Source organism: Paenibacillus sp. SC116 (assembly GCF_024733555.1).
In the GTDB taxonomy this organism is placed as follows: domain Bacteria; phylum Bacillota; class Bacilli; order Paenibacillales; family Paenibacillaceae; genus Paenibacillus_B.
This window is the reverse complement of the sequence record NZ_JANIOF010000002.1, coordinates 519,041-576,711: the sequence shown is the minus strand read 5'-3', so window position 1 is coordinate 576,711 and position 57,671 is coordinate 519,041. Positions and strand designations below refer to the sequence as shown.

At 41.7% G+C, this 57,671-nt stretch carries 45 protein-coding genes (2 of these 45 running past the window's edge); 6 read left to right on the top strand and 39 right to left on the bottom strand.

All coding sequences use genetic code 11. From position 1 onward, the window contains the following. The 3 genes from ligA to pcrB all read right to left on the bottom strand — a co-directional run. Positions 1–1,048, bottom strand: the 5' portion of a protein-coding gene (gene ligA, locus NQ117_RS14215; RefSeq protein ID WP_258278682.1) for an NAD-dependent DNA ligase LigA. 1,013 nt of this gene lie to the left of the window's left edge; 1,048 of the gene's 2,061 nt are visible here — the first part of the coding sequence; it begins with the start codon at positions 1,046–1,048; the stop codon falls past the left edge of the window. Between the two features lie 165 nt (positions 1,049–1,213). After that, positions 1,214–3,658, bottom strand: a complete 2,445-nt coding sequence (gene pcrA / locus NQ117_RS14210; protein WP_258278681.1) for a DNA helicase PcrA — start codon at positions 3,656–3,658, stop codon at positions 1,214–1,216. Positions 3,659–3,803: 145 nt separating this feature from the next. After that, on the bottom strand, positions 3,804–4,556 hold the full coding sequence (pcrB, locus tag NQ117_RS14205) for a heptaprenylglyceryl phosphate synthase (protein ID WP_375163072.1): 753 nt from the start codon (positions 4,554–4,556) through the stop codon (positions 3,804–3,806). A gap of 239 nt (positions 4,557–4,795) precedes the next feature. Between pcrB and NQ117_RS14200 the strand changes: the two genes are divergently transcribed. Beyond that, on the top strand, positions 4,796–6,301 hold the full coding sequence (locus tag NQ117_RS14200; protein ID WP_258278680.1) for a sugar transferase: 1,506 nt from the start codon (positions 4,796–4,798) through the stop codon (positions 6,299–6,301). A gap of 24 nt (positions 6,302–6,325) precedes the next feature. Here the strand turns inward: NQ117_RS14200 and NQ117_RS14195 are convergent, their stop codons facing one another. From NQ117_RS14195 to NQ117_RS14125, 15 genes are all read right to left on the bottom strand, one after another. Beyond that, positions 6,326–7,225, bottom strand: coding sequence for a glycosyltransferase family 2 protein (locus NQ117_RS14195; protein ID WP_258278679.1), 900 nt, complete (start codon positions 7,223–7,225; stop codon positions 6,326–6,328). Positions 7,226–7,414: 189 nt separating this feature from the next. Continuing rightward, a complete protein-coding gene (locus tag NQ117_RS14190) occupies positions 7,415–8,158 on the bottom strand; it encodes a sugar phosphate nucleotidyltransferase (RefSeq protein WP_258278678.1) in 744 nt (247 codons plus the stop codon). Positions 8,159–8,172: 14 nt separating this feature from the next. Next, positions 8,173–8,577 carry a GtrA family protein gene (locus NQ117_RS14185; protein WP_258278677.1) on the bottom strand — a complete coding sequence of 135 codons (405 nt, stop codon included), beginning with the start codon at positions 8,575–8,577 and terminating at the stop codon, positions 8,173–8,175. Beyond that, entirely contained in the window at positions 8,528–9,463 is a 936-nt protein-coding gene (locus NQ117_RS14180) for a glycosyltransferase family 2 protein (protein WP_258278676.1), read from the bottom strand. The genes NQ117_RS14185 and NQ117_RS14180 overlap by 50 nt, the downstream gene beginning before the upstream one ends. Further along, on the bottom strand, positions 9,444–10,541 hold the full coding sequence (locus tag NQ117_RS14175; protein WP_258278675.1) for a DegT/DnrJ/EryC1/StrS family aminotransferase: 1,098 nt from the start codon (positions 10,539–10,541) through the stop codon (positions 9,444–9,446). Before NQ117_RS14175 ends, NQ117_RS14180 begins: the two co-directional genes overlap by 20 nt. 29 nt (positions 10,542–10,570) lie before the next feature. After that, a complete protein-coding gene (locus NQ117_RS14170; RefSeq protein ID WP_258278674.1) occupies positions 10,571–11,125 on the bottom strand; it encodes an acyltransferase in 555 nt (184 codons plus the stop codon). After that, entirely contained in the window at positions 11,122–11,535 is a 414-nt protein-coding gene (locus tag NQ117_RS14165) for a sugar 3,4-ketoisomerase (protein ID WP_258278673.1), read from the bottom strand. Before NQ117_RS14165 ends, NQ117_RS14170 begins: the two co-directional genes overlap by 4 nt. A gap of 171 nt (positions 11,536–11,706) precedes the next feature. After that, the gene (locus tag NQ117_RS14160; protein WP_258278672.1) at positions 11,707–13,713 is read right to left on the bottom strand and encodes a glucosyltransferase domain-containing protein; all 2,007 of its coding nucleotides are present in this window, start codon (positions 13,711–13,713) and stop codon (positions 11,707–11,709) included. 184 nt (positions 13,714–13,897) lie between these two features. Continuing rightward, positions 13,898–14,743 (bottom strand): dTDP-4-dehydrorhamnose reductase, encoded by an 846-nt coding sequence (gene rfbD, locus NQ117_RS14155; protein ID WP_258278671.1) that lies wholly within the window; start codon positions 14,741–14,743, stop codon positions 13,898–13,900. After that, positions 14,740–15,762, bottom strand: coding sequence for a dTDP-glucose 4,6-dehydratase (rfbB, locus tag NQ117_RS14150; RefSeq protein ID WP_258278670.1), 1,023 nt, complete (start codon positions 15,760–15,762; stop codon positions 14,740–14,742). Before rfbB ends, rfbD begins: the two co-directional genes overlap by 4 nt. Positions 15,763–15,775: 13 nt before the next feature. Then, the gene (gene rfbC / locus NQ117_RS14145; protein ID WP_258278669.1) at positions 15,776–16,324 is read right to left on the bottom strand and encodes a dTDP-4-dehydrorhamnose 3,5-epimerase; all 549 of its coding nucleotides are present in this window, start codon (positions 16,322–16,324) and stop codon (positions 15,776–15,778) included. Between the two features lie 228 nt (positions 16,325–16,552). Beyond that, positions 16,553–18,340, bottom strand: coding sequence for a glycosyltransferase family 2 protein (locus NQ117_RS14140; protein WP_258278668.1), 1,788 nt, complete (start codon positions 18,338–18,340; stop codon positions 16,553–16,555). A 24-nt stretch (positions 18,341–18,364) separates the two neighbouring features. Beyond that, a complete protein-coding gene (locus NQ117_RS14135) occupies positions 18,365–19,924 on the bottom strand; it encodes a class I SAM-dependent methyltransferase (RefSeq protein ID WP_258278667.1) in 1,560 nt (519 codons plus the stop codon). A gap of 2 nt (positions 19,925–19,926) precedes the next feature. Next, entirely contained in the window at positions 19,927–21,147 is a 1,221-nt protein-coding gene (locus tag NQ117_RS14130; RefSeq protein ID WP_258278666.1) for an ABC transporter ATP-binding protein, read from the bottom strand. Next, entirely contained in the window at positions 21,137–21,919 is a 783-nt protein-coding gene (locus NQ117_RS14125; protein ID WP_258278665.1) for an ABC transporter permease, read from the bottom strand. The genes NQ117_RS14130 and NQ117_RS14125 overlap by 11 nt, the downstream gene beginning before the upstream one ends. A gap of 244 nt (positions 21,920–22,163) precedes the next feature. Between NQ117_RS14125 and NQ117_RS14120 the strand changes: the two genes are divergently transcribed. Beyond that, on the top strand, positions 22,164–24,620 hold the full coding sequence (locus NQ117_RS14120) for an O-antigen ligase family protein (protein ID WP_258278664.1): 2,457 nt from the start codon (positions 22,164–22,166) through the stop codon (positions 24,618–24,620). Positions 24,621–24,638: 18 nt separating this feature from the next. On the opposite strand, the gene galU is transcribed toward NQ117_RS14120, so the two are convergent. Further along, the gene (galU, locus tag NQ117_RS14115; protein WP_258278663.1) at positions 24,639–25,529 is read right to left on the bottom strand and encodes a UTP--glucose-1-phosphate uridylyltransferase GalU; all 891 of its coding nucleotides are present in this window, start codon (positions 25,527–25,529) and stop codon (positions 24,639–24,641) included. A 136-nt stretch (positions 25,530–25,665) separates the two neighbouring features. On the opposite strand from galU, the gene galE reads away from it, so the two are divergent. Further along, the gene (gene galE, locus NQ117_RS14110; RefSeq protein ID WP_258278662.1) at positions 25,666–26,679 is read left to right on the top strand and encodes a UDP-glucose 4-epimerase GalE; all 1,014 of its coding nucleotides are present in this window, start codon (positions 25,666–25,668) and stop codon (positions 26,677–26,679) included. 144 nt (positions 26,680–26,823) lie between these two features. Here the strand turns inward: galE and NQ117_RS14105 are convergent, their stop codons facing one another. The 9 genes from NQ117_RS14105 to uvrB all read right to left on the bottom strand — a co-directional run bounded on the left by NQ117_RS14105 (position 26,824) and on the right by uvrB (position 40,369). Further along, the gene (locus tag NQ117_RS14105) at positions 26,824–29,382 is read right to left on the bottom strand and encodes a U32 family peptidase (protein ID WP_258278661.1); all 2,559 of its coding nucleotides are present in this window, start codon (positions 29,380–29,382) and stop codon (positions 26,824–26,826) included. A gap of 152 nt (positions 29,383–29,534) precedes the next feature. Beyond that, positions 29,535–30,722, bottom strand: coding sequence for a copper amine oxidase N-terminal domain-containing protein (locus tag NQ117_RS14100; protein WP_258278660.1), 1,188 nt, complete (start codon positions 30,720–30,722; stop codon positions 29,535–29,537). Between the two features lie 61 nt (positions 30,723–30,783). Further along, complete coding sequence (locus tag NQ117_RS14095) at positions 30,784–31,428, bottom strand: PepSY domain-containing protein (RefSeq protein WP_258278659.1); 645 nt, start codon at positions 31,426–31,428, stop codon at positions 30,784–30,786. Between the two features lie 401 nt (positions 31,429–31,829). Continuing rightward, positions 31,830–32,339 carry a PepSY domain-containing protein gene (locus NQ117_RS14090; protein WP_258278658.1) on the bottom strand — a complete coding sequence of 170 codons (510 nt, stop codon included), beginning with the start codon at positions 32,337–32,339 and terminating at the stop codon, positions 31,830–31,832. A gap of 197 nt (positions 32,340–32,536) precedes the next feature. Beyond that, a complete protein-coding gene (locus NQ117_RS14085; protein WP_258278657.1) occupies positions 32,537–33,574 on the bottom strand; it encodes a S1C family serine protease in 1,038 nt (345 codons plus the stop codon). A 308-nt stretch (positions 33,575–33,882) separates the two neighbouring features. Beyond that, on the bottom strand, positions 33,883–34,122 hold the full coding sequence (locus NQ117_RS14080) for a hypothetical protein (protein WP_258278656.1): 240 nt from the start codon (positions 34,120–34,122) through the stop codon (positions 33,883–33,885). 138 nt (positions 34,123–34,260) lie between these two features. Beyond that, positions 34,261–35,091 carry an HAD family hydrolase gene (locus NQ117_RS14075; RefSeq protein WP_258278655.1) on the bottom strand — a complete coding sequence of 277 codons (831 nt, stop codon included), beginning with the start codon at positions 35,089–35,091 and terminating at the stop codon, positions 34,261–34,263. Between the two features lie 308 nt (positions 35,092–35,399). Continuing rightward, entirely contained in the window at positions 35,400–38,291 is a 2,892-nt protein-coding gene (uvrA, locus tag NQ117_RS14070; RefSeq protein ID WP_258278654.1) for an excinuclease ABC subunit UvrA, read from the bottom strand. A gap of 80 nt (positions 38,292–38,371) precedes the next feature. Then, positions 38,372–40,369 carry an excinuclease ABC subunit UvrB gene (gene uvrB, locus NQ117_RS14065; RefSeq protein ID WP_258278653.1) on the bottom strand — a complete coding sequence of 666 codons (1,998 nt, stop codon included), beginning with the start codon at positions 40,367–40,369 and terminating at the stop codon, positions 38,372–38,374. Between the two features lie 311 nt (positions 40,370–40,680). Here uvrB and NQ117_RS14060 point away from each other — a divergent pair, with 311 nt between their 5' ends. Next, complete coding sequence (locus NQ117_RS14060; protein WP_258278652.1) at positions 40,681–41,493, top strand: flagellar motor protein; 813 nt, start codon at positions 40,681–40,683, stop codon at positions 41,491–41,493. After that, positions 41,477–42,343, top strand: coding sequence for an OmpA/MotB family protein (locus NQ117_RS14055; protein ID WP_258278651.1), 867 nt, complete (start codon positions 41,477–41,479; stop codon positions 42,341–42,343). Before NQ117_RS14060 ends, NQ117_RS14055 begins: the two co-directional genes overlap by 17 nt. Before the next feature lie 250 nt (positions 42,344–42,593). On the opposite strand, the gene NQ117_RS14050 is transcribed toward NQ117_RS14055, so the two are convergent. The 5 genes from NQ117_RS14050 to ftsE all read right to left on the bottom strand — a co-directional run bounded on the left by NQ117_RS14050 (position 42,594) and on the right by ftsE (position 48,430). Continuing rightward, positions 42,594–43,889, bottom strand: a complete 1,296-nt coding sequence (locus NQ117_RS14050) for a PDZ domain-containing protein (protein ID WP_258278650.1) — start codon at positions 43,887–43,889, stop codon at positions 42,594–42,596. A gap of 119 nt (positions 43,890–44,008) precedes the next feature. Further along, positions 44,009–45,445 (bottom strand): S41 family peptidase, encoded by a 1,437-nt coding sequence (locus NQ117_RS14045; RefSeq protein ID WP_258278649.1) that lies wholly within the window; start codon positions 45,443–45,445, stop codon positions 44,009–44,011. Positions 45,446–45,514: 69 nt separating this feature from the next. Further along, positions 45,515–46,756, bottom strand: a complete 1,242-nt coding sequence (locus NQ117_RS14040) for a murein hydrolase activator EnvC family protein (RefSeq protein ID WP_258278648.1) — start codon at positions 46,754–46,756, stop codon at positions 45,515–45,517. A 77-nt stretch (positions 46,757–46,833) separates the two neighbouring features. Next, positions 46,834–47,754: a permease-like cell division protein FtsX gene (gene ftsX, locus NQ117_RS14035; RefSeq protein WP_258278647.1), complete on the bottom strand. Its 921-nt coding sequence runs from the start codon at positions 47,752–47,754 to the stop codon at positions 46,834–46,836. Then, entirely contained in the window at positions 47,744–48,430 is a 687-nt protein-coding gene (gene ftsE, locus NQ117_RS14030; RefSeq protein ID WP_258278646.1) for a cell division ATP-binding protein FtsE, read from the bottom strand. The genes ftsX and ftsE overlap by 11 nt, the downstream gene beginning before the upstream one ends. A 304-nt stretch (positions 48,431–48,734) precedes the next feature. On the opposite strand from ftsE, the gene NQ117_RS14025 reads away from it, so the two are divergent. Further along, positions 48,735–50,174, top strand: coding sequence for a VanW family protein (locus tag NQ117_RS14025; protein WP_258278645.1), 1,440 nt, complete (start codon positions 48,735–48,737; stop codon positions 50,172–50,174). 160 nt (positions 50,175–50,334) lie between these two features. On the opposite strand, the gene argH is transcribed toward NQ117_RS14025, so the two are convergent. From argH to argJ, 6 genes are all read right to left on the bottom strand, one after another. Then, a complete protein-coding gene (gene argH / locus NQ117_RS14020) occupies positions 50,335–51,780 on the bottom strand; it encodes an argininosuccinate lyase (RefSeq protein ID WP_258278644.1) in 1,446 nt (481 codons plus the stop codon). A gap of 91 nt (positions 51,781–51,871) precedes the next feature. After that, entirely contained in the window at positions 51,872–53,152 is a 1,281-nt protein-coding gene (locus tag NQ117_RS14015; protein WP_258278643.1) for an argininosuccinate synthase, read from the bottom strand. A 149-nt stretch (positions 53,153–53,301) separates the two neighbouring features. Then, positions 53,302–54,249 (bottom strand): ornithine carbamoyltransferase, encoded by a 948-nt coding sequence (gene argF, locus NQ117_RS14010; protein WP_258278642.1) that lies wholly within the window; start codon positions 54,247–54,249, stop codon positions 53,302–53,304. Positions 54,250–54,372: 123 nt separating this feature from the next. Further along, the gene (locus NQ117_RS14005; protein ID WP_258278641.1) at positions 54,373–55,578 is read right to left on the bottom strand and encodes an acetylornithine transaminase; all 1,206 of its coding nucleotides are present in this window, start codon (positions 55,576–55,578) and stop codon (positions 54,373–54,375) included. A gap of 111 nt (positions 55,579–55,689) precedes the next feature. After that, the gene (gene argB / locus NQ117_RS14000; RefSeq protein WP_258278640.1) at positions 55,690–56,511 is read right to left on the bottom strand and encodes an acetylglutamate kinase; all 822 of its coding nucleotides are present in this window, start codon (positions 56,509–56,511) and stop codon (positions 55,690–55,692) included. 14 nt (positions 56,512–56,525) lie between these two features. Beyond that, positions 56,526–57,671: the 3' portion of a bifunctional glutamate N-acetyltransferase/amino-acid acetyltransferase ArgJ gene (gene argJ / locus NQ117_RS13995; RefSeq protein ID WP_258278639.1), read on the bottom strand. 138 nt of this gene lie beyond the right edge of the window; only the last 1,146 of its 1,284 coding nucleotides appear in the window; its start codon lies beyond the right edge, outside the window; its stop codon occupies positions 56,526–56,528.

The window sequence follows — 57,671 nt, the reverse complement described above, 5'->3', positions numbered from 1 at the left end:
GCGTTACTTTACCAGTACGGCCTACATTCCAGCTGACCGACTCCAATATCGTAGAAGTTTCTTCTGCTTCGAACTTGAAAGCTACTGCCCAGCGAGGAAACTTATCTGTATAGCCCAGCACTTCACGAGTACGCATATCGGTAATTTTAACAACTGCTCCATCAATCAAGAAGTCCAGGCTTGCTCGGCGTTCTTGAATGCGCAGCAGCTCTGCTTTAAGTTCGTCCATACTAGAGAAATATTCCGCGTACAGATTAACTTTAAATTTGTTATCTTTTAAAAATTGCAGCATTTCTTTATGGTCGGCAAATATTTTGCTTTCCGCATAGCCAATATTGTAGAAGTAGGCAGATAGCTTTCGCGACGCTGTCACTTGAGGATTCAAGTTACGCAGAGCGCCTGCTGCAGCGTTACGAGCATTTTTAAGCGGCTCTGCCGCTGTCTCGTTATATGCTTGCAGGACAGACAAGTTCATAATACCCTCGCCTTGCACCTCGATCGTACCATCCTTATACGGAATCGTTAGCGGTACGGATTGAATGGTCTTCACTTGCGGCAAGATCGACTCACCCATAACACCATTGCCTCGGGTAGAAGCTTGGACAAGCTGTCCATCCGTATACGTCAAGTTAAGGGTCAATCCGTCAAACTTCAGCTCGACTACAAATGACGGATCAGGCAGCTGCTTATCTGGATTTTTACTGTTATAGTCATTAATCAACTTCAGTACACGCTGATGCCATGCCTCTAAGCTGTCCATATCTTGCGCTTTATCCAAACTCCATAGACGAGCTAGATGACGATGCGACTCGAAGCCGCTTAACGTTTCTCCGCCAACCCGCTGCGTAGGGGAATCAGCTAAGATGGTACCTGATTCCTGCTCTAAAGCGACTAATTCGTCATAAAGATGATCATATTCTTTGTCGCTAACAATCGGATTGTCCAACGTATAGTAGTGGTAATTGTATTGATTCAGTTGCGCAATCAGCTGCTCCATATGCGCTTGCGTTGGTTCAGACTGCTGCTGGGCTTGTCGCCTTTCGTCCATCTGGGCATGCCCCTCTCATTAAACTTTGTTACGTTAAACATTTATCATGTTAAGCCTCAGGCTAAGGAAGGACTACCTTGATGTTAACTTCTGCAGTAATCCTTCTTGAATAGACTCAAAACTTATTTATTCCCCCTACGCTCTCGCAGGGCAATTTATATGCCATTAGACCTTCGTCACTGGCGCGAACGCTGCCAACAAACGCTTCAAGCCAACCGGTGCTGGGAATGCAATTTGCAGCTCTGTATCGGTACCTGTACCTTTCACAGATACGATGACACCTGTTCCCCACTTCGCATGAGAGACCTTGTCACCTGCTACGTATGAAGCATTACCACCGCCTGTTTCACGCGCCTTATCGAGCGGAGATGTTACCTTAACTTGCGGCGCACTAGGGCGAGTTCCTTGTCCCGCTCCCATAGAACCAGGACGATTCATTCCAGCCGAACCAAAGCCACCAGATTGCGACTGACCTGGTGCAATACCTCCTCCTGCTCCATAGCCAACCGTACCGGATTGGGATCCGTTATAACCCAATCCACGTCCACCGTAAGCAGAAGAAGTTCCCTGACGACCATAACGGTCATATTGGCCATAGCGATTGCCGGATGGTGAAACGTCTTCCTTCAAATGTTCTGGTATTTCATCTAAGAAGCGTGAAGGCTTATTAGCATTTGTTCGACCAAATAACGTACGCGTGCGTGCGCAGCTCAAGAACAACTGTTTCTCTGCACGTGTAATCCCTACATAAGCAAGACGACGTTCTTCCTCCAGCTCATTCTCGTCGGTAAAGGTACGACTATGCGGGAATACGCCTTCTTCCATACCGATGATAAATACGACAGGGAACTCCAAGCCCTTCGCACTATGCATCGTCATTAGAATGACCGCATCTTGTGGCTCGTTCTCATCTGCTTTGTCTCCAAGCGTGTCAATATCAGCGATAAGTGCCAAATCCGTTAAGAAGGATACGAGTGATTTGTCTTCGTTCCGTTTCTCAAACTCTTGAGTAACAGACAAGAACTCATCAATGTTTTCTAGTCTAGCCTTAGATTCTAACGTATTTTCACGTTGCAGTTCTAGTTTGTACTCTGACAGCTCAAGCAACTTCTCGGTCAGCTCCGTAACAGACAAATATTCCAACATACGATGCACACTATCAATCATCGCATGGAACTCACGTAACGCGTTCTTTGTCTTTGGTGCAATATCCAACATGTCCATATCTGTAATGACTTGCATCATGGAAGTGCCTCGTGACGTAGCTGCTTCAGACAGCTTCGCCAATGTTGTCGCACCTATGCCCCGTTTCGGTACATTAATGATACGATCCAAATCAATATCGCTGTATGGATTCGAAACCAGCTTTAAATAAGCGAGCAAGTCTTTAATCTCTTTACGATCATAGAACTTGATACCGCCGACAATTTGATATGGAATATCCGACTTAATTAGAATTTCCTCGATTACACGAGACTGGGCATTTGTCCGATATAATATGGCGTGATTGTCGTAGGACATCCCACTCATCTGATTTTTCTTAATTTCCGCCGTAACGAAATAGCCTTCATCATGCTCCGTATCTGCCTGGTACATCTTGATCAGGTTGCCTTCGCCTGAGTCCGTCCACAGCTTCTTCGGCTTGCGTCCTGTATTTAGCTTAATGACTTCATTCGCCGCATTAAGGATATTTGCCGTGGAACGGTAGTTCTGCTCCAACAGAATCGCTGTTGCGCTTGGATAATCCTCTTCAAAGTTCAAAATATTCGTAATGTCTGCACCGCGCCATCCGTAGATGGACTGATCGCTATCACCAACAACGCAAATATTTTGATGCTGATCCGCTAACATGCGGCAAAGCATATACTGGGCACGGTTCGTATCTTGATACTCATCAACATGAATATATTTGAACTTCTTCTGATAATAGTCCAGCACTTCTGGGACTTCACGGAATAAATCCGTTGTCTTCATGATCAAATCATCGAAATCTAACGCATTGTTGGCTTTAAGCCGCTTCTGGTAAGCCTTATACACTTTTGCTACAATGCCTTCGAAATAATCCCTTGCCTTCTGCTCAAATCTACTTGGGCCTATAAGTTCATTCTTGGCAGAGCTCATAACGGCTTGTACTGCCTTCGGGTCAAACTGTTTCGTATCTATATTTAAATCCTTCATACAGCCACGGATAACCGACAGCTGATCAGAAGAATCAAGAATCGTAAAGTTGGATGTAAACCCAATCCGCTCAATATCTTTGCGTAAAATGCGTACACACATCGAGTGGAATGTCGATACCCAAATATCATGACCTTCTGGCCCAACCAGCTTGGCCACACGCTCCTGCATTTCACGTGCTGCCTTATTCGTAAACGTAAGCGCCAGTATACTCCAAGGAGCCGCCTTGCGCGTTGCAATTAAATAAGCGATACGATGCGTCAATACGCGAGTCTTGCCCGAACCCGCTCCTGCCATAATAAGTAGCGGCCCTTCTGTTGTTTCAACTGCACGCCCCTGCTCAGGATTCAGTTTCTTTACTGCTTCATGAATATCTACACTTAATTGAGGTTCCGGACGTTTGCTGCCGGATGATTCAAGAAATTCAAACATAATGCCGTTGCTCCTTTCTATATAAATAGATTGTCCTGTTTAATCTATTGTCCTCATGTACCTTATAAAAGAAATTGAACCATATATAGCTTAGCTGCAATTTGCAGAAAAGGCTTCCGAAAATGGTTAATCCACCAAGACAATCTTAAACATTGTCCTCTTTGTTGATTTCCTTAACTGTATTTACCGTAGCTAATGCCGCTGCCATATCTTCATAGATAATGTTGCCTACAACAACTACATCTGCTGCTTCTGCGGCCTCCCGCGCCTGTCCCGCTGTCTTAATACCGCCGCCGTAAATGACGAATGCTTGACTTATTGCTGTGCGAATTGCTTTTACCGTATCCATATCACCAAATGTACCACTATACTCTATATATACGAGTGGCAGTTGCATCAGCTTGTCCGCCACTTGTGCATATGCGACAGCTTCTTTCTTCGAAAGGTTTGCATTCGCTTCGCTCACCTTTGCCGCTGTACAATCTGGATTCAGGATTAGATATCCTTCGGGAATAAGAAGCTCCCATGGCATCATATATCCATATTGTTCAATCGCTCGCTGATGTTGACCGACTAACCAATCTGGATTGGTCGTATTAAGTACCATCGGAATCAAGTAAGCATCAAACCCCGGCACGACTGCATCCAAATCAGATACTTCTTGAACTGCCGGAAGCTCATAACGACGAATACGCGCCATGAGATCAACTGTATTTTCAAAGGTTACTCCACTAGATCCCCCGACAATGATTGCATCTGTTCCTGACAGGCACACTTGATCCAATGCTTCATCGCTAATCTCCTTATCGGGATCTAGCTTGAACACATGCCTCCATGTTGGGAGCTGAATATCATCTATTACACTTCTTTGCGCTACTTGCCTCTCCGAAGCTGTCACGTTGTTACCTCCACTCTATTGTACGCCCTGGCTTTCCAAAGCGGGCTTTTCATACGAAATGCTTGTTACCTTTACACCCAATAAAATTAAGTCTAAGTGAGTATGTAGGGGGTGTCAATGTGAGGTGAGGAGCATATAATAAGAATACTTGTTCGTTATAATAATTAATACTCTATCAGACCACTAAACTATGCTATAATGTCATAGAGTTAGGACTTTTTGTCAAGGAGTGTAAATATATGAGTTTACAGATGCAAGTAAACAAAAAACTTCACACGACCCACTTGCATATAGCGGAACACATTGCCCTCCAGAAGCGCAGAGCACTAAGAATGGAGACCACCTTGAATCTTATGATGATAGGGATTGAGTTTGCTCTCTATATAGCTGGCTTCTTGCTTCTCTTCTATTATAAAGTCATTCCCGATTACGGAACTTTTCAATGGAGTAATGTGTTAAATAGCCTGCAACAAATTCCGATCGTCCCTGAGTACATATTATTGTTAGGTATAATATACCCGATATATACGGCAATGCTGTATCAAAAAGGTTTATATCGATGGAACCGAGATATTCGAATTATCGACGACACGATTATTGCCGTCAAAGCAACCATTTTTTCTTTTCTTATTGCTATCGGTTTAATCTTTTTCTTAAAGACCAGTGTTGTTTATTCGCGGGTTCTCATTTTACTTCTTGCTTTACTAACCGTTTCTATTTTCCTTCTATGCCGGTTCCTCCGATTAACTTTAAGAGTGCTGCTGCATCGTTCTAAGAGCTACAGTAAAAATGTACTCATTATTGGCGCAGGTAAAGTGGGGGAACAATTACGTGACCAAGTGGTTTCGAGTCAAGTAAATGGTGGTCGTTTCGTCGGATTCCTAGATGATTACAAAGAAGGTACAGAAGTTCTAGGGAAGATAAGCCAGATTGAAAAATGGATTCAAAAACACAAAATACAAGAAATTTATATCACAATTCCATCGGAACGGAACATTATCAATGAACTCATATCTATGATTCGCAAGTACGACGTTCAAATTAAAATAATACCTGAAATGTTCGAACTCGTAACAAGTAGTGTTGTTTACGATAATGCCTTTGATTATCCGTGTATCGAGCTTGTAAAAACACCTTTGCGAGGAATGAACTTATTCTTTAAGCGTACTGCAGATATTATATTATCATCTATTGGTATTATCTTAATTTCGCCCATCTTGATTTTTGTGGCTATTTGCATAAAGATTGATTCCAAAGGACCTATCTTCATTCATCAAAAACGTATTGGTAAAAATGGGGCGCCCTTTGCTATGCACAAGTTCCGCTCTATGGTTGTTAATGCGGAGCAAATGAAGGCAGAATTAGAACAATTCAATGAAGCTGATGGTCCTGCTTTTAAAATGAAAAATGATCCTAGGATCACTAAAGTAGGTCGCTTCATTCGAAAATTTTCGATTGATGAACTCCCTCAACTATTTAATGTGTTGAAAGGCGAGATGAGCTTGATTGGGCCTCGTCCTCCATTACCGAATGAGGTTGAGCTATACAACGACTATCAATGGAGACGATTAGACATTAGACCTGGTATTACAGGTTTATGGCAAGTTAGCGGTCGGAGCAATATAACGTTCGATGAATGGATGAAACTTGACTTATATTACATCGAGCAATGGAGCATCTCGATGGAACTTAAGATTTTATTCAAAACAATTCCCGTTGTTATACGTGGAGAAGGTGCTTACTAAAAAGACCGCATTAGATGATGTATATCATCTTGCGGTCTTTTTTTGTGGCTTAAACAGCTGAATTCCTTTTATTATCGAATGCACAGTCAGTGTTAAGCCTAGTTTCGCAGCAATTCCCATATACATGAACATAGTTACCCAAAACGGATACTGTTTTATATAATGCTTATCATAAAAAAGCTTCATCGCTCTATGGAATTCATACGTGATACGAAAAGGTTTATTTCGACTGCTTGCTCGCTTATAATGTATAATCTGTGTTTTGGGATAATAGTAATTAATCCACCCTGCTTGTTGGATGCGATAACACCAGTCTGTATCCTCGAAATACATAAAGAACCGCTCATCCAACAAACCGACTTGTTCGATTGTTTCTTTACGTACCAACATAAATGCTCCGACTAGACAATCAATCGGATATGCTTCATCTTCACTTTTATAATCTTGATGGTAGGTATTAAAATGCGGACTCTTTGAAAATAGTTTGGATAGTTGTGATACATAGTAAAATGTAGCAAGCGGTGATGGGAATCCACGTCTACACGCTTTATCCAACTGTCCATTTGGAAGCACAACCTTACATCCTGAAGCCCCAACCTCGGGATGTTCACCCATAAAATGGACCATTATATCCAATGTATCAGGCTGAATAATTGTGTCTGAGTTAAGAAGCAAAATGTAACTCCCCTGTGCTATTCTTATCGCTTGATTATTTGCTTTAGAAAAGCCAAGATTATCAGCATTCGCTTTAAGTATAACTTGTGGAAATTGTTCTCGTATAGCAGCTACTGAGTCATCCACTGAAGCATTATCTACTAAAATGACCTCATACGTATAATCAGTTACAGAAGTATAGACAGACTGTAAACAGTTGAGTGTTAATTGCTTTGTATTGTAATTTACAATAACTACGGATAAGTCCATGGCCACATTCTCCTTAACATGATAAAAGCATTATAACATCAAATAACCGACAGTTGTGAGCATAGAAGCTTATAACTGTCGGTTAGGTTACTATATTATTGAATTAATATGAGAAAACACCCTACTTTTTTGCCGTAATAATATATGAATCATATCTCAATATATATGTTCATATAAATATGAACACTTCTATAACTTTAATTTCCCAAACTCTTCAGTGAATGTAATGCCTTTAGCCAATTCATTAGCTTTCGCCCATGACGCATGCGTACCCGCATCTGTCCACCAACCTTGAAGTACATCATAGGTTAGCTCCTTACGATTAATATAAGCATTATTAACATCAGTGATCTCTAGCTCTCCGCGCCCAGAGGGTTTGAGCGTCTTCACAATATCAAATACGCTATGATCAAACATGTAAATTCCTGTAACTGCGAGGTTACTTTTAGGCGTTTGAGGTTTTTCTTCGATTGATACAATAATATCTCCATTTAATTCTGCTACACCATATCTTTGTGGATCGTGAACTTCTTGAAGAAGAATTTTTGCACCTTTCTCCTGAGCCCTAAAATTATTCACATAGGAAGAAATGTCATCTTCAAATACATTGTCACCTAGTATTACTACCATTTGATCGTTACCAACAAATTGTTCTGCTAAGTCTAGCGCTTGAGCAATTCCACCAGCTTCATCTTGCACCTTATAAGTGAAGCATACTCCCATTTCCCGGCCGCTTCCCAAAAGATTTACTACATCACCCATATGCTCTTTACCTGTAACAATAAGAATATCATGTATATCCGCTTGTTTAAGCTTATTTACAGCATGAAATATCATTGGATATTTCCCAACAGGAAGCAAGTGTTTATTTGTTACTTTTGTCAAAGGGTAGAGGCGTGAACCTGTACCTCCTGCTAATATAATACCTTTCATTTTGTTTCCTCCATTCATTTACTTTTAATAATAAACCTAGAAAATATGTATGTTAAAGGTAAAGTTAAAATAATAACGATCAAAGGTACAACTTTGACAGATATACTTAAGTACTCAACCAAAACATACATCATAATTATACCAACTAAATATTGAACAAGATAAACAATAGGATACTTTAAAAATTTCCGAAAAGAAACTTTTTCACTAAAAACAAATATTGTATTCAGATAATAAGATAGCAATATTCCAGATAAATATGAAATTGTATACGAAAAAGAATAATTCAAAAACATGAGAAGCAGTAGGTATACTAAATATGTAACTACTGTATTAACTCCTCCGCTAATGACGAATTTGAAAAATTCATTATTCAAATACTTCGTCAACAACGTAAGCCGGTCTTTCTCTGCTCTCATCTAATATCCTCCAAAGATATTCACCGATAATTCCTAACATGATCATGATGATTCCAAGCAAAAATGTTATAAGCGCAATAATTGTAGTCCATCCCTCAAGCTCTATAAGACCAAATACATTACCTACTAAAACAAAAACTCCATAGCAAAAGCTCATGAGGGCTGTAAAAATACCAATGAACGACATAAAACGAATTGGGGAATAGGAAAAACTAACAAAAGAATCTACAAAAAGTTTGATTTTCTTGGAAAGTGTCCATCTAGATTTACCTAACTTCCGCTCCTGCCTTACATAAGGAATTTGCACCTGGTCATGCCCTAGCCAATAAATAAGACTCATCACGTTCGTATTCTTCTCTTCAATCTCTAAGACCTCGTGTACTACTTGTTTATCGACTAATAGAAAATCGAAACCACCTTTAGGATAACCCTTTAAAGCAAACTTCTCTAACAAATAATAGTAGGTATTTGAGAACATCTTCTGAGAGAAAGATTCCTCTCGATCAGCCCTAGTTCCAAGCACAACTTTTTTTCCGCTTTTCCAATGCTCCACCATCTCTTTAAACATTTCAGGCGGATCCTGTAAATCAGCAGCTATTACACCAACACAGTCACCAGTAGTAAACTTTAAACCAGCTTGTATCGCAGACATTGAACCAAAATTACGACTTAATTTAATAACTTTAATTCTTGAATCTTGTTTTTTAGCATCCATCAACAAGGAAAATGAGTTATCTTTCGAACCATCATCTACAAAAATAAATTCAAAATCACATTCAGGCATAATATCCTGTAAGCGTTGTAATCTTGGAATAGTATGGGGAATATTTAACTCATTATAGTAAATGGGTACAACAATAGATAGTTTAATACGGTTTGTACTCATTCACAGCCTCCACGACTCTTTCAACATCCTCCATATCCATTACAGGGCTTATTGGAAGACTTACAATTTCAGAGTGAATCTTTTCAGAGATAGGGAAAGATAGAGCGTTCCATTCCTTATATGCCTCTTGTTTGTGAGGTGGAATAGGATAGTGAATCATAGTCTGAACACCTTGTTGAGTCATATACTCAATAAAATTACTTCTATTTGAAGTTCTAACTACAAATACATGCCATACATGTGATTCAGCATTTTCCTCTACATACGGCAAAGTAATGTGCTCATTATTTATGTTATTTAAATAATACAATGCAATATTTCTTCTCATATCGTTATCTTGATCAAGACACTTCAATTTTGCACTTAAAATAGGAGCTTGTAGCTCATCTAATCTACTGTTGTCTCCCTTAAAAAGATTTTCATACTTTTTATGTGATCCATAGTTCCTTAATGCCTGAAGATTCTTGAATAAAATCTCGTCATTTGTCGTAATTGCTCCTGCATCACCTAACGCACCCAGGTTTTTACCTGGATAGAAGCTAAATGCCGCAGCATCACCTAAATTTCCAACTTTACGCTCTGCATAAATAGCTCCATGGGCTTGAGCGCAGTCTTCAATAACCTTTAGGTTATATTTCTTAGCTATTTCGTTAATAGGCTCCATATTACAAACCTGACCATATAGATGTACAACCAAGATAGCTTTTGTATTAGGCGTTATTTTTTCTTCAATTTTAGCTGGATCTATGTTATATGTCAGTAAATTAGGCTCTACTAGAACAGGAGTTGCCCCATTTGCTGAGACAGATAAAATGGATGCAATATAAGTATTAGAAGGTACAATTACCTCGTCCCCAGGTCCAATCCCATATGCTTTAATAATAAGTTCTAAAGCATCTAATCCATTAGCTACTCCCAGAGCATATTTTGTACCGCAATATTCAGCAAATTCAGCTTCGAAAGCCTTAACCTCTTCACCTAAAATATACCATCCAGAATGTAGCACTTTTTGTACACTATTTAAAATGGCTTCTTCATGACGAAGATTGATTTTCTTCAAATCGAGAAAAGGAATCATATTAGGCCCACCTATTTCTAAAGATTATTTTACTCGACAATTACTCCCTCTTCTAAGGAATACTGTCTTTCGCAAGATGGGCATATTAAATCATTGGTTAATTTTTCACCACAATTACAAATATACCCCCTAAATCTTGCTGGGTTACCGTACCATAATGTATTATTAGGGATATTTTTAGTTACTAGCGAACCTGCCCCTACCATTGCATATTTGCCTATTGTAATACCTGCAATTATAGTTGCATTCGCACCTATTGAAGACCATTCGTCAAGTATAGTATTCAAAAATGCACTGGGATATTGTTTAGAGCGCGGTCTCAAATCATTAGTGAATGTTACATTCGGCCCAATAAAAACATTGTCTTTTATCCTAACTCCATCCCAAATATAAACTCCTGATTTTACTGTAACATTGTCCCCAAGAATAACGTCGTTCTCAATAAATGTATGGTCATTAATATTACAATTAGATCCCACAACAGCTCTAGGAAGAATATGAGCAAATGCCCATATTCTCGTATTTTCTCCGACATTTTCAGTTTCTACTATAGCATGTGAATGTGTAAAGTATTTCGTCATCATCCATACACCTCAATGAATTTATCATAATCCCTGATATAATCTTCAGCATCGTATAAGCGCGAGGCCAGAACAAGTAGAACACAATCCTCTGAAAAGTCATACATTTCATGCCAATCATTAGGCTCTAGCAAAAGTACTTTTGTAGGGGAGTCTAGTAAAACATCTGTTGTTCTAGTTACATTATTCAAATACACTTTACAACTCCCAGACACACAAACTAGGGCTTGTCTTGTTTTATAGTGAGCATGGAAGCCTCTTCTGACACCCTGAGCTGTTCCGTAAATATAAAATACACGTCTAATATCAAATGGAATAGTAGCATTCCCTTCGAGAACTGTCAGCGCTCCTCTTTCATCCCCTAAAACATTGATATGTAACAACTTACTTGTTTGTCCTGCGATTCTGCCCATTATACCCTCCTGAATACTCACAAAAGATCAAGCCACTTCATTCTGCCCTTTCGTAGTCTATCAAAAGTAATGAATAAAATGTACCAAAAAATAATATTAATCATAGAAACTCATATTATCACCTATACAGCAGCTTAGATAAACTGCTATGTCGACCCTCATACTCCATAATTACTTTATAAAAGTTACCCCTATTAGTTTAATAGAAGAATTATTAGGTGGATCAATTCTAAAACCTGCAACGTTTGTCATATATTGTTGCTTCTTAGAATACACTTTATTATAACCTTTCTTTACTTTGACAACTCCATTATATTTTTCTCCGTAGCTTTCATTTTCTTGTGATAAAAATACTTGCATTTCCCCCTCCGTATCTGATTCAAATTCTATTGCTATATATTCAAATATATTATTATTAACTTTATTATTTAAGATATAGGATATATGAGGATCAAGACTACCTGATTTCATACTTAATATACCTTTACTATCCGCATCGATTTTCATATCATAATATATATCGGGATTTTTTATATCTATTCTATACGTGGGAGTGCCAACGTCTTCCTTTTCAACATGTTTCATATCCAACAAATACTTATTAGAGTTTTCCGGTAAGTTAACCACTATAATATCATCAGCCAAAATTATAGAGTTTTTATCGGGCCAAACAGGCAAATCTTTAGCTATTTCTATCCCTTTTTCTCGTTGTTCTTCTGTAGGATCGTTATATTCATATCCTAATGATCTCATAAAGAAATTAATTCTAGCTGGGTTGCCACCATCCCATTCAAAAAAGGAGTGTCCTAGAACCTCTTGCTTTATTACATTTTCTCTCTCCTGTTGTATACGACTACCTACAAAAATAACTGGCTGAGAAGGGTTTTCTCCTACATTTAACTCTAAAATTCTATAGCCAATTTGATGTGCTAGCTTCACATCCTCTTGGTACCTATTATAATCACTGTAGAACAACTGTGATAACGACTGAGATTGATTGAAACTCACAATCAAAATAAATATCATAATTAAGTTACGAATTGCTCTTTTATCAAACATAACATATACAAAATACCAAACTGCTGCTATGAATAATGTCAATACAAGATTCGATCTAATGGGCATAGGTGAACCCAATAATATCTGCATTAAAAATGGTGTACTAATGAAACCAATTAGTGAAATGCCTATAATCATTGCATTTCCTTTGTCTGTTTTCTTAATAAAAAACTTAAAAACAAAGTTAATTAACACCAATAAAATCACAATTATACTTGGAAGTATCATGAAGCTTCCGTGAATTAATTCCCCCGCAATTAAGGCTTTAAAATTCCCGGCCAAAGATTTAATTACTAAACGCGGATCAATATTACCCCAAGCTATAAAATTCGAAATATAATCTGATTGTGGAATGAATAGGCCTACTATCCTATCAATTACTTTATAAAGAACTAGGCTCATTGCAGTTACACTAATATATTTCATGAGTACAATAAAATACTCTTTAATTGTTAGTGTTTTATTTTGTTTCTGAAGAGATAGTAAATATATGATTAAGCAAATCATTATTCCGCATATAAACACTGGTAAATACGATTGGTATATAGAAGTCGCAAATGTTGTTAATATCAATCCCAGGAATAGATAATAGTGGTTACTTTTTAATACTGCCCATTTGAAAATAAGCACTGTAGCAATCGACGTACTTATCCAAGCTACGCCAAGCTCAAAACTCATCATTGAAAATCCTATGTTTTCTGAAAAGGCTGGGAATGTAACAAACAATAAGGACAAGATGAGACCTGGAGCATCGAAACCAACTCCATCATTATTTACACTTGCTCTTTTAAATGCATAAGCCCATATTATACTACTCAAACTAAGAGCAGTTACAGCTAAAATCGTACTGGTTATTGAATTGGTCAACGTAGTATTAGACAATATTTTCGTAAGTGCGATTCCAAAACGTCCCTGCTCACTCCACACAGAATTTATAGAATCTGTAAATAAGCTTTTTTCTTCATCTATCGAAAGAGTAAATTGTGTTAACGGAAACCAATATGCTAAACATGTGAAGAACACAACGATACCGCACATTGATTTATTAGCTTTTAGATATTGTAGAAATGTACGCGATTCTTCACTTAAAATTTGCGCTATTTCCTTATGCCATTTCATAATTTCCGTTCTACCCCTTATAAATGTTCTATAGTGAATTCTATATGACTAATCACATAGAGATCTCAATCCCACGCAATTTAGTTGTCTCTTTCATTCAACAGTACAAAGCCGACAGTCTCTAGTTGATCTTCCTTACTGTCGGCTCTCTTTTATACAATTCAATCACAATTTAATTCTCTTTCTAATTCGTCGAACCTGCAATATATCGTGCTAATGCATCTTTCCAATGCGGAAGCAGCTCAAATCCATTCGTACGAATGCTAAGCGGTTCCATCACAGAGTACTGTGGTCGAGGGGCAGGACGTGGAAACTCTTCCGTCGTACATGGAAGAAGTTCCGCTGATATGCTACATTGTTTAAATATCTCTTCGGCGAACTCATACCAGCTACAAATCCCTGAATTTGATGCATGATATATACCATACTGCTCTGTCTCCACCAGTTGCAGAAGAAACTGTGCTAAATCTACAGTGTACGTCGGAGAACCTACCTGATCATGCACTACTTTCAATTGGTCGCGTTCTACACCAAGCTTCATCATCGTCTTCACAAAATTAGCACCCTGCTCTCCAAATACCCATGAAGTACGTACGATAAAGAAACGTGAAGATAAGCTTTGAATTAATACTTCTCCCGCTCGTTTAGACTTGCCATATATACCTTGAGGATCAGTATTATCATATTCATTATATGGCTGGTTACCACGCCCATTAAATACATAATCCGTACTGATATAAATGAGTTTCGCACCAATCGATTCAGCGGCAACTGCTACATTCCGAGTCCCTACTGCATTAACCTCGTATGCCCGATCAACATCTGTTTCGGCCTGATCAACAGCAGTATAAGCTGCACAATGAATAATCGCGGCAGGATGTTCTTCACGAATCACTTGCTGACACTGACTCTGCTTTGTAATATCTAGCTTGGAGCGATTACAGGCTACAACTTCATGTCCATGATTGCGAAACAACTGCACCACATCTTGACCAAGTTGACCATCTGCACCTGTTACTAATACTTTCATTCGTTGTCTCCTAGACGACCTGCATACTGTTTATTATAGTAATCTTGATACGCGCCCGATAGAATTCGCTTCCACCAGTCTTGATTATCCAAGTACCAACGAATTGTTTCTTTAATTCCTGTCTCAAAATTATGCTTCGGCTTCCAACCCAGTTCTGTCGTAAGCTTCGTAGCATCAATTCCATATCGACGGTCGTGACCAAGACGATCCTCAACGTAACGAATTAAGGACTCTGGTTTACCGAGCTCTTCTAAAATAGTTTTTACGATCTGAATATTCGTACGTTCATTATTGCCACCGACATTATAAATTTCCCCATTAACACCTTTATGAACAACCAAATCAATTGCACTACAGTGGTCTTCTACATACAACCAATCACGAATATTAAGTCCATCTCCGTATACCGGCAATTCCTTATCCGCTAGAGCATTGGCTATCATTAACGGAATAAGTTTCTCTGGGAAGTGATATGGGCCGTAGTTATTCGAGCACCGTGTGATATTAATAGGAAGGCCAAATGTCTCATGGTATGCACGAACAAGCAAATCGCCCCCAGCTTTACTCGCAGAATAAGGACTATTAGGAGCTAACGGGGTTTCCTCCGTGAATAATCCTGTCTCCCCCAATGAACCGTAAACTTCATCAGTCGAAACCTGTACGTATTTCTTTATATTATATTTTTTAGATGCGTCAAGCAGCACTTGTGTACCTTGTACATTCGTCTTCACGAAAATACCTGGATCAAGAATAGAACGATCGACATGTGACTCAGCAGCAAAGTTCACGACAATATCTATTCCTTGTTTGAAGATCTCATCCATTTTTGTTGCATCAGCAATGTCAGCCTTAACAAACGTGTAATTAGGATTCTTTTGAATCGCTTGCAAATTCTCGAGATTCCCAGCATAAGTTAATTCGTCGACGTTAATAATTTTATAGTTTGGATATTTATTAAGCATATAAATAACAAAATTACTTCCAATAAAACCGGCACCGCCTGTAACTAGTAATTTCACTTTGTGGTTCCCCCTACAAAAAGTTTATTTCAGCATCTTGCAATAATGGTAGTTGTTCATCTTTGGCAGATAGTACTGGACTTGATGTTGGCCAATCAATACCCAATGCTGGATCATTCCAACTAATGCCGCGATCATGCTCTTTAGAGTAATACTCATCTACCTTATAAAAGACTTGGGTATTAGGTACTAGCGTACAAAAGCCGTGAGCGAATCCTTTAGGCACGAGTAATTGACGTTTATTATGTTCACTAAGAATAACTCCAGTCCATTTTCCGAAAGTAGAGGAGTTTTTACGAATATCAACAATTACATCGTATACTGCACCTGATAGCACACGAACAAGTTTGGTTTGAGCTTTATCATTCAACTGATAATGCAAGCCTCTTATAACTCCAGTCTCAATGGATAACGATTGATTATCTTGAACAAATTTGTGCTTAATACCGATTGCATGAAAACTTTGTTCATTGTAACTCTCCATGAAAAAACCCCGATGATCACCATGGACCACCGGTTCAATTATACATGCGCCTTCTAATGCTAAAGGGATGACTTTCATTTTAATATCCTCCTGAAATTACACCTTTAATACACTGAATCCAACACCGAACGTAATGCCCTCTACCATTTCATGAACACACGAAAATGAAGCATGTGTTCTACAGCAGCCTTGAAGTAGATCAAAAGTAAGTTCTCCATTTTCAATATATGAGTTGTAGCATCTGTAATTTCCAATTCGCCACACAAAAACTGCTCTGCAAAACCAATACTTGCATGAAGTGGTATCTTATTTTTTTATTAACTTTCTCATGAAACCGTAGGTCTTGTTTTTACTCTTATACAAGAATGCTTTTAACGACATTCTCTTCATGTGATAGATAATAGTCTGAGGACGATTCATAATCGTTTCAGCGTCAACAAAAATTTCCTGGAAAGATAATTGCACTTGTTCTTTTCCGTGTTTTTCTCTAACCTTGTGCAAATACTTATCAAAAAGTTGTTGGCGACTATGAACTTGCTGGACTTCTGATGGAACTCTATAAACAGAGGTTACTTTTTCTACATAGTGGAAATCATATCTAAGCGCATATTTCAACCATAGATCCCAGTCTTCAAGAACCTCCAGCTCTTTATCCATTCCACCAAGTTCTGTATAAAGTGATCTGGAAAAGAGAACACACTGAATTGGAAAATAATTGTGATGCAAAAGTATAAGTCTATTGAATGGTTGCCTATGATTTACATTATGAAATAGTTCTTTATATACGTATGGTTCTTTAGAAATCACTGAAATAGGTGTCTCAAATGCAAGAGAATATGCCGCTTTTTTCTGAGGATGCTTTAACAGTTGTGTACATAATACTTCAATGTGATCCGCAAAAAACACATCGTCATCATCCAAGAAATTACAATACTCTCCGTCAGCAATATCGAGAGCTATGTTAGCCACCTCGCACCTGCCAACATTATCCACTGTTGCATGATACTTAACATTTAAGTCTGAAAACTCTGCCTCGATCATAGCCTGCGATATTGCCGGACCATCCTCTACAATAACCACTTGAATATTAGAGTATGTTTGGTTACGAACACTCTCCAATGTCTCTCTAAGAACTGATGGACGCCCACATGTGCGAATCAAAACCGAAACCAGTGGCCGTTCTTCTGGAAGTTCATTTATATAAAACGCACCATCACGAATGATCTCATAATCCCACACTTTAAAATCTGGCGAGAATTCAACTTGTTTGTTAACTCTTTTCCATTTACGGAACTTAAGACCGTCAACTACACTTTTAAATGCATTTTTCGTTATTATTTTCCGATGATTTTGAGAGGGGCCTTTTATAAAAAACAACGCACTAAACAAAGCGTAGCCTGCATATATATCTTTCCATGAACCAAATTTATATCTTAACATCAAGTTATTGTACGTACTATTATAAAATTGATTAGGCTTAACTTCGTTAGCAGACATGTACGTGTAGTGGTGCACAATACTTTTAGGTGCGTAGCGTAATTTATATCCGTGTGCTCGGAACCTCCAACTTAAATCAACATCTTCTGCATACATAAAAATATTTTCGTCAAACATTCCAACTTGTACGAAATAATCACGACGCACTAGACATGCCGCTGCACTTGCCCATGATACTTCAGAAGTAACTGGATGATATATTTTCGGGTGTTCATACGGGAATTGTCTACATTCCCACAGAGCAGTAAATTCATCACTATGTTCAACGGAATTCATTAATTCTTGTATACAGTTTTCATCTAATTCAGTGTCAACGTTGAGGAAGAATACAAATTCTTGCTCTGTTCGTTCTACAGCAAAATTATTGGCTTTTCCAAAGCCAAGATTTTCATTACTAAAATGATAGTTAAATCCTCCAAAAAGCGCTTTTTGTGGATAACTCTCAATAATTTTTTTGGAATCGTCAGTTGAACTATTATCAACAAAAGTAATATACAAATTCTTCAACGGATAATTTACATTTTTAAGACTTTCTAAACATTGATTAATCCATTTCTCTGAATTATATGAAACAATGACTATATCTATACTTTTCAATTTGATTCCACCCTTTAGGTCACATCATTTTTTTCTAAAAAAAGAACCTATCCCTCTTAGAGGTTTGGTCATTCTCCAAGATAATGAAGATCTTAGTTTCGATATTTCTTCTCTCATATCTTTTATCAATGCCTGATCATTCTGATGTTCTTTTAATATTTGTAAATAAATTTCATCTTTTGCGCTTTCTTTCGCTCTCTCTTTTTCATTCTCTTCTTGTAGAAATAGTAGTTCTGTACTCGTTTTTCCATAAAGTTCTTGCATTTTCTCATTACTCTGCTGTATATCAACAAAGATATCTTGAATTTTTTCAAGATCTCCTGTCAATTTCGAACGAATATCCCCTTCAATTACCGATAAGCTCTGCTTATGGAAATCTAAGAGTTCTAATCTATTCAACTTATTCCAGAACTGATTCAACAAATGGATATTTAATGATTTACTGTACTGCAATTCAACCTCTACTCGATAGAGTTTAATATCTGCTAAATTTACATGACTTAAATCTATAACTACCTGTGGATCTTCGCTATATGAAAAAATAAGTGCATGATTATTTTCAAAACTAAGCTCAGCACCATGGATAACGGATAATTTATCCATTCCATTAGGGAGTAAATTCTCTAACAACAGCATTTTATCTTCAGTTGGATTTAAACCATATATTTTAATTGAACGCACTTCAACAAAACATGCAAAATTAGTAACATCTAGACGTAACGTTCTCAATCGTTCTTGACTATTAAACTCGAATTTATAATTATTATAGATTTCCATCTCCGCTAAGGGTAATCGTATAGATTCTTGCTCTGAAAATCCTTTGCCATTGTCCCAGAACAACTGGACATGTTCCGCTAACCGATAGCATTCAACTGATTGCACTTCATCCACTAAATACTCATTTACTTGTGTATTCTTTTTTGAAGTCGTAATAAACTGATATACATGAGCGTCATTGCGATTTTTTATATACTCAGCGATATTAGAGGGTAGTTCTCCATAGTTTTTTTGCAATTCTGTATGCTCAGGTAACATGTATACCGAATGATTCTCTATTGGTACTAGCCCGGAATCTAAATGGAGTTTCTCAACAGATTTTCTTGTGAAAAATCTCAGGTGCGTATTATCAAGCAATCCATTCTTTCTATAAACAAAATTACCTTCCAGCAACTCGATAATAACAGCAGAATGTCCTATATGAGGTATTGAAGTTATAACCGATCCTTGTTCATTCAAAAGTTTACTAGATGCCGCTTCCAACACTGCTGATGGATTATATAAGTGTTCTAAAACATCTGCATAAATTAAATAATCGAAAGTGCCGAAGTGCTCAGCTACTTCTTCCAGCCAATTAAACTTATTAAGATCAGCTACGATCATTTTATCAGCATACTGTTCTGCCTTTTTTGCAGCATTTTCATCAATCTCTACACAAAAAACTTCACATTTCAATACATCTTTTAAATATGCGGTCATATATCCATCTGCTGGACCGAATTCAAATACTTTTGAATTCGGTTTTATTTGACGCAAAATAAGCGAAAGAGAATTATCCGTATCCATATCAATGGAATAATGATACATAGTTACTCCCCCTCTACTACATGCCAACTATGATCGATGTAAGTAAGGCCTTCAGCAATATATGATGATGAACTCATCAAGAAAGAACTATATCTTGCTTTATAATCTAATCGTATTAAACCAGAACTTTCGAAAAATCCTACATCAATATAATACGTTCCTGGCAATAATGAAACATTATTGTATTTCAATTTTATTTTGTATTCTCCTGGTTGAGTAGGAAGCTGATACTGATCTAATTTTGTATTTAGCCCACAGATATAATTATTTTCCCTGTCGAAAATAGCAATACCGCCTACTAAGTTTTCTATTTTTTGATGCAAAGTGTACTGGACCTCAACAATTATATCGTCCTTTAGCTCAAACCTATTTATTTTTTTATTTCCATTGTCATAAAAGGAAACTTCATTTATAGATAAGGTCTGTTTACTGAGATCTACTTCTACATTGACTTCTTCATCATTTGTAGCAGCGACAGGTACATCCACCATATTTTTCATGTAATCTTCATATAATCTACTAACTTCATTTACTTCACCGCGCATATGGATTCTTCCGTCCATTATCCATATAACTTCGTCACAAAAGTTCCTTATTGAATACGTATCGTGACTTACGAATATTATTGTTTTCCCTTCATTTTTAAAGCTCTTCATTTTTTCTATGCACTTCAATTGAAACTGCATATCGCCTACTGCAAGTGCTTCATCAACTATTAAAATATCAGGGTCAACATTAACAGCACATGCAAATGCAAGTCTTACAAACATACCCGAAGAATAGGATTTAACAGGCTGATCAATAAATTCGCCGATGTCTGCAAACCTTTCGATTTCTGGTACTCTCTGATTCATTTCTTCATCAGAAAGCCCCATAATCGCACCGTTCAAATAAATATTTTCTCTTCCTGTAAATTCAGGATTAAATCCACTACCTAGTTCAAGCAAAGCTGCTATACGGCCATCTATTTTGATTTCTCCACCTGTTGGAGTCAATGTACCAGCTATCAGCTGAAGTAAAGTACTTTTGCCTGAACCATTTTTCCCAATTAGTCCGATAGTGGTTCCTTTAGCAATGTTCAATGAAATATTCTCTAAAGCCCAGAACTGTTTTGAAAAATTCTTTTTTTTAAGAAATATTTGTTTAAGCCTATCGATTGGCTTTTCGTACATAGTAAAGGATTTACTTATATTGCTTATTTCAACAGAGTAACTAGAGTACATCCGCAAACCCACCTTTAGTTCGTTTAAAACATATATGTCCTATCAATAAAGTTACAAGTCCAAGAAGTATACCTAAAGATAAAAATGACCAATCAGGTAACTGACCCCAAATTAATATTCTCCTCAAATCCTCAACAACATACGTTATAGGGTTTAAATAATATATAAAATGAAGATTCTCAGGAATAATAGAAATAGGGTAAAATATTGGGCTCAGGAACATTAACGCCTGAACAATAATCCCTACTAATTGAGCAATATCCCGAATAAACACACCTAGAGCTGAAAGTATCCATGATAAACCTAATGAAACCAGTACTATTGGTAAAAACGCTATCGGAAGAAAAATAATAGTCCAATGAAACACACCCATAATAAGTAAGCCTATTAATAGAATGACGAAACTTATAAGAGCATGAACTAAAGCTGATTGCGTTTGGACAATAGATAATACTTGCAAAGGAAATACCACTTTTTTAACTAAGTTTGTATTGTTAACAATTAGTAGAGGCGATTTCGTAACGACTTCACTAAAAAAGTTAAACACGATTAAGCCGCAGAATAAAATAAGAGCAAATTCCAAGTTACTGCTTGAATCTGAGGCTCCCCATTTGGTTTTGAACACAAACCCAAAAAAATAAGTATAGATCATCAACATAAATAAAGGTGTCACGAACGACCATAGCATCCCTAAATATGAACCTTGGTACCTTTGTAGTAATTCTCTCTTAGTAAGCTGCTTGATTAGATGCGAATGCTTTTTTAATAACATGAATTACACGTTCATCCTTTCGAACTTATCATTTTAATCATTCAAAATTCTAAATAATCGTAATATTACCACATCCTAAAATAGGTTATAGGTAAACTTGACGAAATAAGACATTTCCTCTCGTTTATTACTTTGTAAACTGTCGAACTAAAAATACATATTGCAACAATAAACAATGTTTTTAACAATCTATCTTTCTGTGCTAAAATAAATCTCATACATTTACAGTAAAGGAGCGTAAAACTTGTCGACATATGGATATGTAAATCCATCTGCCAAGAGCGATAAAGATTCAATTCAGCGCCCTTGGATTATGATTGGAATCATGGTACTTTTTTTGATTTGGTCACCTTTTAGAACTGCTTTATTTAACGGACAGTCTGGCGCTTTTGAAGGGCCGATTTATATTGCCGTGCTATTTTCGTCGATCCTAGGCCTTGTAATGATACCCACTCTTGCTAAACAATTCAAGTGGAGTAGCCAGCGTGATACACTAAACCTACTTATCTTTTTACTTCCAATTAGCTATGGAGTTTCGCTAATTAATGCAGCTTCTACTTATTTAGCTGTCAATATGCTGCTTATAATGACGATATACGCACTGTTTTTTGTCGCTTCGTCTATTATAACGCAAGATGGTACCGCAAATCGAATAATATCATCAACTTTAGTAACTGTTTCTTATATGATTGTCTTCTTTGGCTTACTTCACTGGCTAGGAAATGGCCCTGGTGTTACATCACTAGTAAAGTGGCTTGGAGTACCTTTGTCAGTGGATGGACTAGTATATCGTGATGCGGTTATGACTGATTCCAACGGTGCACGCTTAACATCTGTCTTCCAGTATGCAAATACATACGCAGCTTACCTTATGGCTTTCTTGTTCGCAGCTCTGTATCTTGTTGGTACTGCGAAGAAGTGGTGGAGCCGAGGCATTCACAGCTTTATGCTTGTACCGATGATTCTATCTATCTTCTTAACGTTATCACGCGGTGGTTTAGTATTACTCCCTGTAGTATTCATTGTGCTATTACTATTTTTAAAACCACATCGTCAAATTATGTGGATTATACATCTCTTGATTAGCGGTTTGGCAACTGTTCTTATTTTGGAGCCTGTTACAGAACTCGGGCTACAATTACAAAAAACCTTTAATACGGGACAGTCTTTAACAGGCTGGGCATATATATTTGCTGCTTCTTTAGCCTCAGCAGCATTATCGTTGGTTGTAGAACGATGGGTTGCTCCTTGGCTTGAGCAGAAGCTAAGTCGTCTAACTGCACGTAAAGCTTCTTCGTTGCTCATTCCAGTAGGTGGAGTTATCGTCGGAGCGCTTATTGTCGCAATTTTTGCTGGGACAAGTGCAAAAAATATTCTTCCCGACAATATCAAAGTTCGATTTGAGAACATTAATTTTGAACAACACAGTGTACTAGAGCGTATTACCTTCTATAAGGACTCTATGAAACTATTGGCAGATACTCCCCTTCTAGGTGCTGGTGGTGGTGGATGGGCCGCTTTGTATGAAGAATATCAAAACAACCCTTATACATCACGTCAAGCACACAGCTACTTCATGCAGTATGCTGTAGAAGTCGGATTGATAGGGTTCGCGTTGTTCATGGGAATCCTTATTTATATTTTCACACAGTACATTCGTTCTTATATTCGTGCTTCAGAAGAGAAGCGTGAAAGTTATTTCCTGTACTTTATCATCGCAACGTCTATTCTTGTGCACAGCTTCATGGACTTTAACATGAGCTATGTGTTTATAGGCGTAATGGTGTTCATCTCGTTAGGTGGTATGACCGCTGCCATAGAGGACAAACCTTTAAAAAGATTCGCATGGAAGCCAAAGAAGGTTCGTGTCGTATTTAGCAGCATCATCGGCTTGTTGTCGATTACATTACTCATCACTTCGAGTGTGTTTATTAGTGCGACAAATGGCTACACGGAAGCAGTAGCGCTGTCTAAAGAATCGAATAATTTCAATGAAATTATTGAGCCGTTAGATAAAGCACTAGGCATTCGTATCACTCATCCAGACTATGTGGTATTTAAGGCATCCTTGCTGAAGCAAGTTCACAAGCAAACACAAGAAGATGTTTACTTCAATGAAGCAACTGATTTATTGTTATCTGCACTGAAGCATGAACCAGCAAACAAGGACTTATGGATGCAGCTAGTATCTGTCTATTCCAATAAAGAGATGGAAAAAGAGATTTATGACATTTTCCATCAAAATAAAGAGAAATACCCATGGGATATTATCTGGTATGAGCAATACATGCTCGTGTCCTCTCGTCTAGGATACGTTTCACTTGAAAACGAACAAGAGAAAAATAAATACTTAGGTTCTACACTGCAAGCTCTTGAGCATATTGAACAAGGTGTAGAACATCTCAAAACTTTGCCTAAGGGACAATTACAAGGTCGTGACTTCCATATCACTAACAAAGTAGCTTTGCATGCGGGACAAGCTTACTTCTTGCTTGGTCAAACCCAAGAAGCTCATAATATTATGAAAGCACACTTGCAACCAGATCTTAATGATCAAATTAATCGCGAGCTTATGAGATGGTATTTAGCATCCGTGCAAAAGCTTGGATTAACAGATGAAGCGAATCTTGCAAGCTTGCTTGCAATTGATCCGAATGAAAAGGCTGAAATTGAAAATTTAGTTACTATGAAGCTAAACTAATGAAAAAACGGCGCGGGATTATTCCCGCGCCGTTTTATAGTTTGCTTGCTCTAGCTGCAACTCCATAAACCTCAACAGCTCATCCCGAAGTTCAGGACGCTGTAACGCAAAATGAATCGTAGTCTCGATAAAGCCTTGCTTCTCCCCAACATCATGACGCTGTCCTTCAAAGTGATACGCCAGCACTTGCTCTTCTTTTCCGACAGCAGCAATCGCATCCGTCAGTTGGATCTCACCATTTACACCAGCCTCTTGCGCTTCCAGAAGCTCAAAAATTCTCGGAGTAAGTATGTAACGCCCCATAATCGCCCAGTTGGAGGGAGCAGTACCAACAGCTGGCTTCTCAACTAATCGCTCTGTAGCCATAATACGTTCTGTCAATTGACGTCCCGCTACAACTCCGTACCTTGAAACCTCTTCCCATGGTACTGGCTGAACTCCTACTATAGAAGATTCGTATTTCTCATACACATCGATCATCTGTTTTAGGCATGGTTGCTCCGCTTGTACAATGTCATCCCCCAACAGTACAGCGAATGGCTCATTCCCTATAAACTTACGTGCGCACCAAATTGCATGCCCTAATCCACGTGGTTCTTTCTGGCGAATATAATGAATGTTAGCCATATCCGAAGACTTGCGAACCTCTTCTAGCAAAGATAATTTTTCTTTTTCCAACAGCATATGTTCAAGCTCAAAGTAATTATCAAAATGATCCTCTATTGCTCGTTTCCCTTTACCCGTAACAATAATAATATCTTCAATTCCTGAAGCAACCGCCTCTTCCACGATGTATTGTATGGTCGGCTTGTCTACGATAGGAAGCATCTCTTTGGGCATTGCCTTAGTGGCAGGCAGGAATCTAGTTCCTAAACCTGCAGCAGGAATGATGGCTTTACGAATCTTCATTTGGTCATCCCCTTAGCTTTGATTTATAATCAAGATAAATGACATTATACTATCATTTTCTACCATTTACCAATTCAAAACATTATACTACAGTTTAAGTTCCAATACCTATTAATAAAATCAACAGGAGGAAATCATGAGCATTCTTGTTACGGGCGGTGCAGGATATATCGGTTCTCATACTGTACAAGCTTTACTGGATGGTGGGCATAACGTTATCGTGGTCGATAATCTTACCGCAGGTCATATTGAATCTATTAAGCAAGATCAAGTTAAATTCTATCCATGCGATATCAGGGATAAAGAAACATTGAGCCAGATTATACAAAAACATTCCGTTAAAGCCGTCATTCACTTTGCTGCCAGCTCGTTAGTAGGAGAAAGCATGAAGGACCCTGCAAAATATTATGACAACAATGTGTACGGAACCCAATGCTTGCTTGAAGCAATGGCACTACAGCAAGTAAAACATATCGTCTTTTCATCAACTGCTGCGACTTACGGCAATCCGACACAAGTGCCTATCCAAGAAACAGAGCCAACTATGCCAACAAACACATACGGTGAAACGAAACTTACAATGGAACGTATGATGAAATGGTTTGAGCAAGCATACGGCATGACCTATGTAGCACTTAGATATTTTAATGCTGCTGGAGCTAGCGAGAATGGGGCAATTGGAGAAGATCACACGCCAGAAACGCATCTTATTCCGCTTGTGCTGCAAGTAGCTTTGAACCAAAGGAAGCATATCTCTGTATTCGGAAATGATTATGATACACCAGACGGCACCTGTATTCGTGACTATATCCACGTATCTGACCTGGCTGATGCCCATGTAAAGGCCCTTCAGCATTTAATAGCTGGAGGAACTAGTGATGTATTCAATCTCGGGAACGGCAACGGTTATTCTGTCCTTGAGATTATCGAAGCAGCACGAGTCGTAACCGGACACTCCATTCATGCTCAAATGGAAACTAGACGCGAAGGAGATCCAGCTATTCTTATAGCAGACGCCTCTAAAGCTAGAGAGCATTTGAAATGGATACCGCAATGGACAAATATCCAACATATCATTGCCTCGGCTTGGAAATGGCATCAAGCGAATCCTAGAGGCTATTCTAGTGAGCACTTTAAAAACAAAAACTAGTGTCCTATGTATAAAAATTCCCTCTAAACATGGCCATCCTTATAGGCCAGTTTAGAGGGATTTGCTATTTCAGAGTGTTCGTATTGAAAGCCTCCTAGAAACAATATTCATATCCATTCTAGTTTGCATCTCAAGGAATACACATTATTTCACTAACTGACCACGTGTAACACCTAATTGATTCGTCGCTTTCAGCTTACGCCACACTTGCGTACCGCTAACCTGTCCAAGCAAAGCCTGCTGATAAAGGTCAATAACCTCAGATACCTGCTCTGGCGTCTCTTCTAGGAACTCTACTCGGTATGTGGACACACCCAATTCCATGAAGTTTGCCAAGTATTCAGCACCTGATTGCTCGATTGCGTTGTACACCGTATTACGGCAGCCCTCATCAACACGAACAGGATGAGACATTCCAATACGGTCACGCAAGGAAATGTTGTGCTCCTCACAAGGACGGCCACAGTTCGTATAATCCGTACCTTCGCTCAGGAACGTACAGTACGTACAATGCTCGGTATGGAACATCGGCAAATGCTGATGAATAACAATTTCCAGCTTGGACGTTTCAGATTTACCCAACATATCGACCATTTGCTGAATGTTTAGGTCATATGATGGAGTAATCTTATCCAGACCTTCCTCGATAAATAACTGAACCGCTTTATGGTTCGCTACGTTCAAGGAGAAGTCACCAATAATTTGCGGGAATGTACCGTTCTCCAATTGAACATCGGCCGGCACATTTCCTTCAGCAATTTGTTTCTCCCATTCAGCCTTCGCTTGCTGATAGAAATACAATGCTCCTGTATTACGCACCAACACAGCATCTGGCTTTAACTTCAAAATGTTACGATGGTATCCGTTCTCGTTCGGCATATGGATACGCGGCGTAACGAGTGCAATCGGTTTGCCCGCAGCTCGGCATGTTTCGATTGCAGCAGGGAACTGCTTAATAAATTCGAAGTCAGCATAAATCATCGCTACATCGGTCTTCACCGCCATTTGTACCTGCTCCAAAGTACGGCACAGCGCTGTCAGCTGAGCTTCGCCATAAGCGACAGGCGTGTGCTCAACAACCGCATCTGCCACTACATCAACCTCATGCTTCACATATATAGGAGGCTTTGGTCGCTCGCCTGCTAAATGATCCACCGCGCGACGACGAATCGCATTCAACTCGCGCATTGGTACGATTACGTCACCTTCCAACGTTACGTCGATCTGCTCCAACTGGTACACAGTACCTCCAAGGCGGCCGAGCTGCTCTTCCAACAGGGCTTTGTCCATCGGGCGCTTCTGCGCAGCTTCCAGCATCATCTCGGAAGCTACTTCAACAGTTGTTCCCTTCTGAACATCCGTCCACCACGTACGCAATGGTTCACCTACACGGCCTTCTACGCGCACATGCATCGGGAATACTTTGTAAGGCTTCTCCGTATCAAACGTAGCACGCATACGCTTATCTAATGCCTGGTCACCTGTCTTCCAAATCTTATCGCCAACTTTAACTCGACGAAGATCCACGTCGCTGCGTCCTGGTACAATGTCCACGACCCAGCCTTCTTCAGCTTCGCCTTCGAGCTTAACGCCCTTGCGGCGAAGATCGTAGATGCGACCGCCTTCTTCCTTCTTCGTCGGGTCGCCCGCATCAAAGCCAATACCGTCTCCGCGCTTCAAAGGCGCTTCGATCTTGCACACGACGCCGTCGCGCAGTACTTGCTCAACGCGTCCCACATAGACACCACGGCTCTTCGGGAACGTACCGTCTACGAGCTGCTTATTGTTCGTGCCGCTCAAGAAGCCATGCGTAAAGCCGCGAGAGAAGCTCTGCTGCAATTCACGTACTTCTTCCTTCGTAGGGCCCGTCCACGTGCCCGCAAAGTAATCATCAATCGCTTTGCGATACTTGCTCACGACATTTGCCACATACTCAGGCTGTTTCATACGGCCTTCGATTTTAAAGGAAACGACGCCCGCTTCAATTAGATCAGGCACAAGCTCAATCGCTGCCAAGTCCTTCGGTGACAACAAGTATGTGATATCACCCATCGGTTGATGCTCACCGTCTACCATCATGTCATATGGCAAGCGGCATGCTTGTGCACATTCACCGCGGTTCGCAGAACGACCGCCCCACATCTCAGATGTCAAACATTGTCCAGAGTAGGATACGCACAATGCACCGTGTACGAATACTTCAAGTGGTACATTTGCAGAATCTGCGATTTTTTTAATCTGCTTCAAGTTATTCTCACGACCGAGTACGACCCGCTCCATATCATACGGCTTCGTGAATTCAACCGCTTCAGGAGACGTAATCGTCATCTGAGTGGAACCGTGAATTGGGAAGTCTGGCGACATCTCACGAATCATTTTCACAAGACCTAAATCTTGTACGATAACCGCATCCACACCAGCGTCGATACAAGCATCGATAAGGGTCTGTGCATCTTTCAATTCGTCTTCAAACACTAGTATATTGAAAGTCAAAAAACCTTTGACTCCATAACTATGCAAATAAGCCATGATATCTGGAAGATCATCCATGCGGAAGTTATTTGCACGCGCACGCGCATTGAACTTCTCCACACCAAAAAATATCGCATCTGCTCCGTTTGCAACGGCAGCTCGCATACAATCCCAATCTCCAGCCGGCGCCAACAACTCTATATCTTCTCGTCTAATCGCTCTCATTCTCATCCTCCGTAAGTTGCGTTAAGCACTAACTATATAGTTTACCCCATTCCCCTGCTTCGATCTACCTAAAGTGATCATTTGCCATGATAACGGTCACAAAAAAACGCTGCCCTTTTAAAATCGAGCAACGCAGCTGTATAGTTTACTAAGAATCGCTATTTTTCAGAACCAACTACATGATTAATATCTAGAGTTTCTACGCCTTCAAGCTTATATTGAAGGGTAAACGTATTCATCAGAGGAATGTTGTCTCTCACTTTCTGCCTATCTTTACTATACAAAATAATTGTTACCGTAGTATCCCCCGCATATATAGTCCTCAAAAAAGAGTAGTAATCCCCCTCATAGTAACCAAATTCATAAAAGGTGTTTCCTGCATTAGTACCTATTCGAGGCTTTTCTAATCCTTTTCCCTTCTTTGAACTATATCCATCAATCGAGTCGAGGTTCTCGAAAATTTTAGTTATTCTATTCTCGTTATAGTAAGGCTTGTGCGCTGGTACGCCTTTCCCTATCTTTATGTACAAGGTTAGATCATCATCGCGATGGTCAAAAAAATGTGTTCGATCACTATTCATAAACTCAAATGGTTTTTTCCAATCCATTGGATAAGCAATCGACCATTGGAAGTCTGGATGACCGATACGTCGTACGTTATGGGCTTCATGAAGAATCTCCTTTTCGTACGAAGACACATCAGAATATCGAACTAAAGCATATACCGGAATGTCACTATAAAAGTGGATAAAATACTCCATCTTATAAATATCTTTAAATACTCGGATAGGTACGACCATTTGCTCCCCGCTTCCCTTTGTAGCGATTGGCAAATTTAATTCTTTTCCATTTAAAATGGCGCGATTTGAGTCGCTATAAAACTCCCATGTCTGATTGTCGTCTGCAAGTAAAATTCGATTTCCATCTACACTCATCTCTAGGCCAATAAACTTCGAAATCCAATGAGCCGGAAGCATAAAATGCTCATTATCAATATAGGGCTTATTCTTCGTTTTTATTATCATGCCGTTATAGGAAGCTTCATTATGTCCTGGACTTACATGCAAAAAATGAATATCTTTATAAGAATCAAATAGCTTTTCATTTGTCTGTGAAGCAATCCTCGCTACAACCTGATCAGTACTTAAGATGACCACCCAACATAAAATACCTACAAATAACGATATTATTTTTAAGGTACTAGCCTTACTGCGTTGCACATTCACATTTCTGCTCATTAGCATCTTTTTGTTCTCCCCAAGTTGTGTTATTGAACAAATAAATAAAATAACTCTGCCTAGTCTATCAAACAATGCTTCCTCCCCAATTATATCCAAACTATACACAAAAGGGCACCCCTAGGGATGCCCTTTTGTCTTTTTATAAATTAAGTTTTTCACTACCTAATTAGTCTTCCAACTCTACTTTGAGGACTTTGCCTGTCTCAGCGCTTACGTATACCGTAGCATCGTCGCCCTTTTTCACATCAACTTCTACTTCATATACATATTCATATACGTGATTGCGGAACTTTTTCTCAAGCTCAATATCATCAACTTTACCAGATACTTGAGTTAATGCTATTTTTTTAGCTTGTTCCTTGCTAATGTTTACTTTGCTAGTCGGTACTTGCTTGTCATCACGATCATCGCGGTCGTCATTGTCATCGTCGTTATCATCATGGTCGTCACGATCGTTATAGTCATCGTCATGCTTGCCGTTCTTCTTGAAATCTTTTTCCCAAGTCACATGAGCTGTCGTTGCATCGATGATTACTTCATCTTCTTTATCTTTGCGGTTCTCGAACTCAACATGATAAACGAGACGGCCGTTGACTTTCTCCAATTCGATTTCATCAATTTTAGCATCCTTGAACAAACCTTTAGCGATCGTCTTCGCTTGTGCGAAAGATAGTTTCACTTCATTTTGATTAGCTGCTTGCACCGCTCTTGCCTTAGATTGGTCATTGTTATCCGCCATTACTACAGAACCAAATCCTACGCCACCCACTAATACTGCTCCTGCAACTGTTGCTACTACCCAATTTTTCATTTTGTTTTCCTCCTAGTAATGTATTGTTAAATTTTAAGTTCATTTGTACTTCATAATCATCTTCGTTCTTATTCGTTCTCACTTATCTGTGCTGCCGTTTGTTCTTGTTGTTCTTTCCTATGACCTTATATTAACCCTGCTAAATGAGAACAAATGAATAGAAAGATGAGAAATTGATGAGAAATTACTAACTAAAGATTAAATTGTACATACCCACTGCACATTTTCTACAATTTGTTCCCCTGAGCATCTATACGTCACAACATGCAGAAAGACACCTTCTGGGGAAAGGTGTCTCTCGTCAACCACACTATTTATATGAAAACAATCTGATTTATAGGTTATGAATGGTTCTGCTCCTATTGTTATTACATCTGCTTACTTACTTCACACTAACCATCTTAATCTTCATCACCATCATCGTCGCTATCATCATCTTGATCGTCATCGCTGTCGTCATTATCGTCTTCGTCATCATCATTATCATCGTTGTCGTCATCTTGATCGTCGTTATCATCATCGTTGTCATCGCGATCATCGTCTTTGTCATCGTCTTTGTCATCATCGTTGTCATCGTCATCATTCAATTTGAAATCTTTTTCGAAAGTTACGCTTCCCGTATCTGCATCAATATAAATCTCATCTTCTTTATCTTTGCGGTTCTCAAACTCTACATGGTAAACAAGACGACCATTCTTCCTTTCGAGTTCGATCTCCTCAATCTTACCGCCGTTATACACTTGCTTAGCAATTTGATTTGCCAACGCTAATGAAATTCGAACTTCATTTTTTTTCGAAGTTTGTACGACCTTTGCTTGCTTATTATTATGATCTGCATTTACCACACTGCCAAATCCAAGCCCACTTACCACTAACGCACCTGCCACTGAAGTCGCAATCCATTTTTTCATCTTACATTTCCTCCTTGAAAGTTGAATTGTCGGTATGCTTCCTGCTGTACGATTCTTCTGTTCTTGCTTACATCCTTATCATAGATGTCGAAAATGAGAAGAAAACAATAACAAAATGAGAAATTGATGAGAATATGAGAATGTAAAAATATAAAAACAAAAAACCTGCTCCGTGAAGAAGCAGGCCTACCATCTTCTTATTTTTTCCCTAACGTTACTTTTCGTTCAACTACTTTACCATTGGATCGCTGCTTTACCTTCATCTTAATCGTTTTACCCGGTAATACACCTTTAAGTGCTTCATTTACATCAACAATCGTTTGAACAGCATGACCATTCACGGTAAGCAGCTTGTCTCCTTTGCTCAAGCCCGCTTTTTTGGCATTTGCCGATTTCACCTCTGTAATCGTTAAACCTTCTTTCGCCGGCAACCCATAAGAGGCAGCCCAGCTCTCTTCCAACATAATACCAATCGATGATCGCCTCACCTTGCTGTATTGAAGCAACTCTGATGTTACCCATCTCACCGTATCTACAGGTACAGCAAATCCTAGTGTATCCACATCCTCGCCGAACGCCTTCAGCGTATTTACTCCAATTACTTCACCACGTAAATTAACAAGCGGTCCACCACTATTACCTGGATTGATCGCTGCATCGGTTTGCAAATATCGATAGGGCTCATCAATATTACGGTCCAATCCACTCACAATCCCTGCACTGACGCTATTTCTCAGCTTCACTTGTAAAGGCACTCCGAAGGCAATGACCGTTTCACCAAGTTCCACTTTTGTGTTATTGGAAGCCAATTTCAACGTCTTCAAGTTCTTCGCATTTATTTTAATTAAAGCAATATCAGTCTCTTCATCAACAAGAGACTTAACTACATCGTACTTCTTCCCATCTTGAAAAATGACTTTGACCGCTTTAAGTCCATTCACAACATGTGCATTTGTAACGATCCAACCATCACTGCGAATGGCAAAGCCAGATCCGAATCCTAATGCATCCCGCGGATCCTCCACTTCTTCTAACAGCAATGGATCTTGCCCAATAATCGTTACGACCGCAGGATTCACCTGTTTTACTAGATTCGGAATAATATTTGATGACACGTTAGCTAAAGCAGAAGAAGATTTTACAGCTCCTACTTGCTGAGGAATTGCGGTTACGGTTACTGCTATTACTAACGCTATTATCATCGTAAATAAAGACCAACTTCTTAATCGTTTCAAAACTCAACACTCCCGCCATACATATAATCATATTCTCATATCTATTATAGTCTTTCTCCCTAGTTAGGGAATAAAAAAACTCTTTGACGATAATCATCAAAGAGTTCAACACAATCCGACGTCTATAAATCAGTCCCCACTTGACTGATCTTTTCTATAAATAACGGTTAGACTACTTCCCAGCTTCCAGCTCAGCTGGCAGCCATGTTCCTTATCACTCTCTTATGTACGAATACCCATTACATATAGATGGAGCAAGAGTCAAATAAGTAACAACCTACGTTTCAAACTAGTAGAAGCTAGCTGCACTACCTCAAAAAGAAGAAGTAATCTGGAGGAGTAATTCCAAGATATCCGCATACCATAACGACATCTGCAAGAACAAATGTAAGCAAGCTTACTGCAGCAAACCCTAGTGCGAATAAGTTGCGCGGACGCTGCTTCACTTGTCTAATCAATGCCCAGAGCAAAATTAAAGTAAATGCGACCATAAATACATCGAACCAATCAAAGGCGACTTTGCCTGCCTCACCTGCAGCTATTAACATGGTGGACCTCCCTTTATGCAAAGAGTTTACCTATCTTATCCCATGTTATATTTATCCATTCTATCTTGCAACATAAATGTTGGAAATCAAACTATATTGTCACGATTTATTCACAATTCCGAAAATAATCCGCTTATTCTATGGCAGTAGTTTTATCTCATCATAAGAGCGGATCATGACATCTGCTGATGCCGGCTTTTGTTGAAAGTGTCCATCCTCATCAATGAAAATATGCATCGCACAGCCTGCGCTAGCACTCATCTCCATATCGCCCGTAGAGTCTCCAATGACAACAACGTCCTTCGGCTCCAATCCAAGCTCCTCACAAGCCAAATACACCATATCCGGATATGGCTTGCCATGGGACACGCAATCATCCCCAACAACACTATCAAAATGCTGGCGAATCCCCATTTTCGTCAAGTGATCCTGGGAAGGTTCTTTATCATCTGCTGTAACAACGCCTAGCTTCAAGCCAAGTTCTTTGCAGCGCTCCAAAAACGCTACAACACCACGTACAGGTTCAATTTGAGCGTTCAATACATTACCTGCATTTGCGTGCTCAAATACATCCGTAGCGCGACGCACCGCATCATTCCAAGGGACACCAGCCCGATATAAGTAATAAGCAGCGATTCCTATCATCTGTGAAGGAGAACCCATCGCCAATGGACCGAACCGATCATGAGAGAGCACATGACGATTTTCATCAAGATTAACGCCTAGCAAAAAACCTGGCCCTTCAGGTAATTCTGTCCCTTCAAGGCGCAGTTCCCGCTCCAAACCTTCTAGTACGGTTTCTGCCCAGCGCCCCCATAAACTAATAAACTGCAATAAAGTACCGTCTTTATCTAACAACACACCTTTTACTTGCACATGATTGCCGCCTACACTTAGTTCTACCATTTCTCTCACCCTTTGCCCTGTAGTCCATTCACGAGTACATCGTCTGTACAACGTTTTCGACAAAGGAAGCCCATCTCCTTCCAACAATCTCCTTCCTTAGACAACAATTGAGTAGGCTTATGTACGTAAGAACTGATACATCCGCCAGCCAATATGCAAGTAGCAAGTCAAATCGTTCAAACTTGGCCCACATGCCCACATCTGTCCATATAAAAAATGCGATGTAATTAGGGAAGACTGCAATAACACTGCTTCCCCTACTACATCGCATTTATGTTCCAGATCAGATAACGATTAACAACTGCAAGATAAATGAGATTCAGACTATCACTTACCACTTAACTTGCGGTGTAACTGCTTATAATTATACTTTACGTTGAACTGCCTACTTCATTACCTTCGTCTATCTGCTGTCCTTGCAACTCGACTGTGCGTACACGATCTCGTTCCATAATTGGTAGCAAATACTGTCCAGTATATGACTCTTTCACTTGAACGACTTGTTCCGGTGTACCTTGAGCAACAATCATACCACCGCCACTGCCCCCCTCTGGACCAAGGTCGATCATATAATCGGCTGTCTTGATAACATCCAAGTTGTGCTCAATAACGAGCACACTTTCACCTGATTCAACAAGACGATGCAGTACTTCTAACAGTCGATCGATATCCGCTACATGCAAACCTGTAGTCGGCTCGTCCAAAATATACAACGTCTTGCCCGTACTGCGGCGATACAGCTCAGAAGCAAGCTTCACACGCTGTGCCTCACCGCCAGACAATGTCGTTGCCGGCTGTCCCAATGTCATATAGCCAAGTCCAACATCCAGCAGCGTTTGCAGCTTACGATGAATACGCGGCACGTTCTGGAAGAATGCTACCGAATCCTCAATCGTCATACCCAAAATATCTGCGATATTTTTGCCTTTGTACTTAACGTCCAAGGTTTCACGATTATAGCGTTTGCCCTTACATATTTCACAAGGCACATACACATCCGGCAGGAAGTGCATCTCAATCTTAATAATTCCGTCCCCGCGGCATGCCTCACAACGTCCGCCCTTCACATTAAAACTGAAACGGCCCTTTTTATAGCCACGAATCTTCGCTTCATTCGTTGTCGCGAACAAATCACGAATATCGTCAAAGACGCCCGTATACGTTGCTGGATTGGAGCGTGGCGTACGGCCGATTGGCGACTGGTCAATATCGATAACCTTCTCAATATGCTCAAGGCCTCGAATTTCACGATGTGCACCAGGACGAACTTTTGCCTTATGCAGATCACGCGCTAACGTCTTATAAAGAATTTCATTAATAAGCGTAGACTTGCCTGATCCCGAAACTCCCGTTACAGCCGTAAAGACACCTAACGGAATCTTTACATTGACGTTGCGCAAGTTATTTTCCTTTGCACCGCGAATTTCCAACCAACGATCATCTGTCTTACGACGCTGCAGCGGTACTGGAATGAATTTACGTCCACTCAAATATGCACCCGTCAAGGATTGCTCATCCTGCATAACTTCCTGCGGTGTACCTTGTGATACAACCTTACCACCATGAATACCCGCTCCTGGCCCGATATCAATAATATAATCAGCAGCCAGCATCGTATCTTCATCATGTTCAACAACAATGAGCGTGTTGCCCAAATTGCGCATATGCTCCAACGTGCGAATCAAACGGTCGTTATCACGTTGATGAAGTCCAATGCTCGGCTCGTCTAGAATGTACAATACGCCCATCAGGCTGGAACCTATTTGTGTTGCTAGACGAATACGCTGTGCCTCACCGCCGGACAATGTACCAGCAGCTCGATTCAACGTCAAATATTGAAGCCCGACATTGACTAAGAAGCCCAATCGAGCATTAATTTCCTTCAAAATAAGGCTTGCAATCAGCAATTCTTTATCTGTAAGTGTCAACGACTCAAACCATTGCTGCGCCTCACCAATCGACAATGCCGTAACGAACGCGATGTTCTGATCATTAATCGTCACAGCTATACTTTCTTTGCGAAGACGATGCCCTTTACAGCCACCGCATGGCTTCGCACTCATAAATCCTTCGATAAATTCACGGATGCCTTCGGAAGCTGTCTCGCGATAGCGGCGCTCTAGATTATGAATAACGCCTTCAAAGGTAACTTGTGCTTCCTTGCGGTGTCCAAAGTCATTTTCATAAACAAATCGAATCTTCTCAGATCCTGTGCCATGAAGAATCTTCGTCATATGCTCAGGTTCCAATTGTGAAACCGGAATGTCAGTCGGAATAGAATAATGCTCGCAGACAGCACGAAGGAACTGTGGATAGTAGTTCGACGTACTTCCGGCCCATGCCTCGAATGCTCCATCATCGATTGATTTATCTCGGTCTGGCACAAGCAGCTCAGCATCGACAATCATTTTCTGTCCAAGCCCATCACATTCAGAGCAAGCACCAAAGGGACTGTTAAATGAGAACATGCGCGGTGCCAACTCATCGATGCTGAATCCACACTCTGGACAAGCTAATTTGGAACTGAACACAAGCTCTTCCTGATCAATAATATCAACGATAAGCTTGCCACCGGACAAGTTCAACGCAGTCTCGATCGAATCTGCAAGTCTTGCTTCAATATCATCCTTAACAACGATACGGTCAACAACCACTTCGATATTATGCTTCTTGTTCTTTTCTAACTCAATCGCATCAGACACATCGCGTATTTCTCCGTCAACACGTACACGAACGAAACCTTGTTTTTGAATATCAGCAAACACAGATTTATGCTCGCCTTTGCGTCCCGATACGATGGGAGCTAGCAATTGCAGCTTGGTCCGTTCCGGATAGGTCATAATTCGATCAACCATCTGCTCTACCGTCTGAGATGTAATCTCAAGACCGTGGTCTGGACAATGTGGGCGACCAATACGTGCAAACAATAGACGAAGATAGTCATAAATCTCCGTTACCGTTCCTACTGTAGAACGAGGATTACGGCTAGTTGTCTTCTGATCGATAGAAATAGCAGGCGAAAGCCCATCAATCGAATCTACATCTGGCTTCTCCATTTGACCGAGAAATTGACGCGCATAGGCAGATAACGATTCTACATAACGACGCTGTCCTTCCGCATAAATCGTATCGAATGCCAAAGATGACTTGCCAGATCCGCTCAAACCCGTCAACACGACGAATTTATCACGAGGGATCGTGACATCAATATTTTTTAAGTTGTGGGCTCTTGCCCCTTTAATGACGATATTCTCACTAGCCAACTTACACCCTCCGCTCTAGGTTCACGCGAACCACAATTTCAAGCTTCTATATCAATAGAACGAAATATTCGTTCTACTCCTCAATCCATTGCACGCAGCTCCAACAATGCATCGCGCAGTTCCGCAGCACGCTCAAACTGCAAGTTTTTCGCCGCTTCTTTCATATCCTGCTCTAAGCGCTCAATGACAGCATGACGATCCTTCTTCGACATCTTCTCAAGAGGTTTGTTAGTTGTGTACTCTTCCTTCGACTCAGCAGCTTTCGTTGCTTCAATAACATCCCGTACTTTCTTGCGGATCGTTTGCGGCGTAATGCCGTGCTTCTCATTATATGCGATTTGGATCGTACGACGGCGTGCCGTTTCTTTGAGCGCCTTATCCATTGAATCCGTAATCTTATCACCATACATGATAACGAATCCATCCGCATTACGCGCTGCACGCCCAATTGTCTGAATAAGTGATCGTTCCGCACGCAGGAATCCTTCCTTGTCCGCATCGAGAATGGCTACCAGGGATACCTCTGGTAAGTCCAATCCTTCTCGCAACAAGTTAATGCCGATTAATACATCAACAACACCTAGACGTAGATCACGCAATATCATCATCCGCTCTAACGTCTTAATATCAGAGTGTAAATATTTAACCTTGATCCCTATCTCTTTCAAATAGTCCGTCAAGTCCTCTGACATCTTCTTCGTCAACGTTGTGACGAGCACACGCTCATCCTTATCAATGCGCGTTCTTATTTCTCCAATAAGATCATCGATTTGTCCCTTCGTAGGACGAACCTCGATAACAGGATCAAGCAATCCCGTTGGACGAATGATTTGCTGTACCATCTCTGGTGTATGCTCTAACTCAAATGGTCCTGGCGTTGCCGAGATAAACAAAGCTTGGCTTACTTTGCTCTCAAACTCCTCGAATCGGAGTGGTCGATTGTCCAATGCGGACGGCAAACGGAAACCATGTTCCACCAACACTGTCTTCCTTGCTCGGTCACCATTATACATGCCTCGAATTTGCGGAAGCGTTACATGTGACTCATCGACAACAACAACAAAGTCATCAGGGAAGTAATCCAACAAGGTGTATGGTGTCGCACCAGGCTCACGGAACGTAAGCGGACCCGAGTAGTTCTCAATACCAGAACAGAAGCCCATCTCCTGCATCATCTCAATATCATAGCGCGTACGCTGTTCAAGACGCTGAGCTTCCAGCAGTTTATTTTCGCTGCGCAGCACTTGCAGGCGCTCTTCCAATTCACGCTCGATATTAACGAGCGCCACCTTCATCGTTTCCGAAGCTGTAACGAAGTGAGATGCTGGGAATATCGCCACATGATCACGTTCGCCAATAATCTCACCCGTAAGCACATCAATTTCCGTAATGCGCTCAATCTCATCGCCAAACAACTCTACACGAACAGCCTGCTCTCCCTTGGATGCTGGGAAAATCTCGATTACATCGCCCCGTACACGGAATGTTCCACGCACAAAATTCAAGTCATTGCGCTGATATTGAATGTCCACCAACTTGGACAATATTTCATTGCGTGACCTTTCCATGCCCGTACGTATAGAAAATACCAAATTTCCGTATTCAATCGGTGAACCTAAACCATAAATACACGATACACTCGCTACGATGATAACATCCCGTCGCTCAAATAAAGATGACGTCGCAGAGTGACGTAGTTTATCGATCTCTTCATTAATACTTGAATCTTTCTCAATATACGTATCCGAGGACGGAATGTAAGCTTCGGGCTGGAAGTAATCATAATAACTGACGAAGTATTCCACTGCATTATTAGGGAAAAATTCTTTGAACTCACTGCATAGCTGAGCAGCCAATGTCTTATTATGTGCGATGACAAGTGTAGGCCGATTGAGCTGGGCAATCGTATGGGCAATCGTGTATGTCTTACCCGTACCCGTTGCACCGAGCAGCGTTTGGTATCGCTTCCCCTCATTGACCCCCTTTAGCAGTTCTTTAATCGCCTGTGGCTGGTCTCCTTGGGGACTAAAATCTGATACTAACTCAAACGACTTCGAACTCATCTGAATATGTTCCATACTCGCTTATCACCGCACCCTTCATTCTCGATCCTAATCTAATAAAACCTTGCTTCTAGGTCTTGAGATTCATTTCCCTCAACCACCGTCATTATGCTAAAGTTTCGCTTCCGAACACCCGATATATGAAACAGTATAGCCCTATCACAACAGCAAATATCAATGCTAAATAGCTATATATGAAATGAACGGATTTATTATCAATCCATCATAACTTAATTCAAGGTAAAATAAGAATGTTTGTTCCCTTTAATTATACTCCTACAACTGTTTGGATGCAAATGGGAACTTCATTTGGGAGGATACTATTTATGGACAAAACGACGATTGTCGGAATTGCCGCTGGGCTTATCGCACTCATCGGCGGATTTATTATGGAAGGCGGTCATTTGAGCGGGCTGTGGGAAAGCACTGCAGCTATCATCGTATTTGGCGGTACGATTGCCGCAGTCGTTGTCAGCTTCCCAGCCAATCGTTTGCGCACAATACCTGATGCATTGAGAATGGCGTTTACACAGCCAAAGTCCGAGATGCCCCAACTCATAGATGATATTGTCGCAATGGCTACTCAAGCTCGCCGTGAAGGTGTTCTCGTTCTGGAGGATGAAGCACATAAACATAACAATCCCTTCCTGAAAGATGGTCTGCTACTTGTCGTTGACGGCACTGAAGCGGAAACGGTGAAAGAACTGACCGACCTAGATATCGACGCTGTCGAACAGAAGCATGAAGGTTATGCCAAAATATTCGAAGCTGCAGGCGGATACGCTCCAACCATGGGGATTATCGGTACAGTCATGGGTCTTATTCATGTACTTGGCAGCTTGAATGATCCTGCCAACCTAGGGCCTTCGATTGCAGTTGCCTTTATAGCAACTTTGTACGGCGTAGCAACTGCCAATGTCATCTATTTGCCGGTATGCACCAAGATTAAAGTGCGCAGCAGTCAAGTCATTCGAGAAATGGAGATGATTCAATACGGCATTCTCTCTATTCAAGCAGGTGAAAACCCACAAATCATCCGCAAAAAGCTAAGTTCCTTTATGCTGACTGAAACTTCTCATCAACCGTTAGCTCGAATGCCAGAAATGAATCGAGGGATGAAGGTTGAGACGCAGAAGTAGAAGGCGCGGACAAGCTCCCGCAGCCGAAAATCAAGAAAGATGGCTTATCACCTATGCCGACCTGATTACGCTTCTCATGATTTTTTTCGTCGTTATGTACGCGATGAGTCAGGTCGATTTAACTAAATATGAATCCTTATCTTCAACTCTTCAATCCACATTCAACAATAGTGGAGGCAATGGTGCTCTGCCTGAAGGCAGCGGTATTTTAGAAGGTGCTCATACGAAACCGGGAGAGACAGGCGGATTAGAAACGAAGGTAGATGGGGGCTCTGGCGATTACAACACGGACAACCGTGACGGCAAACAGCCGCCATCGAATCAAGGCGTTATGATTGGTCAAATTACGCAACAAGACTTGGCTTTCCGTAAGCAGGAGCAGAAGCTTCAAGACACGATGAAAAAGATCCAGCAATATATCGATGAAAATGATCTACAAAACTCCATCAGTGTCAGCGATGTACCTAAAGGAATCGAGATTCGCCTAAGTGACCGACTCCTATTCAGTCTCGGGCAATCTGAATTGACTGCTCAAGCCGAGCCAACGCTAACAAAGCTCGCTTCTCTGTTCAGTCAACTTGATTCTATGATTAGCATTGAAGGCCATACAGACAATCTTCCGTTTGCGTCTGGCAGCCGCTACAAAGACAACTGGGAGCTATCAGCTGAACGTGCATTGTCTGTGCTTCGCTTCTTCATATCCGAGCACAAACTAAAGACAGAACAATTTCAAATTGCAGGTTACGGTGATACACGACCGGTCGCTACTAATGACACGGTAGAAGGCCGCCAAAAAAATCGTCGTGTAGAAATTATTATTTTGCGCGGCGTCATGCGCCCAACTTCATAATGCTATAACCAACACAGCACCGGGGGATAACCCTAGGTGTTTTTTTCTTCCATTTACGTTTTACGCACAATCTATCCACATTTTCATACGACTTATTCACATATACTTTTTTGTTATGCACATTATCCACCTACTTATACACAAACATGGAATAACTATTGTGGAATATTCAATGTAAGCACTTTATTATCCACAAAAAATGCCCTGAATCCAAGTTGGAGTCAGAGCACAACTTATACTATTCACATCGTTAAGAAAGAGTTTGTTCTTCTGAAGCTTGCTCAAGCCTTTTGTTAGATTTTCTCCACGGAGACAAGAACAATTGCCTCACAGATAACGGCTTCATTGCAGCAACATAAGATACTTTGTCATCTGGAGCTAATAATACACCTAATTGATGATGCTCGTCAGCATACATAGCACGCTGCACAAACTTCACATCCCCATTGCTATTTAACACTTCAAGCTTGCAAAAGGCCGCATTTGCGCGTAAAGCCTGATGCAATCCTTCTTTAGTTCGAACAGGGATTCCATTTACTTTCGAAATAATTTCTCCTGGCTGAAGCTTCAACTCTTCTGCCGGGCTTCCAGGCAAAACTGCTTGGATAAGTAAGCCTCGCTTATCATGCGTATACATCGAGCTTCGCCCTGACTCCTCGCTGCGACTTTGATAAACAAGCCATTCATGCATCGCAATAGCCACTAACGCTCCAATCGGAGCTAATGGATACCACCAATGAGCTAGCAATGCCACCGCCAGTAGCGCTGCGGCATACATATACAGTCTCGACGCCGTAACTTTAGCCTTATCCTGCGGCAAATACGTATAGGTCATATCACTAAAACCAATGACAATCGGCAAAGCAGTGAATGCCCATCCCGAAGTCCCTATTCCCTCCGCAAACAAAGGCATCCAAGGCAGTACCAATCCATCAGCAGCAGGTACGAGCAGCAACAACGGCATCGGCCAGAACATGTTCATCTGATAACCACCTACGATGCGTCCCCGCTTGCTGTCCATATAGAAAGGACTCGCAAAGCGTGCTGCTTGCTTACGTACAAGCCAAGCCTCCGCCGCATGAACGAGCGCGATAATGACGAGCAAGCCTGCCGCGTTCATATCTCTGAGATCTGTTACCCATGCCGCCATCCATCCTGAAGGCTGCCAATCGGGCATAAGTCGCAATATAAGCTGCAGCAGTACAAGTACTCCACCAGCATAAGCGAGACAGATCCAACGAACACGAAATAGTACGAGTACAAAAGTTATAATCCAAAGCAATATCATTACTGAACTAGGAATTAGCGCACCAAGCCCTACAGCGGCAAAGCTGACTATAACTCCAGCAGCTAACCCTCCCAGCAAAGCTCTCCACGTCTGCTCAAGCCAACTCCGCATCTTAACCGCATATAACCGTCGTTCCAGAAGCATTTGACGACGATATTGTATCGCTATAAACACAACTGCTAACCAATAAAATGGATTCAACAGCCCTACCAATATTGCTTGAGCGATTCGAGTACCGAATGCAACGATGAGGTCCACATCTTTCGCCCCCTTCTTATATAACACCTTACCATATAAAATAAATGAGTCGCTAATAACAAAAGCAAAAAGAGAAGGTACAAGCCGAAGCCTGCAACCTTCTCTATATTCGACAACGACTAACGAATTTCCTTCTGAACCGCTTTAATCGCAGCATCCAATTGCGCATCATTCTTCGGATCACGAATCGCTTTAATGACCGCTTGTTCCAACTTCTCGGCAGTCAACTTATTCACTTCCCCCGTCACTGGGAGACTATGTTCACCTTGGAACTTCTCTACTGCTTGCTTCGTATCAGGTGAGAAGTAACCATCTACTCGATCAACCGAATAGCCGAGCCCCTTCAAAATGTGTTGAACGTTCGCCACATCTGGAGAAGTCAAATTAAGCTTCAGCGTTTTATCTTTCGGAATAGGTGCTGCTTGGAAGTAGCTTGGTTGAGCTACCTTCACATCCGGCTCAATTCCTTTTTCATGTATCCACTTACCGTCCGGTGTCAGCCATTTCGCAATGGTAAGCTTGATGAGATCCCCATCATTTTTGGTGACAAGATGACTTGCTTGAACCGTACCTTTTCCAAAGGTATGATCACCAACAAGAATAGCTCCAGCTGATTCCTGTAATGCAGCTGCCATAATTTCCGAAGCACTAGCACTGCCTTTATTTGTTAGCACTGCAATCGGGTATGGTTTCACATCTTTCGTACCTTTAGATTTATAAACATCCCGCTTCTTATCTCGATACTCCACTTGCAAAATTGGCTTGCCGTTAGGAACAAACAGCTCCGTCATTTGTTTAACGGTATCAAGCACTCCGCCTGGGTTATTCCGAACATCGATAATGAGCCCTTTCATCTGCTTCGCTTCCAGCTCTTTAAGCGCCTTTTCAAAGCGTTCAGCTGTGTTGGCAGAATATTGACGAAGCTCAATATATCCGATATTACCTTCCAGCATCGATGGATATACCGTCTCTAAATCTACTTTGTCGCGCTTAATATGGAACACCATAACCTGCTCATGACCAGGCCGCTTCACCTCAAGCTTAACGGTAGAACCTTTAGGACCGCGGATTTTACTAACCGCTTCCGTCAAAGTTTTACCATCAAGACTTTCACCATCAACCGTTAGGAGTACATCTTTAGGCTGTAAGCCTGCTTTCTCAGCTGGAGAGTCTTTGATCGGAGAGACGACCGTAACAGAGCCATCCTCTAACGATACTTCAGCACCGATTCCTGTAAATTCACCCTCAACACTTTCATTGAAAGAAGTAGCCTCGCTTCTTCTCATATAAGTAGAATAAGGATCTTTCAAAACAGCAAACATTCCGTCCAATGCGCCGGACACCAGCTTTTCCCGTTCAACTGGCTCTATATAATTGCTCTCAATAATATGAAGCACAGAGTTAAGCTTCTGCATCTGCTGCGATGAGAACCCCGTACCTGTTGCATTCACATGGCCGGAAAGAGCCGGTACGTTCATCACAGCCACCGTCAGTAAGCTGCTCAATACGATTGCACTGCCTACCATGAGCGCTACTGTCCGTCCTTTGAATGACATCTGCTCACCGCCTTCATGAATTAGAGCTTGTAATATGCTCCACAATTGTAGTATATGTCTATGTCTATCTTATCCATTCAAATAATTTTCAGGATCTACCTTATTTCCGTTTAAACGCACTTCAAAATGAAGGTGGTTACCTGTAGAGCGTCCAGTTGTTCCAACCTCAGCAATTTTCTGTCCTCGGCTTACAACATCGCCCTTACTTACTTTAATGCCACCATTGCGAATATGGCCATAAAGTGTCCACAAACCATTACCATGATCAATAATGACCGTATTACCATATCCATTCCACAACTCTGCCATAATGACAGTACCGCTCTCCGCTGCATAAATTGAGGTACCTGAAGGGGCAGCCATATCCATACCGCTGTGGTTAGCAGCTCTGCCTGTAATCGGGTCGGTACGACCACCGAAACGAGATGTTAACGTATAAGCATCTTGTAACGGAACTGCTAGCTTGCCACCGCTGTAAGCCGGTACACTTGTTACATGAGAAGTAGTCGATTTTTTCGCTCTCTCCGCAGCTTCACGCTTTCTACGCGCATCTTCTGCTGCTTTCTCCTTCAACAATTTCGAACGCTCCATTGCGAACTCTACAAGCATCTTATCTTGTTCGTCGCTTAAGCCGTGAGCTTCCTCAATTTGCTTGTCTAGGCTTGCAATCATGACTTCTTTTTCACGTTCTTTTTGCATCAGATCCTGCTTAGTGTCATCTAACTTAGCATAGAGACTTTTGACATGTTTAAGATCCTGCTCAATTTCTTTCTTCTTCTCAATGACGAGCAGCTTGTCCTTTTCATGATCCTCTAGAATCTTCTGATCCTGGTTTGCGATCAATTCCAGCGAATCAAGACGATCCAAGAAATCTTTAAAACTAGTCGCACTGAACAATACATCCAAATAAGATACATTGCCGCTCGTATACATCAGCTTCACACGTGTATCCAACATTTTGCTTCGCTCTTCGATGCGACGATTCGCTTCTTCTAATTGGAATGCATTCTCGCTCAATTTAAGCTCTGTCTTATCGATATCGAGCGAAACTTTCGTCATTTCTGCAACCTTGGACTCGATCTGATCAGAAATCATTTTCATGTCCGCTTGTGTCTTCTTTTTGCTCTTCGTTGCCTTGGCAGCCTTAGCATCAGCGTTTTGCTGGACTTGCTCGGCTTTACGCATTTCTTGCTGTAAATCTTTTAACTTGCGGTCCACGGAGCCTGCCTGAGAAGCTTCTGTGACTGCAGCAGGTGTCATCATGAGCAGCATAGCTCCACACAACGCAACCGCGATACTTTTCTTCTTCAACAAAGTCTCCTCCTCTTTCCATTAAATCGATACATCTATCGTCCATGCTCCATATTCGCTATAGAATTCGAGCCATTTTACACTTTCAAGAACTTACGAATCGAAATGGTACTTCCCCAAACTCCAATCAATATTCCTAAAGCCATCAAGCTACCGAATGCAAACAACCAAATGTTGCCCAACGGCAGCATATCTATAAACTGGAGGCTGCTCATTTTATTGACCGTAAGTGCAAACAGCTGATTATATGCAAAAAATAAAATAGCAATGGTTACAACAGAGCCGATAAGTCCGAGCAACGCACCTTCAACGAAGAACGGCCAGCGTATAAACGAGTTTGTTGCTCCTACCATTTTCATAATGCTAATCTCACGCTGACGTGCCATAATCGTAATCTTGATCGTGTTTGCAATTAAGAACATGGCCGTGAAGCCGAGACCGACAACAAGAATTAAGCCAAAGTTACGAATCATCTCTGTCAGTTTGAATAGTTGCTCAACAGAGCCTTGTCCATAGTTAACAATATCGATAGGCTTGTCCTTATTCGTTTCGTTCAAAGCTTGAATCTTTTTGGCTACCATCGGAACCGTTTCAGGCTTGTATACCTCAACGGTGAATGAATCAGGAAGTGGATTCGTCTCAGGCGTGTATCCTTTAACAAGTTCCTTTCCTTGATCACCAAGTTTCTTTTCTAGAATCTTCAAACCCTCTGCTTTAGGGATAAGCGTCACTTGGCTAACTTCCGACATATTTCCGATATCTGTTTCCAACAGATCAACTTGTTCTTTAGACGTTCCAACTTTCAGATATACACTAATTGTAATCTTACTGTCGACCTGACTCATTAAATGGTTCAAGTTGAATGACAGTAAAATAAATACACCTAAAATAAACAATGAAATGACGATTGAACTTATAGAAGCAACCGACATCCATCCATTGCGCACAATGCTTTTGCTGCCTTCTCTAAGATGGCGGGATATTGTATTAAGTGTCATAACCGTAATCCCCCCGAACCTCATCGCGCACAATCGTACCTTCTTCAATCGCAATGACACGACGTCGTATTCGGTTGACGATGTCTTTGTTATGCGTTGCCATAATAATGGTAGTGCCTCGATAATTAATCTCTTCTAACAGCTTCATAATTTCCCACGATGTTTCAGGATCCAAGTTCCCTGTAGGCTCATCCGCTACAAGGACCGCAGGATTGTTAACAATTGCGCGCGCAATTGCTACACGCTGCTGTTCGCCACCTGAAAGTTCAGATGGCAAGCAGTTCATCTTCTGCTTCAATCCAACCAGATCCAATACTTCTGGAACACGGCGTTTAATCACTTTCTTTGGCGCTTCAATAACTTCCATTGCAAAAGCGATATTTTCATATGCCGTAAGCTTAGGCAGCAATCTAAAATCTTGGAATATGACACCGATATTGCGGCGTACATATGGAATCTTGCGCTGCTTCAGTTTTCCAATGTTAAATCCATTTACGAAGAGCTGGCCCTTCGTAGGCACTTCTTCTCTATAAATTAACTTCATAAATGTAGATTTACCTGCTCCTGATGGACCAACTAAGTATACGAATTCATCTTTGTCAATGAGGACATTGACACCGCGCAATGCATGCGCACCATTCGTATAGGTCTTCCAAATATCTTGCATCTCAATCAAAAGTTATCACTTCCTATGTGTATAAGATCAGCCCTTATATATTCGACACTAGGCCGCTAAATCCTCTTCAATTATTACAATTTCTACACCATTTCGCAGTTGTCAGGGAAGAATTTCATTATTTCCCGGGAAAATGTCTCAACCTGTCCAACATTAGCTAAATTAATCGATACTAATGGAATAATCATCCTTAATCTTAAGAACTTACTGTAGTTGAAAATGGTTTCACTTGATATGGAAATATTCACAGCTTATCCGCATAAGATGGGGATGACGACCTTGATGGACAGGGGGCAGCTTCCTAATGCTTAAAAAATGGTATAAATGGATAATTTCCATTTCACTTCTTCTCGTCCTTTCCTGCAGTGCCTTATGGTACTGGGCTGAACGTTATACACAATCCAATACCATTCCAGCACATGTGCAGTTATCTGGCTGGCTAATAAGTGGAATGGATATTCCAGCATTCGAACAAGAGCTAGCTGAGCGAATACGTAAACTTGAGCAAAGACCCATTGTATTCTCCTTTGATGCCGCTAAGCTTCCACCAATCCGAACCACACCCGCAGATATGGGCGTGCGTTATCAAGCTACAGCACTCATGGAGCAGCTTAAGCAATTACAGCATGGTTCATTATGGAAAAGGGTCCGAGAACGTTTATATTTTCAGAAACAGTGGTCGCTAACATTTGATTGGGAGCAATCTATTTGGAAAAATAGGTTTACACCTCAATGGGAAATAAAAGCATTTGGTAATCCTGTCTCTGCTGAGCGGATCATTACAGCAAACGATACGATCGAGTACAAAGCTGATAAACCTGTCTACCGCCTTGACCGCGTACAGTTGGAACAAACGATTCAAGCTGCCTTACCCGCGCAATGGACCATCACCCATCCTGTCATAGTGGCTGCGCCGCTTCAGCGATATGAAGCACCTGTTACCCTTCGCTCCCTACAAGCAGAAGGAATTGAACGCAAAATCATGGAATTTTCGACTACTTTTGTACAAGATGACGACGGACGAACTCATAATGTCAAAGCTGCTGCTCATACGATCAACAATATGCTGCTCAAGCCAGGCGACATTTTTGACTATGATCGTGTCATTGCTGACACCGAACGACAACATGGCTTCAAGGAAGCTCCCGTCATCTTCAACGGCAAGCTGGTACCAGGTGTGGGAGGGGGGATTTGCCAAGTTTCGAGCACTCTCTACAATGCTGCACTGCGATCAGGGCTTCACATCGTGGAACGGAGAAACCACTCCTTGCCTGTAAAATATCTTCCACTTGGATTAGACGCCACTTTTTCGCAAGGATATATTAATTTCAAATTTAAAAATACAACCGCCAAACACTTGCTTATTCGTACGACAACAGAAGGGGATCGCCTCACGATAAAGCTATTTGGGACGATGGACACAAACATACAGTACAAGATGGAGACGAAGACGATTAAAATCATGAAGCCAGATGTAAAATACGTACGCAACAATCAACTTACCCCTGGCACGCAAGAGTTACTGCAACCTGGAAAGAATGGCTTTCAAGTTGAGACCTACCGCCTAAAGCTGGTAGATGGCAAAGAGGTTTCACGTGAACGGGTTTCGTTAGATACATACAAACCGCAACCTTCTTTAATTGCCGTCAATAATGGAGGCACACCTGAACGCGGAACGGTAGAAGAGCGCAAGCCAATTGTAGAAGATGGCTTACATGGTCCGAACTTCGATCACGGCAGATAAAGATAAACATATATTTTTCATGTCAACAAACTTATCCCTAGTGAACTTATTTTCATTTCTAATTGCTCCATTTCTCATACGATTCCAAACCAAACAGCACGCGTCAGCGCCTCACGGGACGCTATTAACGCGTGCTGTTTAAAATAAGCATCATGCTACACTACTTTGCGATTACAGGCTGAACTTGCAATGCAACTGCTTCAGCTTGCTTCTGCTCATTCCAAGCGTTCGTAATTTGCAAAGCCTCTGCTGCACGAACGATCGCCGCTTCAACTTGTGGCTTAGCCGTTCCACCGTATACATTCCGTGCATTCACAACCTGTTCAGGCTGAAGCACATCATAAATCTTCTCATCGAACAACGGAGAGAACTGCTGGAATTCCTCAAGAGACAAGTCCAGCAAGTAAACACCCTTCTGAATGCAATACAGCACCGTCTTCCCAATGACTTCATGTGCCTGACGGAATGGCAATCCTTTGTTTACCAGGAAGTCTGCAATATCCGTTGCATTTGAGAAGTCTTGGTTGACCGCTTGACGCATGCGAGCACGGTTTACTTTCATCGTAGCAATCATCGGTGCAAACAGACGCAATGCGCCATCCAACGTTGCAACGGTATCAAACATGCCCTCTTTATCTTCCTGCATATCTTTGTTATAAGCTAGCGGAAGGGCCTTTAGTACCGTCAGCATGCCAATAAGATTGCCATATACCCGCCCCGTTTTGCCTCTCACAAGCTCAGGCACGTCTGGGTTCTTCTTCTGCGGCATGATGCTAGATCCCGTACAGAAAGCATCATCCAATTCAATGAATTGAAACTCTGTACTCGACCACAGCACAAGCTCTTCACACAAACGGGATAAATGCGTCATAATGAGCGAAGCATTGGCTAGAAACTCCACGATGAAATCCCGATCACTTACAGCATCCAAGCTATTCTCATAAATACGCTCGAAGCCAAGCTGCTCTGCAACAAAGTGACGGTCAATCGGGAATGTCGTCCCTGCCAGCGCCCCTGCGCCTAATGGCAGAGTGTTGATACGCTTGTAGCTGTCTTTCAATCGCTCAATATCACGTTCGAACATCGATACATAAGCCAGCAGATGATGTGCAAATAAAATAGGCTGCGCACGTTGGAGATGTGTATACCCCGGTATAATCGTATCTATGTTCTCTTTAGCCTGTGTAAGCAGTGCCTCTTGCACATTGCCTAGCAGTTCAACAAATTGAACGACGTGTTTGCGCAAATAAAGATGCATATCCGTAGCAACCTGATCGTTACGGCTACGGCCCGTATGTAACTTGCCTCCTACAGGTCCGATTAGCTCAATCAGCTTCTTCTCGATGTTCATATGAATATCTTCATCTGATACCGAGTATTCCATCTGACCCGATTGAATCAGTGCCAACACTTGCAGCAACCCATCTTTAATGCGTTCAGCGTCCTGCTGTGGCACAATTCCACAGCGACCGAGCATCGCAATATGAGCAAGACTGCCTTGTATATCTTCTTCTGCCATCTTCTTATCGAACGTAATCGATGCCGTATATTGTTCTACGAGTTCATCCGTCTGCTTCGTAAAACGTCCGCCCCAAAGCTTACTCACACTATCCCCTCCTGCCCATGAGAATATCTATCTTCATCCGAATGCTATGCCCATCCTTATTACATGCCTTCACGAGTTAAGCTTCCAGCTCTCAGTTCGTGTATGCGACTTCAGCCGTTTGCTTTGAAGCTGCTGCTGTCACGCTCGCCCCGTTCACACCGGTTGATACTTTCAAGCGCAATGCATTCAACTGAATAAAGCCAGTTGCATCGTTCTGATCGTAAGCCTGTGTTGGATCAGCTTCCATCGTTGCGATATCTGGATTATAAAGGCTCACTGGGCTCTTCACTCCTGCGCCAATTACATTACCTTTATATAATTTCAAGCGCACTGTACCTGAAACGTTTTTCTGACTTTCCTGCACCAATGCTTGAATAGCTAAGCGCTCTGGAGCAAACCAGAAGCCGTTGTATACGAGATTGCTGTATTTCGCAATGAGTGAATCACGCAAATGCATCACTTCGCGATCCATGGTCAACGATTCCATTTTGCGATGAGCCGTAAATAGAATCGTTCCACCTGGTGTCTCATATACACCGCGGCTCTTCATACCTACGAAACGATTTTCAACCATATCAACACGACCAATGCCATGTTTGCCACCAAGCTCATTTAATTTCTCCATCATCTGCAGCGGTGTAACTGTATCGCCATTGATAGCAACACAGTTGCCCTGCTCAAAAGATAGCTCGATATATTCAGCCGTATCTGGTGCATCTTCCGGAGATACACTCAACACGAACATTTCTTTATTTTCATCCGCACTCGGATCGAACCAAGGATCCTCTAAAATGCCGCTTTCGAAGCTAATATGAAGCAAGTTGCGGTCCATCGAATATGGCTTCGCAGCAGAAGCTTGCACAGGAATACCGTGTTTTTCTGCATAGGCGATCATTTCAGCACGTCCCGGGAATTGCTCGCGGAAAGCCTCTGAACGCCAAGGTGCAATCACCTTAATTTCTGGAGCCAGTGCAGCCGCCGTAAGCTCAAACCGTACTTGGTCATTGCCTTTACCAGTCGCTCCATGTGCGATGGCAGTTGCACCTTCTGCACGGGCAATTTCCACCATACGCTTTGCAATAAGCGGACGAGCGATGCTCGTTCCGAGCAAGTATTGCCCCTCATAGAGGGCGCCTGCTTGGAACATCGGCTGAATGAAATCACTCGCAAATTCATCGCGCAAATCATCAATGTAAATTTTGGATGCACCTGTTGCCAGTGCCTTCTCCTCTAAGCCGTCCAACTCTTCCTTCTGCCCAATATCTGCAGTAAAAGCTATAATTTCAGCATCATACGTTTCTTTCAACCACTTTAAAATTACTGATGTATCCAGCCCGCCAGAATAGGCCAGCACGATTTTCTCCTTCGCCATCGTTCCCGCTCCTCTCAAACATCTGCTATCTGCTAGTTCATTTTTGATACTATTTACGATCAATTGCAATTTCACTGGTTGCGCTACAAGGAGCGAGCAGCTTCGGTTGCAACATAGTTATTATCCATATACATTACATTGTGAAAATACTAGTCACGCATAATAGCAGCCATAATCGCTTTTTGTGCATGCAGTCGATTTTCCGCTTCATCAAATACGACGGAATGTGACCCATCAATGACGCCCTCACTCACTTCTTCTCCGCGATGAGCTGGCAAGCAATGCATGAACAGGTAGTCTGACTTGGCATATTTCACAAGCGATTCGTTCACCTGGAAGTTCTTAAACGCCCGCTCTCTCTCCTGCTGCTCGGATTCAAAGCCCATGCTCGCCCATACATCGGTATAAATAAAATCTGCGTCCGCTGCCGCTTCCTGCGGATCGCCCGTCAACGTTATCGCTGCACCATAAAGTTCGGCTTGTTCTTTGGACTGCTTAATGACATCCGCATCCGGTCCATACCCCTCTGGTGTCGCTACTGCGATATGCATTCCCAGCTTAGCGGCGCCCATCATGAGTGAATGTGCCATATTGTTGCCATCACCGATATAAGCAATCTTTAGTCCTTCTAATTTGCCTTTTTTCTCATAAGCCGTCATATAGTCAGCCAATGCCTGACATGGATGATTCAGATCGGACAGTCCGTTGATAACGGGAACGGTCGCGCTGCGAGCCAAATCGATGACTGTGCTGTGCGCAAATGTACGAATCATAATGCCATCCACATAACGGGACAGTGTCTGCGCCGTATCAGAGATTGTTTCACCACGACCAATTTGAATATCATTTTTACTCAAAAATAGTGATGTTCCACCTAACTGGTACATCCCCACTTCAAAGGAGACCCGTGTACGTGTGGAAGACTTCTCGAATATCATCGCAAGCGATTTTCCTTTAAGAGGCTGGGACGGTGTACCCGCCTTTTGCAGCCGCTTCAGTTCGATTGCATCATGTATCAAGGCATATATTTCTTCTTGTGTATAATCTGCAAGAGCGACGAAATCACGCCCTTTTAAGTCCAAAAGAGTCGATGTCATAGGGTTTATTGCCTCCAATCCAAACAAATTCTGTGACTCCATCTCTGTAGCTGGCATAACCAACTGGCTGAGGCTGAGTCATCTATCCATATTTCACAGCTGAGCTGCACGGTTTATATTTATTTAACCGACTTGAGCTGTCTGCTCAGTCAATACACGCTCTATAATCGTTACAGCTGCATCGATTTCTTCTTTCGTTACACGTAAACTTGGTAGAAGTCGGATAACATTAGGACCCGCAGATACCACTAGCAAGCCTTCTTGATGCATCTGAGCGATCAATTCTCCTGCCGCATCTTCATATTCAATTCCGACGATAAGCCCCATTCCCCGGATAGCTTTCACCTTTGGATTCGCACCCAACTTCTGATGAAGCTGAGCCAGCAGATAACTGCTAATCTCTGCGACTCGCTCAGGAATACGCTCTTCGATATGGGTTTCTAATGTACCAATAACGGCTGCCATTGCAATTGGTGTTCCACCAAACGTCGTACCGTGAGTACCAGGACCAAATGCATCGCGCAAATATTGTTTCGCCAACATCGCCCCAACTGGGAACCCGCTGCCCAAGCCTTTAGCTACTGTGAAAATATCTGGCTTCAGCCCAAAATGCTCATGTGCAAACCAACGTCCTGTACGACCAACACCCGTCTGCACTTCGTCTATTATCAACAGCAAGCCATGTACAACACAGAGATTAGCTACGGCTTCTGCAAATTCAGCAGTAATCGGTATAACTCCACCTTCTGCTTGCACAATCTCCAGCATGATGGCACAAGTTTTATCCGTAATCGCTGCTTCGAGCGCCTGAATATCGTTATAAGGTGCATGGCGGAATCCATCAGGCAATGGTGAGAAGCCATCCTTCACCTTATCCTGACCTGTCGCTGTCAGCGTTGCCAATGTCCGTCCATGGAATGACTGCTCAAACGTAATCACTTCATAGCGTCCTGTATTCGCAATTTTTTGGTGATAGCGACGAGCAAGTTTGATTGCCGCCTCATTCGCCTCAGCACCACTATTGCAGAAGAACACAGCATCTGCACAGCTGTTCTCTGTCAGCAGCTTCGCTGCTTGTTCCTGCTGTGGAATATGAAACAAATTCGATACATGCCACAATGAATCCAACTGTTCGGTCAGACGTGCTTTGACCTGTTCAGGCACATGGCCAAGGTTCGTTACAGCAAGCCCGCTCATGAAGTCCAAATATTCGCGCCCATTCTCATCCCACAGTCTGCTGCCTTCCCCTTTTACCAGCGTGATCGGGTAACGGTTATAAGTGGGAAACAAGGAACTGTTATCAGCTGCACCCATCGTAGTATTGCTCATCGACTATCCCTCCCTAATTGAAACTACGAAATCTATACAATCTATCGAATCTATTATTTAGATCAGACTCACTATTGAGCCCTCTTCACTCATGCGCCATTGTCCAGAAATCTATACGATCGAAACAGCTTCCCGTACGATTCTTGTACCGATCGCTTTTCCTGCCGCTAACTTTCGAATCACATTCGGCTCCGTACCATGTGCGATAATTACCTCTGCTACGCCGCCCTCCATACACTTCATAGCAGCACGCACCTTCGGGATCATCCCTCCATAAATTTCACCGCTAGCAATCATAGCTTCGATCTCATCTGTCGTGACGACAGGGAGCACTTGCTTCTCTCCATCGACGACTCGCATAATGCCGGGGACATCCGTAATAACAAGCAACTGCTGCACACCTAAATGAGCTGCTACCGCCCCTGCTGCCGTGTCCGCATTAATGTTATAACGCTGGCCTGCCGCATCGATTCCGATGGGGGCAATGACTGGCATATACCCCATTTCGATAATGCCGTTAATGATTTCTGCTTTCACACCAACCACATCACCAACAAAACCAATCTCAGCCGCGTCCGAGACAGGCTGTGCCTCGATTAAACGACCATCTGTGCCTGATAGCCCGATGGAGCTTGCACCTAGCCGGTTCAGCCGACGTACGATTTGCTTGTTCATGCTGCCTGCGAGCACCATCTCTACCACGTCAAGCACTTCTTCACTCGTCTTTCGCAATCCGTTGACGAATTCAGACTCGATACCGAGCTTACTGAGCGTCTCTGAAATGGCCGGCCCTCCGCCATGTACAATAATCGGCATCATTCCCGATTCCTGCACCTCTTTCAATTGCTCATAGAAGCTGTCAGGCAAGTCAGCAAGTGTGCTGCCCCCGCACTTCATTACGAATCGCCTCAACATCCTTGCTGAATGTCCCATACGACTTCTCCTCTCTATGTTCGATATGCCGCATTAATACGGACATAATCATAAGTGAGATCACAACCCCATGCGGTTGCACTACCTTGCCCCATATGGAGGTCGATCGTAAATACGATCGTATCCTCTTTCAAATATGCCAACGCCTCTTCCTCGTCAAACACAACTGGAGTAGACTGCGTGAGTACTGGAATTGGTCCTAGTAAAATATCAACGGTCTCTGTATTTACCGCTTCTCCTGAATAACCGACAGCTGCAATAACACGGCCCCAGTTCGCATCAGCTCCAAATACAGCTGACTTTACAAGACTGCTGCCGACCACGCTCTTCGCGATAGCACGAGCAGCTTGATCATGCGCCGCTCCGTTGACTCGCACCTCGATTAACTTCGTTGCCCCTTCACCATCGCGGGCAATTGCCTTAGCCAGCACTTCATTCACATAACGGAAAGCTGCCTCAAATGAAGCCCAATCTGGATGCTGATCATGCAGCGGCTGATTGCCTGCCATGCCACTTGCCATAACGATCAGCATATCATTCGTGCTTGTATCTCCATCGACGGTAATCATGTTATACGTGGCATCCGTCGTCTTCTTAAGGAGGGAATGCAATACGTCTGACGATACAGCCGCATCTGTCGTCACGAAGCCAAGCATTGTTGCCATGTTCGGATGGATCATACCCGAGCCTTTGGCTGCACCTGCGATCTTCACCAACTGACCGTCGATCTGAACCGTTACGCATACTTCCTTCTTCACGAGGTCAGTCGTCAGTATGGCTTGGCAAAATTGCTCGGCACCGTCTCGCGCCGAGCTAAGCTCAGCTGGGAGCGCTGCAATGCCGCGCTCTACGCAATCCATCTTCAGCGGCTCGCCGATGACGCCTGTCGAGGCTACCGCCACTTGATCCGCCGCCACGCCAAGCTGCTCAGCAAAGGCATCGCGCATGCGGTATGCGTCCGCCTCACCCTGCGCGCCTGTGCAGGCGTTCGCGTTGCCGCTATTGACGATGACGGCGCTAAGTTTGCCTGCCGCTGCTAAGCTTGCACGAGTCACGTGAAGCGGAGCCGCCTGAAATGCGTTTAACGTGTAAACCGCTGCTGCCGTTGCAGGAACGCCGCATACAATTGCGCCTATGTCGTTGCGGCTCGTCTTTTTCAA

Bases quoted from the DNA above. Each gene is read 5' to 3' on its own strand.
- NQ117_RS14160 (WP_258278672.1), bottom strand. From the start codon at position 13,713: ATGAAATGGCATAAGGAAATAGCGCAAATTTTAAGTGAAGAATCGCGT.
- rfbD (WP_258278671.1), bottom strand. From the start codon at position 14,743: ATGAAAGTATTAGTAACAGGTGCAGATGGTCAACTTGGTCAAGATGTG.
- galE (WP_258278662.1), top strand. From the start codon at position 25,666: ATGAGCATTCTTGTTACGGGCGGTGCAGGATATATCGGTTCTCATACT.
- NQ117_RS14130 (WP_258278666.1), bottom strand. From the start codon at position 21,147: ATGTACTCTAGTTACTCTGTTGAAATAAGCAATATAAGTAAATCCTTT.
- galU (WP_258278663.1), bottom strand. From the start codon at position 25,529: ATGAAGATTCGTAAAGCCATCATTCCTGCTGCAGGTTTAGGAACTAGA.
- NQ117_RS14125 (WP_258278665.1), bottom strand. From the start codon at position 21,919: ATGTTATTAAAAAAGCATTCGCATCTAATCAAGCAGCTTACTAAGAGA.
- NQ117_RS14185 (WP_258278677.1), bottom strand. From the start codon at position 8,577: ATGAGAGCAGAGAAAGACCGGCTTACGTTGTTGACGAAGTATTTGAAT.
- NQ117_RS14135 (WP_258278667.1), bottom strand. From the start codon at position 19,924: ATGTATCATTATTCCATTGATATGGATACGGATAATTCTCTTTCGCTT.
- NQ117_RS14170 (WP_258278674.1), bottom strand. From the start codon at position 11,125: ATGATGACGAAATACTTTACACATTCACATGCTATAGTAGAAACTGAA.
- NQ117_RS14190 (WP_258278678.1), bottom strand. From the start codon at position 8,158: ATGAAAGGTATTATATTAGCAGGAGGTACAGGTTCACGCCTCTACCCT.
- NQ117_RS14200 (WP_258278680.1), top strand. From the start codon at position 4,796: ATGAGTTTACAGATGCAAGTAAACAAAAAACTTCACACGACCCACTTG.
- NQ117_RS14195 (WP_258278679.1), bottom strand. From the start codon at position 7,225: ATGGACTTATCCGTAGTTATTGTAAATTACAATACAAAGCAATTAACA.
- pcrA (WP_258278681.1), bottom strand. From the start codon at position 3,658: ATGTTTGAATTTCTTGAATCATCCGGCAGCAAACGTCCGGAACCTCAA.
- NQ117_RS14015 (WP_258278643.1), bottom strand. From the start codon at position 53,152: ATGGCGAAGGAGAAAATCGTGCTGGCCTATTCTGGCGGGCTGGATACA.
- NQ117_RS14045 (WP_258278649.1), bottom strand. From the start codon at position 45,445: ATGTCATTCAAAGGACGGACAGTAGCGCTCATGGTAGGCAGTGCAATC.
- rfbC (WP_258278669.1), bottom strand. From the start codon at position 16,324: ATGAAAGTCATCCCTTTAGCATTAGAAGGCGCATGTATAATTGAACCG.
- NQ117_RS14180 (WP_258278676.1), bottom strand. From the start codon at position 9,463: ATGAGTACAAACCGTATTAAACTATCTATTGTTGTACCCATTTACTAT.
- ftsX (WP_258278647.1), bottom strand. From the start codon at position 47,754: ATGACACTTAATACAATATCCCGCCATCTTAGAGAAGGCAGCAAAAGC.
- NQ117_RS14025 (WP_258278645.1), top strand. From the start codon at position 48,735: ATGCTTAAAAAATGGTATAAATGGATAATTTCCATTTCACTTCTTCTC.
- argF (WP_258278642.1), bottom strand. From the start codon at position 54,249: ATGACATCGACTCTTTTGGACTTAAAAGGGCGTGATTTCGTCGCTCTT.
- NQ117_RS14060 (WP_258278652.1), top strand. From the start codon at position 40,681: ATGGACAAAACGACGATTGTCGGAATTGCCGCTGGGCTTATCGCACTC.
- NQ117_RS14175 (WP_258278675.1), bottom strand. From the start codon at position 10,541: ATGATTCCTTTTCTCGATTTGAAGAAAATCAATCTTCGTCATGAAGAA.
- uvrB (WP_258278653.1), bottom strand. From the start codon at position 40,369: ATGGAACATATTCAGATGAGTTCGAAGTCGTTTGAGTTAGTATCAGAT.
- NQ117_RS14080 (WP_258278656.1), bottom strand. From the start codon at position 34,122: ATGTTAATAGCTGCAGGTGAGGCAGGCAAAGTCGCCTTTGATTGGTTC.
- NQ117_RS14005 (WP_258278641.1), bottom strand. From the start codon at position 55,578: ATGAGCAATACTACGATGGGTGCAGCTGATAACAGTTCCTTGTTTCCC.
- NQ117_RS14090 (WP_258278658.1), bottom strand. From the start codon at position 32,339: ATGAAAAAATGGATTGCGACTTCAGTGGCAGGTGCGTTAGTGGTAAGT.
- NQ117_RS14095 (WP_258278659.1), bottom strand. From the start codon at position 31,428: ATGAAAAATTGGGTAGTAGCAACAGTTGCAGGAGCAGTATTAGTGGGT.
- NQ117_RS14105 (WP_258278661.1), bottom strand. From the start codon at position 29,382: ATGAGAATGAGAGCGATTAGACGAGAAGATATAGAGTTGTTGGCGCCG.
- argB (WP_258278640.1), bottom strand. From the start codon at position 56,511: ATGGGACATTCAGCAAGGATGTTGAGGCGATTCGTAATGAAGTGCGGG.
- NQ117_RS14165 (WP_258278673.1), bottom strand. From the start codon at position 11,535: ATGGGCAGAATCGCAGGACAAACAAGTAAGTTGTTACATATCAATGTT.